The 49,983-nt window shown below is 63.4% G+C and carries 49 protein-coding genes (1 of these 49 running past the window's edge); 34 read left to right on the forward strand and 15 right to left on the reverse strand.

What is annotated here, in order from left to right; genetic code table 11:
- The 14 genes from LB555_RS27710 to LB555_RS27775 all read left to right on the forward strand — a co-directional run.
- Positions 1-238, forward strand: partial view of a carbohydrate ABC transporter permease gene (locus tag LB555_RS27710; RefSeq protein ID WP_224684234.1) — the 3' portion only. 623 nt of this gene lie to the left of the window's left edge; 238 of the gene's 861 nt are visible here — the last part of the coding sequence; its start codon lies beyond the left edge, outside the window; it ends in the stop codon at positions 236-238.
- The gene (locus tag LB555_RS27715) at positions 235-1,194 is read left to right on the forward strand and encodes a carbohydrate ABC transporter permease (protein ID WP_015317069.1); all 960 of its coding nucleotides are present in this window, start codon (positions 235-237) and stop codon (positions 1,192-1,194) included. The genes LB555_RS27710 and LB555_RS27715 overlap by 4 nt, the downstream gene beginning before the upstream one ends.
- The gene (locus tag LB555_RS27720) at positions 1,191-2,282 is read left to right on the forward strand and encodes an ABC transporter ATP-binding protein (RefSeq protein WP_015317070.1); all 1,092 of its coding nucleotides are present in this window, start codon (positions 1,191-1,193) and stop codon (positions 2,280-2,282) included. Before LB555_RS27715 ends, LB555_RS27720 begins: the two co-directional genes overlap by 4 nt.
- Before the next feature lie 3 nt (positions 2,283-2,285).
- Positions 2,286-3,356: an ABC transporter ATP-binding protein gene (locus LB555_RS27725; RefSeq protein ID WP_224684235.1), complete on the forward strand. Its 1,071-nt coding sequence runs from the start codon at positions 2,286-2,288 to the stop codon at positions 3,354-3,356.
- Between the two features lie 35 nt (positions 3,357-3,391).
- Positions 3,392-4,489: a Gfo/Idh/MocA family protein gene (locus tag LB555_RS27730; protein WP_015317072.1), complete on the forward strand. Its 1,098-nt coding sequence runs from the start codon at positions 3,392-3,394 to the stop codon at positions 4,487-4,489.
- Between the two features lie 43 nt (positions 4,490-4,532).
- Positions 4,533-5,447: a sugar phosphate isomerase/epimerase family protein gene (locus LB555_RS27735; RefSeq protein WP_224684236.1), complete on the forward strand. Its 915-nt coding sequence runs from the start codon at positions 4,533-4,535 to the stop codon at positions 5,445-5,447.
- Between the two features lie 55 nt (positions 5,448-5,502).
- Positions 5,503-6,447: a substrate-binding domain-containing protein gene (locus LB555_RS27740; protein WP_224684237.1), complete on the forward strand. Its 945-nt coding sequence runs from the start codon at positions 5,503-5,505 to the stop codon at positions 6,445-6,447.
- Between the two features lie 58 nt (positions 6,448-6,505).
- On the forward strand, positions 6,506-7,510 hold the full coding sequence (locus LB555_RS27745) for an ABC transporter permease (protein ID WP_224684238.1): 1,005 nt from the start codon (positions 6,506-6,508) through the stop codon (positions 7,508-7,510).
- A gap of 2 nt (positions 7,511-7,512) precedes the next feature.
- Positions 7,513-8,295, forward strand: coding sequence for an ATP-binding cassette domain-containing protein (locus tag LB555_RS27750; protein ID WP_224684239.1), 783 nt, complete (start codon positions 7,513-7,515; stop codon positions 8,293-8,295).
- 10 nt (positions 8,296-8,305) lie between these two features.
- Complete coding sequence (locus tag LB555_RS27755) at positions 8,306-9,487, forward strand: aldose 1-epimerase family protein (protein WP_224684240.1); 1,182 nt, start codon at positions 8,306-8,308, stop codon at positions 9,485-9,487.
- An 85-nt stretch (positions 9,488-9,572) separates the two neighbouring features.
- Entirely contained in the window at positions 9,573-10,655 is a 1,083-nt protein-coding gene (locus LB555_RS27760) for a fatty acid desaturase family protein (protein ID WP_224684258.1), read from the forward strand.
- Positions 10,656-10,683: 28 nt separating this feature from the next.
- Positions 10,684-10,995: a MocE family 2Fe-2S type ferredoxin gene (locus tag LB555_RS27765; protein WP_015317079.1), complete on the forward strand. Its 312-nt coding sequence runs from the start codon at positions 10,684-10,686 to the stop codon at positions 10,993-10,995.
- Between the two features lie 61 nt (positions 10,996-11,056).
- On the forward strand, positions 11,057-11,857 hold the full coding sequence (locus LB555_RS27770; RefSeq protein WP_140725489.1) for a 3-methyl-2-oxobutanoate hydroxymethyltransferase: 801 nt from the start codon (positions 11,057-11,059) through the stop codon (positions 11,855-11,857).
- Between the two features lie 57 nt (positions 11,858-11,914).
- A complete protein-coding gene (locus LB555_RS27775) occupies positions 11,915-12,214 on the forward strand; it encodes a hypothetical protein (protein ID WP_224684241.1) in 300 nt (99 codons plus the stop codon).
- Positions 12,215-12,221: 7 nt separating this feature from the next.
- On the opposite strand, the gene hutH is transcribed toward LB555_RS27775, so the two are convergent.
- On the reverse strand, positions 12,222-13,715 hold the full coding sequence (gene hutH / locus LB555_RS27780; RefSeq protein WP_140725495.1) for a histidine ammonia-lyase: 1,494 nt from the start codon (positions 13,713-13,715) through the stop codon (positions 12,222-12,224).
- Positions 13,712-14,713 carry an ornithine cyclodeaminase family protein gene (locus tag LB555_RS27785; RefSeq protein WP_140718354.1) on the reverse strand — a complete coding sequence of 334 codons (1,002 nt, stop codon included), beginning with the start codon at positions 14,711-14,713 and terminating at the stop codon, positions 13,712-13,714. Before LB555_RS27785 ends, hutH begins: the two co-directional genes overlap by 4 nt.
- A 126-nt stretch (positions 14,714-14,839) precedes the next feature.
- On the opposite strand from LB555_RS27785, the gene LB555_RS27790 reads away from it, so the two are divergent.
- From LB555_RS27790 to LB555_RS27845, 12 genes are all read left to right on the forward strand, one after another.
- On the forward strand, positions 14,840-16,273 hold the full coding sequence (locus LB555_RS27790; protein WP_224684242.1) for a DHA2 family efflux MFS transporter permease subunit: 1,434 nt from the start codon (positions 14,840-14,842) through the stop codon (positions 16,271-16,273).
- Between the two features lie 270 nt (positions 16,274-16,543).
- Positions 16,544-17,530, forward strand: coding sequence for an ABC transporter permease (locus tag LB555_RS27795; RefSeq protein ID WP_224684243.1), 987 nt, complete (start codon positions 16,544-16,546; stop codon positions 17,528-17,530).
- An 88-nt stretch (positions 17,531-17,618) separates the two neighbouring features.
- Positions 17,619-18,644, forward strand: a complete 1,026-nt coding sequence (locus LB555_RS27800; protein ID WP_015317085.1) for a sugar ABC transporter substrate-binding protein — start codon at positions 17,619-17,621, stop codon at positions 18,642-18,644.
- 90 nt (positions 18,645-18,734) lie between these two features.
- The gene (locus LB555_RS27805) at positions 18,735-20,858 is read left to right on the forward strand and encodes an ABC transporter permease (RefSeq protein WP_224684244.1); all 2,124 of its coding nucleotides are present in this window, start codon (positions 18,735-18,737) and stop codon (positions 20,856-20,858) included.
- Entirely contained in the window at positions 20,855-21,910 is a 1,056-nt protein-coding gene (locus LB555_RS27810; protein ID WP_224684245.1) for a hypothetical protein, read from the forward strand. The genes LB555_RS27805 and LB555_RS27810 overlap by 4 nt, the downstream gene beginning before the upstream one ends.
- Positions 21,910-23,406 carry a sugar ABC transporter ATP-binding protein gene (locus tag LB555_RS27815; protein ID WP_140822370.1) on the forward strand — a complete coding sequence of 499 codons (1,497 nt, stop codon included), beginning with the start codon at positions 21,910-21,912 and terminating at the stop codon, positions 23,404-23,406. Before LB555_RS27810 ends, LB555_RS27815 begins: the two co-directional genes overlap by 1 nt.
- Positions 23,407-23,787: 381 nt before the next feature.
- A complete protein-coding gene (locus LB555_RS27820) occupies positions 23,788-24,198 on the forward strand; it encodes a carboxymuconolactone decarboxylase family protein (RefSeq protein ID WP_224684246.1) in 411 nt (136 codons plus the stop codon).
- Between the two features lie 138 nt (positions 24,199-24,336).
- On the forward strand, positions 24,337-25,173 hold the full coding sequence (locus tag LB555_RS27825) for a metallophosphoesterase family protein (protein ID WP_224684247.1): 837 nt from the start codon (positions 24,337-24,339) through the stop codon (positions 25,171-25,173).
- Entirely contained in the window at positions 25,170-26,327 is a 1,158-nt protein-coding gene (locus LB555_RS27830) for an ABC transporter ATP-binding protein (RefSeq protein WP_224684248.1), read from the forward strand. The genes LB555_RS27825 and LB555_RS27830 overlap by 4 nt, the downstream gene beginning before the upstream one ends.
- Positions 26,320-27,243: a carbohydrate ABC transporter permease gene (locus LB555_RS27835; protein ID WP_015317092.1), complete on the forward strand. Its 924-nt coding sequence runs from the start codon at positions 26,320-26,322 to the stop codon at positions 27,241-27,243. The genes LB555_RS27830 and LB555_RS27835 overlap by 8 nt, the downstream gene beginning before the upstream one ends.
- On the forward strand, positions 27,240-28,070 hold the full coding sequence (locus LB555_RS27840; protein ID WP_140873231.1) for a carbohydrate ABC transporter permease: 831 nt from the start codon (positions 27,240-27,242) through the stop codon (positions 28,068-28,070). Before LB555_RS27835 ends, LB555_RS27840 begins: the two co-directional genes overlap by 4 nt.
- Before the next feature lie 26 nt (positions 28,071-28,096).
- Positions 28,097-29,362 carry an ABC transporter substrate-binding protein gene (locus LB555_RS27845; protein ID WP_224684249.1) on the forward strand — a complete coding sequence of 422 codons (1,266 nt, stop codon included), beginning with the start codon at positions 28,097-28,099 and terminating at the stop codon, positions 29,360-29,362.
- A gap of 50 nt (positions 29,363-29,412) precedes the next feature.
- Here the strand turns inward: LB555_RS27845 and LB555_RS27850 are convergent, their stop codons facing one another.
- From LB555_RS27850 to LB555_RS27900, 11 genes are all read right to left on the reverse strand, one after another.
- The gene (locus LB555_RS27850; RefSeq protein ID WP_181171117.1) at positions 29,413-30,300 is read right to left on the reverse strand and encodes an amidohydrolase family protein; all 888 of its coding nucleotides are present in this window, start codon (positions 30,298-30,300) and stop codon (positions 29,413-29,415) included.
- Positions 30,300-31,571: a vWA domain-containing protein gene (locus tag LB555_RS27855; protein WP_224684250.1), complete on the reverse strand. Its 1,272-nt coding sequence runs from the start codon at positions 31,569-31,571 to the stop codon at positions 30,300-30,302. Before LB555_RS27855 ends, LB555_RS27850 begins: the two co-directional genes overlap by 1 nt.
- Entirely contained in the window at positions 31,568-32,449 is an 882-nt protein-coding gene (locus tag LB555_RS27860) for an AAA family ATPase (protein WP_224684251.1), read from the reverse strand. The genes LB555_RS27855 and LB555_RS27860 overlap by 4 nt, the downstream gene beginning before the upstream one ends.
- A gap of 8 nt (positions 32,450-32,457) precedes the next feature.
- Complete coding sequence (locus LB555_RS29370) at positions 32,458-33,462, reverse strand: xanthine dehydrogenase family protein molybdopterin-binding subunit (RefSeq protein WP_015317098.1); 1,005 nt, start codon at positions 33,460-33,462, stop codon at positions 32,458-32,460.
- A 1-nt stretch (position 33,463) separates the two neighbouring features.
- The gene (locus LB555_RS29375) at positions 33,464-34,831 is read right to left on the reverse strand and encodes a xanthine dehydrogenase family protein molybdopterin-binding subunit (protein WP_263489340.1); all 1,368 of its coding nucleotides are present in this window, start codon (positions 34,829-34,831) and stop codon (positions 33,464-33,466) included.
- Positions 34,832-34,957: 126 nt separating this feature from the next.
- Complete coding sequence (locus LB555_RS27875) at positions 34,958-35,440, reverse strand: (2Fe-2S)-binding protein (RefSeq protein WP_224684252.1); 483 nt, start codon at positions 35,438-35,440, stop codon at positions 34,958-34,960.
- A gap of 57 nt (positions 35,441-35,497) precedes the next feature.
- Positions 35,498-36,295 carry an FAD binding domain-containing protein gene (locus LB555_RS27880; protein ID WP_224684253.1) on the reverse strand — a complete coding sequence of 266 codons (798 nt, stop codon included), beginning with the start codon at positions 36,293-36,295 and terminating at the stop codon, positions 35,498-35,500.
- Positions 36,296-36,316: 21 nt separating this feature from the next.
- Positions 36,317-36,760 carry an SRPBCC family protein gene (locus LB555_RS27885; RefSeq protein WP_224684254.1) on the reverse strand — a complete coding sequence of 148 codons (444 nt, stop codon included), beginning with the start codon at positions 36,758-36,760 and terminating at the stop codon, positions 36,317-36,319.
- 114 nt (positions 36,761-36,874) lie between these two features.
- Entirely contained in the window at positions 36,875-37,702 is an 828-nt protein-coding gene (locus LB555_RS27890; protein ID WP_224523439.1) for a helix-turn-helix domain-containing protein, read from the reverse strand.
- A gap of 177 nt (positions 37,703-37,879) precedes the next feature.
- Positions 37,880-38,878, reverse strand: a complete 999-nt coding sequence (locus tag LB555_RS27895; protein ID WP_015317104.1) for an ABC transporter permease — start codon at positions 38,876-38,878, stop codon at positions 37,880-37,882.
- A 61-nt stretch (positions 38,879-38,939) separates the two neighbouring features.
- The gene (locus LB555_RS27900; RefSeq protein WP_140615494.1) at positions 38,940-39,683 is read right to left on the reverse strand and encodes an ATP-binding cassette domain-containing protein; all 744 of its coding nucleotides are present in this window, start codon (positions 39,681-39,683) and stop codon (positions 38,940-38,942) included.
- A 449-nt stretch (positions 39,684-40,132) separates the two neighbouring features.
- Between LB555_RS27900 and LB555_RS27905 the strand changes: the two genes are divergently transcribed.
- Complete coding sequence (locus tag LB555_RS27905; protein WP_140615496.1) at positions 40,133-41,122, forward strand: sugar-binding protein; 990 nt, start codon at positions 40,133-40,135, stop codon at positions 41,120-41,122.
- A gap of 187 nt (positions 41,123-41,309) precedes the next feature.
- Positions 41,310-42,092, forward strand: a complete 783-nt coding sequence (locus LB555_RS27910; RefSeq protein WP_140615498.1) for a FadR/GntR family transcriptional regulator — start codon at positions 41,310-41,312, stop codon at positions 42,090-42,092.
- A gap of 21 nt (positions 42,093-42,113) precedes the next feature.
- Here the strand turns inward: LB555_RS27910 and LB555_RS27915 are convergent, their stop codons facing one another.
- Positions 42,114-43,052, reverse strand: coding sequence for an NAD(P)-dependent oxidoreductase (locus LB555_RS27915; RefSeq protein WP_140615500.1), 939 nt, complete (start codon positions 43,050-43,052; stop codon positions 42,114-42,116).
- A 120-nt stretch (positions 43,053-43,172) separates the two neighbouring features.
- Between LB555_RS27915 and LB555_RS27920 the strand changes: the two genes are divergently transcribed.
- The 3 genes from LB555_RS27920 to LB555_RS27930 all read left to right on the forward strand — a co-directional run bounded on the left by LB555_RS27920 (position 43,173) and on the right by LB555_RS27930 (position 45,563).
- Entirely contained in the window at positions 43,173-44,069 is an 897-nt protein-coding gene (locus LB555_RS27920) for an NAD-dependent epimerase/dehydratase family protein (RefSeq protein WP_015317109.1), read from the forward strand.
- A gap of 101 nt (positions 44,070-44,170) precedes the next feature.
- Entirely contained in the window at positions 44,171-44,947 is a 777-nt protein-coding gene (locus tag LB555_RS27925; RefSeq protein WP_140790328.1) for a FadR/GntR family transcriptional regulator, read from the forward strand.
- Between the two features lie 154 nt (positions 44,948-45,101).
- Positions 45,102-45,563 carry an SRPBCC family protein gene (locus LB555_RS27930; protein ID WP_224684255.1) on the forward strand — a complete coding sequence of 154 codons (462 nt, stop codon included), beginning with the start codon at positions 45,102-45,104 and terminating at the stop codon, positions 45,561-45,563.
- Positions 45,564-45,638: 75 nt separating this feature from the next.
- Here the strand turns inward: LB555_RS27930 and LB555_RS27935 are convergent, their stop codons facing one another.
- Positions 45,639-45,929 carry a DUF3175 domain-containing protein gene (locus LB555_RS27935; RefSeq protein WP_015317112.1) on the reverse strand — a complete coding sequence of 97 codons (291 nt, stop codon included), beginning with the start codon at positions 45,927-45,929 and terminating at the stop codon, positions 45,639-45,641.
- Positions 45,930-46,101: 172 nt separating this feature from the next.
- Here LB555_RS27935 and LB555_RS27940 point away from each other — a divergent pair, with 172 nt between their 5' ends.
- The 3 genes from LB555_RS27940 (at position 46,102) to LB555_RS27950 (ending at position 49,955) form a co-directional block, all read left to right on the forward strand.
- Positions 46,102-47,331 (forward strand): MFS transporter, encoded by a 1,230-nt coding sequence (locus LB555_RS27940; RefSeq protein ID WP_224684256.1) that lies wholly within the window; start codon positions 46,102-46,104, stop codon positions 47,329-47,331.
- 159 nt (positions 47,332-47,490) lie between these two features.
- Complete coding sequence (locus LB555_RS27945; RefSeq protein ID WP_015317114.1) at positions 47,491-48,519, forward strand: LacI family DNA-binding transcriptional regulator; 1,029 nt, start codon at positions 47,491-47,493, stop codon at positions 48,517-48,519.
- 308 nt (positions 48,520-48,827) lie between these two features.
- Positions 48,828-49,955, forward strand: coding sequence for a sugar ABC transporter substrate-binding protein (locus tag LB555_RS27950; protein WP_015317115.1), 1,128 nt, complete (start codon positions 48,828-48,830; stop codon positions 49,953-49,955).
- Positions 49,956-49,983 lie beyond the last annotated feature (28 nt).

Here is a 49,983-nt window from a genome sequence, read left to right on the forward strand (position 1 = left end):
TGCGCTCTTCGTCTTCATCCTCAACTGGTCGGACTATCTGATCGCGCTGCTTCTGACGACGCGCGAATGGGTGACGATCCCCGTCTACATGGCCTCGCTGTCCTCGTCGATGACCGGCCAGCTCTATGGCGCCAAGGCCGCACTCGGGCTGATCGCGGCGGTGCCGCCGGTCATCATGGGCATCGCCATCCAGCGCCATCTGGTGCGCGGGCTGACTTTCGGAGCGCTCAAGCAATGAGCGCGGTGGTTGCGACGATTTCGGAGGGTGAGATGGACGCGGCCCGCGCAAAGCCGGCGCTGCGCGACGAAGGCATGCGGTTGGGCTTTCGCCTGACCTTGCCGGCGCAGATCCTGGTGCTGTTCATCTCGGCCTTTCCACTCTTGATGCAGCTCTACATCAGCGTCACCGACTGGTCGCCACTCTCGGGCCTTGGCTGGTGGAACGCCTGGGAGATGTGGAACAGCTTCGCCAACTATACCGACCTTGCCGCCGACGCGCGCTTCTGGAGTGCGCTGAAGCGCACGGTCATCGTGATGGTCGTCTGCGTGCCGGCCGAGTTCCTGTTAGGCTTGGCGCTGGCGACGCTGTTCGCCGACGATTTTCCGGGCAAGCGTATCTTCTATTCGGTCCTCCTGATGCCGATGATGGTGGTGCCGGCGGTGGCCGGCTACATGTTCTTCATGCTGTTCCAGTCCGGCGGCCCGGTGAACGACATCCTGTCGGCAATCACGGGCACGCAAGTCACCATTGCCTGGCTGTCGGATCCGACACTGGCGCTGATCGCGGTGATGATCGCCGACATCTGGCAGTGGACGCCGCTGATGTTCCTGATCCTGCTGGCCGGCCTGGTCGGAGTGCCGGAGGACCAGATCAAGGCGGCAACGCTGCTCGGCGCCAATCCCTGGCAGCGCTTTACCACCATCGTGCTGCCGAAGATGAAGACGATCATCATCATCGCGCTGGCGATAAGGGTGATCGAGAACTTCAAGATCTTCGACACGCTGTACATCATGACCGGCGGCGGCCCCGGCGTCGCCACCGAAACGATCTCCGTCTACATCTACAAGGTCACCACGCAGGATCTGATCTGGGGCTATGTGGCGGCGATCGCGCTCGCCATTCTGGTCGTGCTCTCCATCGTCGCCGTGTTCGCCATGAAGCGCATGGCCCGGGCAAGGCAGGTGGCGGCATGAGCACGATCCAGCTCAAGCACCTCACCAAGACATTCGGCGACTTCACGGCGCTGAAGACCATGGACCTCGATATCGCCGATGGCGAGTTCATGGCTCTGCTGGGGCCTTCAGGCTGCGGCAAGTCGACGACGATGAACATGATTGCCGGAATGGAAGAGCCGACCAGCGGCAAGATCCTGTTTGGCGAGCGCGACATGGCCGGCGTGCCGATGGGCCGGCGCGGGGTTGGCTTCGTGTTCCAGAACTACGCGATCTTCACCCATATGACGGTGCGCCAGAACCTTGCCTACGGGCCAAGGATGCGTGGCGCCGCCACGGTCGAGATCGATCGTCGCGTCGGCACGATTGCCGAGCTGCTGCAACTGACGCCGCTGCTCGACCGCAAGGCCGACCGGCTGTCGGTCAACATACTGCAGCGCGTGGCGATCGGCCGCTCGGCAATCATGGAGCCGGCGATCTTCCTGCTCGACGAGCCGCTGTCCAATGTCGACGCCGCCTTCCGCGCGGTGATGCGCACCGAGCTGAAACAGCTGCAGCGCCAGTTCAAGCAGACCATGGTCTACGTCACGCACGACCAGCTGGAAGCCATGACCATGGCCGACCGTATCGCGGTCATGGACCACGGCGTGCTGCAGCAGGTCGGCACGCCGCTCGAGGTCTACAACAATCCGGCCAATGTCTTCGTCGCCCGCTTCATCGGCGCGCCGGGCATGAACCTGCTCAAGGGCCGACCTGCGGAGAGCGACCGGGGTCTGGTCGTCGATCTCGGGGCGCTGGGCATCACGCCGCCATTACCCGACGAGCTGGCGGCGGCCATGCGTGGCGCACGCGACGAGGTGCTCTACGGCTTTCGGCCGGAACAGGTGGCCCTGGCGGAGAATGGACGCGGGCTTGCCATGCCTGTCACTTTCGTCGAGCGCATCGGCGCGCGCACCATCGTTCACCTCGGCCAGGGCGACGGCGCCGTGAAAGCGGTCTTCGACAATGATGTCGGGCTGTCGATAGGGCAAACCGCGGTCGTCGCACCCGCGGCGTCGTCAGTGCGGGTCTTCGACGCCGTTAGCGGCCTTGCGATGAGAGCGGGTTGAGCCATGGCCGACATCGTCTTCCGCAATGTCACGAAACGCTACGGCACGATGCTCGCCGTCGACGACGCCTCGTTCACTGTCAACGACAACGAGTTCTTCTGCTTCTTCGGGCCGCCGCTGTCGGGCAAGTCGACAATCCTGCGCCTGGTGCTCGGGCTGGAGACGCCGGATGCCGGCGAAATCCTCATCGGCGGCAAGCCCGTCAACACGGTGTCGCCAGCAGAGCGCAATGTCGCCATGGTGTTCCAGAACTTGGCGCTGTTCCCGCATATGAGCGCGCTCGACAATGTCCGTTTCCCGCTGGTCGAGCGCCGGGTCGCCGAGGTCGATATCAAACGGCGCGTCGCCGATGTCGCGGCCAAGCTGCATATCGGCCATATCCTGCACAAGCCGCCGGCACTGCTTTCGGGCGGCGAGCGGCAGCGGGTGGCGATCGCCCGCGCCCTGGTGCGCGACCCCAACGCCTATCTGATGGACGATCCGATCTCGGCGCTCGACGCGCGGCTGCGCGAGGAAACGCGCGTCGAACTGAAGCGCATCCAGCGTGAGCTCGGCAAGACGCTGATCTATGTCACGCACGACCAGGAAGAGGCGATGTCGATCGCCGACCGCATGGCCATACTGGAAAGCGGAAGGATCCGGCAGATCGGCGCGCCGGCCGAGATCTATGATCGCCCGGCCAGCACCTACGTGGCGCGGCTGCTGGGGTCGCCTGTCATGAACATCCTCAAATCCGTTCAAGGCGAGGGCGGCATCGAGGCCGCCGAAGGCGCGATCAGCATCGCCGATCGCACGGCTCCGGCCGACGCCGTCGAGATCGGGCTGAGGCCGGAGGATATCAAGGTCAGGCCCTGGAGCGACACCGAGAAGGAGAGCCCCGGCCGCCCGGCGCGGGTGTTCGAGGTCGAGCCGCTTGGCGGCTATACCGTGGTGACACTCGCCGCCGGGCAAGCGCGGCTGAAGGCTTTGCTGCGCGGCCAGCCTGACATCAGGCCCGACGCGATGGTGGCGATATCCTGCGAGCCGGCGCGCGTGCATTATTTCGGACAGGGCGGAGGCGCGTTGGCAAGATGAACGCGGCCGCAAGGACAGGATTTCGGGAGGAAGGCATGACAGGCAAGGGCTTCGAGCCGGATGTGAAGGTCCGCACGAAGGAATATCGGATCGGCTGCGTCGGCGCCGGCATGATCATGGCCGAATGCCATCTGGCCGCCTATAAGGACGCTGGCTTTCCGGTCGTGGCGATCGCCTCGCGTACCAAGGCGAATGCGCAAAAGGTCGCCGACCGTTGGGGTATCCCGACCGTCCACGACACCCCGGAACAGCTGATCGAGGATGCAGATGTCGAGATCATCGACCTCGCGTTTCCGCCGGACCAGCAGCCGGCGCTGATCCGCCATGCGTTGAAGCAGAACCACATCAAGGCGATCCTGGCTCAGAAGCCGCTGGCGCTGTCGGTCGAGGAAGCCGTCAAGTTGCGCGACGAGGCGGCGAAGGCCGGCAAGATACTCTCGGTCAACCAGAACATGCGCTACGACCAGTCGATGCGCGTGTTGAAGCAGCTCATCGACAGTGGCGCGCTCGGAGACATCGTCTTCGCGCAGATCGACATGCACGCCATTCCGCACTGGCAGACCTTCCTTCAGGGTTACGACCGGCTGACGCTTGCCAATATGAGCGTGCACCACCTTGACGTGCTGCGCTTCCTGTTCGGCGATCCCGATGAGATCACGACGCTGACGCGCAAGGATCCGCGCACGACATTCGACCATTCCGACGGCATCACCGTATCGACGCTGAAATTTCCGTCCGGCGTGCTGGCCGTGTCGCTGGAGGATGTGTGGTCCGGTCCGCGCCAGCAGGGCTACAAGGACGACCAGCACATCAACTGGCGCGTCGACGGCACCAAGGGCGTTGCCAAGGGCACGATCGGCTGGCCGACCGGTGCTGCTTCGACGCTGACCTATGCTTCGGCCGAAACGACCGGCGGCGAGTGGGTAACTCCAAGCTGGGAGACGATGTGGTTCCCGCATGCCTTCATCGGCGTCATGGAGCAGCTGCAGCACGCCGTGAAGACCGGTACGCCGCCGGCGCTCACCGTTGCCGACAACGTCAAGACCATGGCGCTGGTCGAAGCGGGCTATCGCTCGATGGCATCGGGCCGCACGGTCAAGCTTTCCGAAATCTCCACAAACGCAACTAACTGAAATCGCAGACAACTGAATCGCTTACAGGGAGGAATTCAAGATCATGATGCAAGCAGGTATTTTCACGGGCTATTTCCCGTACGGCCTCGAAGAGACGGCAAAGAAGATCCGCGGGCTCGGTTTCAACACGGTGCAGCTCGACCTGCACTTCAGGGATGTCGACCTGTCGGCTGGGCAGATCACCAGGGACAAGGCCAGGAAGGTGCGCGACGTCTTCCGCGACCACAATTTGCCGGTCTGCTGCGTGTCGGGCTACACCAACATCATCCATCCCGACAAGGCGGAGCGCGACAAGCGCGTCGGTTATCTCAAGGAGATCATCCGCAATGCGCGCGAGTTCGGCAGCCCTTACGTGATCTCGGAGACCGGCACCTACAACACCGAATCCGACTGGGTGCATCACCCCAAGAACAAGACCGAGGAAGGTTTTGAGGAATGCCGCAAGGTCATCGCCGATCTTGCCCAGACGGCTTACGACCATGGCGCGGTCTTCCTGCTCGAAACCTATGTCAACAACGTCGTCGGCTCGGTCGAGGAGACGGTGAAGATGTTCGCGCAGGTCGACCATCCAGGCCTTGGCCTGCTGATGGACCCGACCAATTATTTCGAGACGCACAACATCGACCGGATGGACCAGATCCTGAACCAGGTGTTCGACACGCTGACCGACAAGATCAGAATAGCGCATGCCAAGGACGTCAAGCGCTCAGGCGATGACAAGTCGGAGAAGCACGCCGACATCGGCGATGCCGACGCGATGGAAAGCCATACGTTCCGCGGGGTTGGCGAAATCGAACTGCCGGCGCCCGGCCTTGGCTCGCTGAACTACGACCTCTACCTCCAGCGGCTGGCCGAAAAGCATCCGAACATACCGGTGATCATCGAGCATCTGTCGGAAGACGACGTGCCGCGCGCCAAGACATTCCTCGACGGGAAATTCCGCGCCAACGGCCTGTGACGGCTAGCCGCGCCACCAGTGCACGGCGGCGCGGCTTCAAACAAGGGAGGAAAGAATGTTGAAATTCGCATTGAAATTGGCGGCCGCCGCGACAGTGCTCGCCGGCGTCGCCCTTGGCACGGCGGCGCAGGCGCAGGACGGCCAGAAGACCTTCTATCTCTTGTCGCATGGCGGTCCGTCGGATGCGTTCTGGATCGACTGGAACGCCGGTGCGACCAAGGCCTGCGAGCAGCTCAAGGTAACCTGCAAGATTTCCTTCAGTGGCGGCGACATGGCGGCGCAGAAGGAGGCCTTCAACTCGGCGCTTGCCGCAAAGCCCGACGGCATCGCCACTACGTCGGCGCAGCCGGGCCTGTGGACGGAGGAGGTGAAAGCAGCCAAGGCGGCTGGCATCCCGATCGTGTTCTTCAATACCGACGATCCGGCGACAGGCCGGCAGGCCTATGTCGGCGCGGACCTGAAAGAAGCGGGTGTCATCTGGGCCAAATATCTGGTCGACCACAAGATGGTGAAGCAGGGCGACAAGGTTTTTCTGCCGGTCGAGGTTCCCGGCGCCAGTTACCAGCAGCTCGAGACCGAGGGCATCGCCAGCATTTTCGATCCCTTGGGGATCAAATATGACGTGGTCGATTGCGGCACCGATCCGGCTGGCATCATCGCCAAGATGACCGATTACATGGTCGCCAACAATCCGCCGGCGATCATCGCGCTCGGCGATTCCGTGGCCGCCAGCGTCAAGCGCGTGTTCGATGGCGCCGGCGTGCCGGCGGGCAAGATCCCGGTCGTCGGCTGGGGCAATTCCAAGGAGACGGCACAAGCCGTCAAGGATGGCTTCGTCAATGCCGCCGCCTGGCAATATCCCTCTGCGCAAGGCTTCATGCCGGTGGCGCTGCTCGGGCTTGCCGCGTCAGGCGAGCCGATCGGCTACGACATCCACACTTTCGGTCTCTACGACGCCTCCAGCGTCGACCCGATCCTGAAGCTCTACGACAAGAAATGAGAAAACAGCGCCCGCCGGAAACGCGGCGGGCGTCTTTTGAAGCGTGGTTCAAGCAGTCATGACAATTGCCGCAGAAGACGAAGTGCCGGGGGTGAAAGGCAGATCGCGCCTGCTGCGCTCGCCGCAATTCTCCTCCTTCGTCATCCTCCTCATCTTGCTGGCGGTATTCGCGGTCGCCGACGCCAATTTCCTGTCGCCGCTCAACATCTCCAACATGATGGCGTTCCTGCCCGAGCTCGGCATCATCGCACTCGGCATGACGCTGCTTTTGACGGCAGGCGAATTCGATCTTTCCGTCGGCGCGGTGTTTGGGCTGGCGCCGGTGGTGGTGATGCTGCTGGTGCAAAATGGCGGGGTGGATATAGGTGTCGCGCTTCTGGCCGGGCTGCTGCTTTGTATCGCGATCGGCGCGATCAACGGGCTGATCGTCACCAAGATCGGCATCTCCTCCTTCCTGGTGACGCTGTCGATGTTGCTCGTCGTGCGCGGGGCAGCGCTTTACATCACGCAAGGCTTTCCGCTGAAATCCTGGGACCAGCCGGGCTTCTTCGTGACGCTGCTCGCCGGCAGCTTCAACATCGGCTCGTTCCGCTTCTACACCTCGCTGTGGTGGTTCATCGGCCTCTCGCTGTTTGCCATCTACATCCTGCGCTACGCCAAGCTCGGCAACTGGATCAGTGCCATCGGCTCCAATCGCAACGCGGCGGTGGCGCGCGGCGTGCCGGCCGATACGGTCAAGATCTGGCTGTTCATCGCGACTTCGGTGCTGGCCGGCCTTGCTGGCATGATCAGTGCCTTCCGCATCTCGGCCGCGTCACCGGTGGCCGGCACCGGCTACGAGCTGGAAGTGATCGCCATGGTGGTGGTGGGCGGCACGGCGCTGACCGGCGGACGCGGCACCATCCTCGGCACCATCGTCGGCGCGCTGATGCTGCGCGCCATCCGCAACGGCATCGTGCTGATCGGCGTGCCGGGGCTCGCCTACAACATCTTTGTCGGCCTCATCATCCTCGCCATGCTCATCCTGCACGCTTTGCTGCAGAAGAACGCCGCAAGGGGCTGACGATGGTGCAAGAAGTACTTCGGCTGCAGAACCTGCAAAAATCCTTCGGCAGCGTGCGCGCGCTGAAGAACGCCTCGCTGATACTGCGGGAAGGCGAGGTGGTGGCGCTGCTGGGCGACAATGGCGCCGGAAAATCGACGCTGATCAAGACGATCTCGGGTGTCTTCCCGGTCGATCGTGGCGACATCTTTGTGCGCGGCGAAAAGGTTTCGATCCGCTCGACCCGGGATGCGATGGACCTCGGCATCGAGACCATCCACCAGGATACCTCACTGGCGCCCGATCTCAGCATCGCTCGTAATCTTTTCCTCGGCCGCGAGCCGGTCAATTTCGGCTGGCTCGGCGTGTTCGCGCCGCTCGATCTCGCGAAGCTGCGCAAAGCCGCTTCCGAACTCCTCAAGCGCGTCGGCATCTCGAAGAAACTCGACGCTGATGCGCTGGTCTCGACGCTGTCGGGCGGCGAGCGGCAGTCGATCGCCATCTCGCGCGCCATGCAGTTCGCCGCCAAGGTGATCATTCTCGACGAGCCGACCAACAATCTCGGCGTCGAGGAAACCCACGGTGTGCTGCGTTTCGTCAAGGAGGTACGCGACGCCGGCCATTCGGTGCTGCTCATCACCCACAACATCCACCATGTCTTCCAGGTCGCCGACCGCATCGTCGTGATGCGGCGCGGCGAGATCGTCGCCGAACAGACGGTCGCCGACACCGACCTCCTGACCGTGGAAAGCATCATCACCGGCGCCGACATGTCGGCCTTGCTCAAGGAGGCGAGGGCAAAGTGAAGGGCGTCGCATGGTAGAGCTTTACGGCAAGACGCTGTCGCGCCGGCAAGTGGCCGAGCGGTCAGGCCAGCTGTCGCAATTCGCGGGCGTGCGGCTGATGACGCTCGGCGACGGGTTGGAGCGCGGCATCCGCATGCTCGAATTCCGCACCGGCTCGGGCCTGCGCTTCACCGCGCTCGTCGACCGGGCGCTCGACATCGCCGATTGCGACTTCAAGGGCCAGGCGATCGGCTGGCATTCGCCGAGCGGCTTTCGCCATCCGGGCTTGCACGACTATGAAGGGGAAGCGGGGCTGGCCTGGGCGCGGTCCTTCTCGGGCCTGCTCGTCACCTGCGGCCTCGACCACATTCTGGGGCGGGAAGAAGTGCCGGCCGAGAGCTACAACTATCCGGGGAAGAAGACGGTGCTTCATTCGCTGCATGGTCGTGTCGGTACCATCCCGGCGCGGCTGACCGGCTATGGCGAGCGCTGGGAGGGCGACCGCTGCGTGCTGTGGGCAGAAGGCATCGTGCAGCAGTCGGCGGTGTTTGGCGAGGATCTGCATCTCACTCGCCGCATCGAAGCCGATGTCGGGGGTAACGAGATCCGGCTTTCGGACCATGTCGTCAACCACGGCTTCAACCGCACCCCGCATATGTATTTCTACCATGTCAATGTCAGCCATCCCTTGCTCGACGAAGGCTCCCGTTATCTGGCGCCGATCCGCGACGTCGTCTGGGCCAGCCATGCCGGCGAGCGCTACGAGGCGCAGAGTGTCGGCTATCGCACGGCGCCGGCACCGCAACGGCACTTCTGGGAGCAGGTCTGGCAGCACGAAATGGCCGCCGACGCCCATGGCGAGGTTCCGGTGGCCGTCGTCAACGACCGGCTCGGTCTCGGCTTCGAAGTGGCGACCCGCAAGGACCAGTTGCCGTGTGCCTACCAATGGCAGAATTTCCAGGCCGGGCAGTACGCGCTGGGGATAGAGCCATCGACCCACCATGTGCTCGGCGATCTCGCCGCCCGCGAGCGCGGCGAGATGATCTGGCTGGAGCATGGCGAAAGCCGGGCCTATGACGCGGTGTTCCGCGTCCTCGACGGCAAGGAGGAAATCGCTGGCGCCGAAGCCAGGATCGCGGATATCGCCCGGCAGCCCGAGCAGGATTATCCTCAGCCTTCAGAAAATTTTCCAAGACTGGCCGGCAGGACATGAGCGCGACATTTATTCAAAGCAAGCCCTCCGGCCGGCGGACCGGATTGCCAGCGCTGCGCGACGATTGGAGGCCAATTTGACGACGATGGCGAAAAAGCGCGACTACAGCCTGGTCGGCGAAAGTACCAGAACGGCGATCGAGACCGGGCTTGCCTCGGCCGAGTGGTACCACACCGACGTGCCGCGCAAGGCGATGAAGGAGTTGATGCAGCGTTCCGACGGCCCGGCGATCCGCGACACCATCATCTGGATTGTCGCGATCCTGGGCTCGGCCGTGGGTATCGTCCTGTTCTGGGGTTCGTGGTGGGTGGTGCCGTTCCTGTTCGTCTATGGCGTGCTCTACGGCTCGTCGAGCGACTCGCGCTGGCACGAATGCGGCCATGGCACGGCTTTTCGCACGCGCTGGATGAATGATGTCGTCTACCACATCGCCTCGTTCATGCTGATGCGCAATCCCGTGCAATGGCGCTGGAGCCATGCCCGCCACCACACCGACACCATCATCGTCGGCCGCGACGCCGAGATCGCGGTCATGCGTCCGCCGGACCTGTTGAAGGCGGCGCTCGCCTTCACCGGCATTCTCGACTTTCGCTATTCGCTGCCGACGCTGGTGCGGCAGGCATTCGGGACGCTGTCCGACGAAGAGAAGAGCTATATCCCCGAGATGGAACAGCATAAGGCCGTGGTCGCGGCCCGCTGGCATGTCGCGATCTATGTGGCGACGATCGCCCTCGCGATCGCGCTGAGGTCATGGATACCGCTGGTGCTGATCGGCCTGCCGCGCCTCTACGGCACCTGGCACATGGTGACGACTGGCCTGCTGCAGCATATCGGGCTCGCCGACAATGTCGTCGACCATCGGCTGAACACGCGCACCGTCTACATGAACCCGATCAGCCGGTTCATCTACTGGAACATGAATTACCATGTGGAGCACCACATGTTCCCGATGGTGCCGTATCACGCGCTGCCCAGGCTGCATGAACTGATCAAGCACGATCTGCCGAAGCCCAATCCGTCCATGTGGCACGCCTACCGCGAGGTCTGGCCGGTCCTGCTCAGGCAGCTGAAATACGAGGACTATTACCTTAAGCGCGAACTGCCGCCGACGGCCAGGCCCTATCGCGGTGAGTTCCACCAGGTCGATATGTCGGCGGCGGCCGAGTAGCGACCGCGAATGTCCGCAGGAGATAGAGATGGCCGATTGGGTTGAAGCGTGCGCGGTGGACGATGTCGAGGAAGAGGATGTCATCCGCTTCGACCATGGTGGGCGGACCTTCGCGATCTACCGGTCGCCGGATGACGAGTTCTTCGCCACCGACGGTTTTTGCACGCATGAGAAGGCGCATCTGGCCGACGGGCTTGTCATGGACGACATCATCGAATGCCCCAAGCACAATGGCCGCTTCAACTACAAGACCGGCCAGGCCAAGGGCGCGCCGGTCTGCGTCAATCTCGCGACCTATTCGGTGAAGATCGAAGCCGGCAAGGTGATGATCCAGATATGAAGCGGGGGTATGATCAATCGATCCGGCACCGCGACGGCAAACAACAGAGGGGAACGCTTTAATGAGCCGAAAGAGACCGACCGTCGCCGATTTGCGCGCCATGAAGGGCAAGCGTCAACTGACCATGCTGCGCGTGCTGACGCTGGACGAGGCCGAGGCCGCCGAACGGGCAGGGGTCGACATCGTCTCGGTGCCGCCCGAACTGGTGCTCAACCCGCGCTACCGCGATGCCGCGCCCAGCCTGTTCACCATGCCGGGCGACAATTTCTTCGAGATCGGCACCGCGGATGATTTCGTGCGCTGGGCCTTCCGGCTCTACAAGGCCGGCGCCGACGCGGTCTATTGCAGCGCGGGCTACGCCACCATCAAGAGGATGGCGGACGATGCCATTCCCGTCATAGGCCATGTCGGCCTCATTCCTTCCCGCGCGACCTGGACCGGCGGCTTCAAGGCGGTTGGCAAGTCCGCCGATACGGCGATGCAGGTGTTCGAAGCGGTCAAGCAACTGGAGGCTGCCGGTGCGATCGGCGCTGAGATCGAGGTGGTACCAGTCGAGGTGGCGAAGGCGATCTCGGAGCGCACCTCGCTGATCATGCTGTCGATGGGCGCGGGTACCGGCTGCGACGCGCAATATCTGTTCGCCGACGACATTCTTGGCCAGAACCGTGGCCACATGCCGCGCCACTCGAAAATCTACCGCAATTTCGCCGCCGAATACGATCGGCTTCAGGCGGAGCGGGTGGCGGCATTTTCCGAATATGTCGCCGACGTCAACAGCGGCGCCTATCCCGAGGACAGGCATATCGTGCATATGGACCCAGCCGAGCTAAAGCTGTTTCTGGACAAGGTAGGCCAGTCGTAAGGTCGCTTGCTGGTATCCTGTGGCCGAGCCACACGATTTTTCGGGAGCAATGCGTCAATGAAAAATGTTCAATTGATCGATGGAGCCATCAATTCGGCCTATAATATCTATGCAGTGTCGGATGAGGACTTTGAATTGATGTTTCCGAACAGTCAGGATATAGAATTCATTGAAGATTTCTTTAAGCGCGTTGGAAGTAAGAGAGGCAGACGATTTCAGGATTCCTTAAATAAGGGTCGACAAAAGAAAACTGAAGTCAACGGAATACATGGAGCACTGTTTTATGGGCTGAAGTGGCAGAAGAAGCATCTCTACCCAAATAAAAAATTTTCTGATGACCCTTCGTCGGCATATTGATGGCATGTCAGAAACGGCATAAGGCCTGCCATGTGCCGCCGGTCAGCGCGGCGTAGAGTGCTTCGGCGTAGATGCCGAGAGGCCTGTCTTCCTTCAGGGTTGGGACGAGCCCGCGCACGGCTGTTTGAACCGCTGCGGTGCGTGGCGCCGGCGTCAACCCTTGACGCATATCCACGGCCTGGGCGGCGGCCATCAGTTCGAAGGCGATCAGCCGCCGCCACAGCGCGATCATGTCGGCGCATTTCGAAACCACCAGCGGCGTCTGCGTGGCGTGATCCTCCACGCCTTCCGAAACCGGCAGGAAATCGAGCATCACCGGATTGGCCTTGTGGCGGATGGCAGCCAGGATCGACGTCACCGTTTTTTGCAGCGGCACCAAACCGGCCGAGGCGCCACCGACCGGCGACAGGTATTTGGGCAGGCCGTTGCGGCCCGGGCCGGTGAGCTGGATGAAGCGGGCGGCACTGGCGGCCGCACATTGAGCGATTGCCAGGCTTAGCGTCTCGAAGGCGAGCGCCAGCGAAGCGGTGTGAAAGTTGCCGGTCGACAGCACCAGCTCGTCGTCGCTCAGAACCAGCGGGTTGTCGGCGGCGGCATTGAGTTCGGTCTCGACGGCGCGTCTTGCCTGGCCGATCGCCTCGATCAGCGCGCCATGGATCGAGGGCATGCAGCGGATCGACAGCGGGTCCTGTATGGTGGTGGGCGCGGGCGCTTCGTCGCGGGCGAGAAGATCATGCAGCGCCTTGGCGGCTGCCTGCTGGCCGGCGGCGGGCCGCGCCATGTGCAGGCGGGGGTCCAGGATGGTGCGGTTGGCGCCGAAACCTTCCATGGTCAGCGCGCCGGCCTGGTGCTGCTGGGCAAGAGCCGACAGCGCGTCCGTGACCGCAAGCGCGCCGCCGCCGGCGGAGACGGCGGAAGCGTTGATCAGCGACAGTCCATCCTTGGGCGCCAGGCCGATGGGGCCGAGGCGGGCCATCATCAGTGCCTTGACCGCTGGCATGCGCCTTCCCTGATAATCGGCTTCACCTTCGCCGATCAGCAGGCGGGCGATCGCGGTCATCAACACCAGGTCGCCGGCGCCAATCGAGCCGAGCGACGGCATCACTGGATGGACGCCGGCGTTGAGGACTTCGATCAAGGCAACGAACACGGCGGGCGACAGGCCGGAGCCACCGGCCGACAACATTGTCAGACGGGCAAGCATGGTGGCGCGCACGGCCTCGACGGGCAGCGCTTCGCCGACCGCCCCGCTGCGGCCCTCGAGTAGCTGGCGCTGGAAGGCGCTGGCGTCACCCTCGACCGATGTGCGAAGATTGGCGCCGAGCCCGGTGTTCAAGCCGTAGATCTGCTGGCCGGAGGCCGCCGCCTGGTCGAGCACCTTTCGCGCCTTCTCCAGCCTGCCGATGACATTGGCTCCGATCTCCACCTTGCGTGCCTCGCGGGCGACGGCGGCGACATCGTCGACACTGACGCCGGCCCCGGTGAGGACGAGCGCGCTCATGCGAAGCGCAGCCTTTGGCCGATGCCTTGCGCCTGCGCCTTGGCCAGCATCGCCTTGCCGAGCGCAATGTCGGACAGCGACAGGCCGCGATGCCAGAAGAGGATGGTTTCGTCGTCGCTCTGCCGTCCCGGCCTGAGGCCAGCGGCGATCTGGCCGAGTTCGGCATGCAGCGTCGTCTCGCTCAGTCGCCCGGTCTCGACATGCGCACGCAGCGAGCCGAACTTGCCGCCCTTGCACTGGCCCCAGTCGTCGACGACCATCTTCTGCATGATGTCGGTCAGCGACAGCTCCACGGCGCTCATCGTGCCATAGGGAACGACAAGCGCGCCCGGCTTGATCCATTCTGTCTTCAGCAGCGGCTGCGGCTCGGGCAGGCGTGAGGCTTCGACGACGATGTCGGCGCCCTTGACGCAACTCTCCCAGTCGGCGACCGCGGTGATGGGCTTGCCGAGGTCGGCGGAGAGTTTTGCGGCAAAGCCATCGCGGCTTTCTGGGCGACGCGAATGGACGCGGATCTCATCGAAATCGAAGAGATGGTCGAGCAGGCGCACATTCCAGTACGCGGTGCCGCGCGCGCCGATATGGGCGAGCACCTTCGCGTTGTTGCGCGCCAGGTGCTTGGCGCCGATGGCGGTGACGGCGCCGGTGCGCATGTCGGTGATGACCGTGGCGTCGAGAATGGCGCGCGGCGTGCCGGTGCGTGGATCGAACAAATTGAGGATGCCGAATTCCGAGGGCAGGCCGTGAAGATAGTTGTCGACATAGTCGCCGACGATTTTCACGCCGGCCGTATCGAGCGGCGCGACGTAGCCGCGCAAGACATTGAAATGGCCGTGGAAGGATGGGTCGGGTTCGAGGTGGACACGCGGCTCGATCACCGTCTGGCCCTTGCCTTGCGCAACGAGCCCGGCCTCGACGGCGTCGATGATCTCGCCATCGGCCATGGCAAGCGCTTCGATGTCGAGGGCGTTGAGGTAGTCGATATAGATAGGCTTCATGCCCGCACGGTTCCTGTTGTTTAAGACCGAGGCCCATTCATTCCATAACAGGCGGCGATGCGACACGAAAGTTTGTTGGTCCATCTCTGGACGCAGTTGGCTAAATGTTGTTGAAACCGACCCGACATGACGGCCATTCCCGAAAATGAAGCCTTGCCCGAGACAGCCACGAATTCGCGGCGCGTGGCGCTGATCGTCGCCATCGCCTTCTTCATGCAGCTGCTGGATTCGACGATCATCTCGACGTCGCTGCCGCAGATGGGCGCTTCCTTCGGCGTGCCGGCGTTGGCGATGAGCATCGGCATCACCGTCTACATGCTGACCATGGCGGTGTTCGTGCCGCTGTCGGGGTGGCTCGCCGACCGGTTCGGCGCGCGTAACATCTTCCTCGCAGCCATCGCGCTGTTCACACTGGCGTCGCTCGCCTGCGGCTTCTCCGGGAGTCTGACCGAATTCGTCGTTGCCCGTGCCGTGCAGGGCCTGGGCAGCGCCTTGATGACGCCGGTCGGCCGCATCCTGGTCCTGCGCAACGCGTCGAAATCCGAATTGCTCAACGCCACGGCGCTTATCACCTGGCCGGCGCTCTTCGCGCCCGTGGTCGGCCCGGTGCTTGGCGGTTTCATCACCACCTATCTGTCCTGGCACTGGAATTTCTTCATCAACATCCCGCTCGGCGCGATCGGGCTGGTGTTGGTCGCCCGCTTCATACCGGGTGATCGTGAAGCCGATCCCAAGCCGCTCGACTGGCCGGGGTTTTTCCTGACGTCGCTGGGGCTCGCCTGCCTGCTCTATGGTCTCGAGCGCATCGCGCATCCGGAGGATGGGGCCTTGCCTACGGTGGGGCTGATCGCGGCGGGGATCGTCGACGGCTGGCTAGCGGTGCGGCATCTGCGCCGCGCGCCGCATCCGCTGCTCGACCTCTCCTCGTTCAAGGTGCAGACCTTCGCCATCTCGACGCTTGCGGCCGGCACCATCTTCCGGGTGGCGATCAACGCCACGCCGTTCCTTTTGCCGCTGCTGTTCCAGGTCGGCTTCGGCCTATCGCCCGTCGATGCCGGCATGATGATCCTGGCCTATTTCCTCGGCAATCTCGGCATGAAAACGGTGACGACGCCGACGCTGCGTCGCTTCGGCTTCCGCTCGGTGATGGTCGACAACGGCATCATCGCCTCGGTGTCGATCATGGCCTGCGCGGCGATCTCGCCGCAGACGCCGCAGCCGCTGGTGGTGGCGCTGATGCTGATCGCCGGCCTGTCGCGCTCGATGCAGTTCACCGCGCTCAACACGCTGGCCTTCGCCGATATCGCCGCCGCGCAGCGTAGCTCCGCGGCGACCTTGTCCTCGATGCTGCAGCAAGTGGCGATGCTGTTCGGCGTCGCGGTGGCGGCGGCGATCCTCAACCTGTCGCAGATCGCGAGAGACCGGCCGGCGCTCGACCTCGTCGATTTTCGAGCAGCCTTCCTGCTGATCGGCATTATCGGGCTGGTGGCGTCGTTTCGTTTCCTGGTGTTGCCGAGAGGTGCCGGCGCCGAGGTCTCCGGCCATGTTGCCGGGAACTGAAATCGAATTTTCCGCCAGATCGCAGGGTTAAATTCCGTCTTCGCCTTTCGCCTTGGTGTTGTGCTTCGCCAAGCGCCGAGGCGGCGCAAACAATGGCCAAAAGTGCAGGAGTTTCCGGGCATTGCGCCAGATTCGGCAATCAATGCGTCCACTTTGCGAATCTCATCGCCAGCCCACGTTTTGAACGCGGATTCATTTGACGAAGCGGCGTTGAGCCGATTAGCTTTCTCTCCAGGGGTGGCAGCACTGCCACCGGGGTGAAAGCAGATAATGAACATGGCCGGCTGGCTGAACTTCAGAAGCCTGAATCAGGAAGGCATTGTCTTTGCCATAGCGGTGGTGCTGTTCGTTGCCGCGGCTATAGGCCTGCCAGGCTTCATCGATGCCAACAATCTGGTCGCCATTATCCGCTCCGTCTCGGTGCTGGGTATACTGGCGCTGGGCATGGCTGTCGTCATCATCGGCCGCGGCATCGACCTGTCGGCGGTTGCGATCATGGCCATGTCGGTCGCCTGGTACCTGCAACTGCTCAACAGCGGAACGCCGGACGGGCTCGCCTTCGCCTATGTGCTGGCCGGCGTGCTCGCCATCGGCCTGCTCAACGGCTTTCTCGTCGCCTACGCCGATGTACCGGCGATCTTCGTCACGTTGGCGACCGGCTCTTTCGTCTTCGGCTATGTCCGTTCGCAATTGATCACGCAGGACGCCGTGCCGGTGCCGCAGGGCCATTGGGTGGAACTGCTCGGCGGTCTGCGCTTTCTCGACGTCCCGATCGAGGTGTTCGTCTTTGCGGGGCTGGCGTTCCTGTTCTTCCTGTTCCTGCGCTGCACCAAATGGGGCCGCTACATCTATTTCGCCGGCGACAATCCGGTCGCGGCGCGCAATATCGGCATTCCGGTACGGCCGATGCTGGTCCTGCGTTACGTGCTCTCGGCATTCGTCGCCCTGATCGCCGGCCTTTTGACCGCGGCCAGCCTGCATTCGATCAACACGCGTGTCGTCAATTCGACGCTGCTTTACGACATTGTGCTGGTGGCGGTGATCGGCGGCATCGGGCTGTCGGGCGGGCGGGGCGGGGTGCGCAATGTGCTGGTCGGCGCCGCGCTGATCGGCATCCTGCTCAACGCCATGACCATCATCGACATTCCGCTGCTCTACCAGAACCTGATCAAGGCGGCGATCCTGCTCGGCGCCATCATCGTCGACGGCATCATCAATCCGCGCGACGAACAGACCGCGCAACAAGGTGACATTTAGAGCAGATGGGCTAGCCCATCTTGCTCTGGGGTACCCGGTCCGATCGGGACGATCGGCCGGCAATGAAAACCGAACCAGAGGATGAGACATGAAACTGATCAGAACACTCATGGCGGCGGCCACGGCGCTGGCCGTCACCGCCTTCGTGGCGCCGACCTTTGCCGCCGACGATCCAGGCCCCGCTGCCTATGCACAAGCGCTGAAAGGCAAGCGCGTCATGCTGGTGCCGCTGGCGATGGGCTTCGACCTGGCGCAGGGCTGGGCGCATTATCTGAAGAAGGAGGTCGAAGCCTGGGGCGGCACGTTCGAAACGCGCGATCCCAACTGGGTCGTCGATGCCGGCGCGCAGGCGATCACCGACGCGATCTCGTCCGACACCAGACCTGATGTGCTGATCATCCATGCGCCGGACCTCAACTCCTATTCCAAGCTTATGAAGAAGGCGCAGGCCGCCGGCACCTATGTGATCCTGGTCGACAATCCGGCGAATTTTCCCGCCGATGCTTTCGTCGGCAGCGACTGGGACCGGCTCGGCCAGCTCGAGGCGGAAGCCGCGATCAAGGGCTGCGGCGAGAACTCGTCCAAGAAGATCGGGCTGGTGCAGGGCGACCAGGCCAACTCCTCCAGCCTTTACCAATATGCCGGCATCATGAAGGTGCTGGACAAGCATCCCGACTTCAAGGTCGTGGCCAAGCCCGATTCCAACTGGGATGCGACGACCTCGCGCAACGTGACCACGACCATGCTGCAGCAGAACCCGGACATCTGCTCGATCATCGACTTCTGGGATGGCGATGCCACCGGCGCATCGGCCGCGATCCGCGACGCCAAGCTCGACGGCAAGGTGTTTTTGGTCACCACCGGCGGCGGCGAAAAGGCGGCCGATTGCGACAAGCTGAACGACGGCACCTACGGCGCCGTGGTGATGACCGATCTTGCCCGCCAATCGGGCGACATGAACGCCATCATCAAATTCCTGCTGCAGAGCGGCCAGCCGGCCGGCACCTCCCACACCTACATCTACACGCTGGAGAAGGCGACGACCAAGGCCGACCTAAAGCCCGACAGCTGCTGGGACCTGAAGGCGCTGCAGGCCGAAGCGGCGGCAAAGTAAGCTGATCGTCTGCAACCGATATCGACGAGGTGGCCGGATTGTCCGACCACCTCTTTCTCTTGTGGCCCCAGACCTGGCAGCAGTGACCCGATGAGCTTTCGCGAACGCCTCCAGTCCTGGCGCTACAATCTCGTGCCCGACCATCTCGTCGGCGAGATCCTGACCAAGCGCTGGACCGACAACGCCATTCCCTTCCTGGCGCTGGTGGTGACATTGGCGACTTTCGGCTCGATCATTCCGGGCTTCTTCAAGCTTTCTTCCCTGCAGGAATCGACCCGCCAGCTCGGCGAGTTTTCGATGGTCGTCACCGGCATGACGGTGGTGATGCTGGGCGGCGGCATCGATCTCTCGGTCGGTTCGATCTTCGCGCTGTCCTGCTTTTCCGCCGTCTATGTCTTCTTTATCCTCGAACAGTCGATCTGGCTGGCGCTGGCCGCCTCGCTCGCCACCGGGTTGGTGTTCGGCGCGATCAACGGCTACCTCGTCGGCTACCTCAGGCTGCGGGCGTTCCTCACTACGCTGGTGACCTTCATCTTCGGGCGGGCGCTGTTCGACATCCTGGTCACCACCTATGCAGCCGATGTGCAGCTTTCGACCGCTACGTCCGACGTGCTCGATTTCATCGGCGACAGCACTTTCTGGGGCCTGTCCGTCTCGGTGTGGCTGGCGATCATCCTCGCCATCGTCACCCATATCGCGCTGACGCGCTCGCGGCCGGGCTGGCACGTGCTGGCGGTCGGCGGCTCCCGGCGTTCGGCGCACAATGCCGGCATCCGGGTGCGCCGTACCGTGTTCATGACCTACGTCTTTTCCGGCTTCTGCGCCTCGATCGGCGGCTTTCTCATTGCCTGCCGCTTGAGCGGGGCGGGGCCAGGCACCGGCCTCAATCTCGAGATCATGGCGCTGACGGCGGCGGTGGTCGGCGGCGTCAGCCTCGGCGGCGGGCGCGGCTCGGTGATCAAGGGGCTGATGGGCGCCATCATCGTGCTGACCATGACCAACGGGCTGATCCGGCTGGGCTATGGCACCGGTACCAACCAGATGGTGCTCGGCATCATGCTGGCGGTGGCGGTGACCATCGACATTCGCTGGCTCAAGAACCGCCACAAGGTGCTGAACGAGGTCTATGTCGCGCCGGTCTATCTCAGGATGGGCGAAACCCAGTCCGCGGTGCCGGGTTCGGGCACGCCTTACGCGCTCGACAACCGGCTGTCGGCGGCCGACCATATCGGGCTCGGCGAACTGGAAGGGCCGGAAGACGTCATCCTCGACCGCGACGACAATCTCTATTGCGGCACGCGCCATGGCGAGATCGTTCGCTTCTTCGCGCCGGATTATGTCAGGTCGGAGGTGTTCGCCCATATTGGCGGTTTTCCGCTGGGCTTGGCCTTTGACAAAGGGGGCAATCTGATCAGCTGCGTCGGCGCGATGGGGCTCTATTCCGTCTCTCCGGATCGCGCGGTCAAAAGGCTGTCGGACGAGACGTCGCGCTCCTGGACCTCGATCGTCGACGATGCGCGGCTGCGCGATCCCAATGATTGCGATATCGCGCCGGACGGCCGCATCTATTTTACGGACTCGACCAAGCGCTATGACGCGCATGACTGGGCGCTGGACTCGATCGAGAACCGCGCCACCGGCCGCCTCCTGGTCTACGATCCCAGGGATGGGTCGACCAGGACGCTGCTCGACGGCTACCGTTACACCAATGGTGTCTGCATGGCGCATGATGGCAAGTCGCTGTTCTTCGCCGAAAGCTGGGCCTGCCGGGTGCATCGCTATTGGCTGGAAGGGCCGAAGGCGGGCACCGCCGAATGCGTCATCCGCGACATGCCGGGCTATCCCGACAACATCAACCGCGCGTCGGACGGCAATTACTGGATGGCGTGGCTGGGCATGCGCACGCCGAGCTTCGACCTGTCGTTGCGCCACCCCGACATGCGCAAGCGCATGACGCGCCGGCTGCCGCAGGACGAATGGCTGTTCCCCAACATCAACACCGGCGGCGTGGTGAAATTCAACGAGAAGGGCGGCATCGTCGAGGCGATGGGCGACTTGACGGGCGGCGCGCACCCGATGGTCACCTCGATGCGCGAGCACAAGGGATATCTGTTCGTCGGCGGCATCCTCAACAACCGCATCGGCCGCTACAAGGTTTCCGGCGCCGACCCGAACTGGACCAGCTCCGCCTCGTATTGGGGAGCGCAGCCATGATCCTCGACCCGATCCTGGATATGTTTCGTGGCAAGGCGGTGACCATCCCGCCGCTCGACGGCGCCTTCCGTCCCAACACGCGGCTGGATGAGGCGCCTGCGTTTGTCGGATTGACCGAACCGGACAATCTGCTGGTTGCCGATGGCGGGCTGCTGGCCTCCAGCGGCAACGCCATCTATTCGCTTGCCGCCGACACTGAACCGAAGGTTGTCGAGACCTTTCCTTCCCCAATCACGGCGCTGGCTCTGTCGCCATCGGGCCAACTGACGGTGGGGCTCGAAAGCGGCAGGCTGCTGATATCGGGCAAGGAAGTGTCGCTGCCGGCCGGCGTCAGCTGCATCACCGCTCTTGCCTACGCCGAGGACGGCACTTTGTGGTTGGCCAACGGGTCGACCGAGCATGCGCCATCGCAATGGGCCGCCGATCTGATGACGAAGGGCGCATCCGGTTCGCTTTGGAAGCGAAACGCGGCAGGCGGCGAGTTCCGCAAGGTGGCCGGCGGGATCGCCTTTCCCTATGGGCTCCAGCCCCTTGGCAGGGATGTGCTGGTGAGCGAGAGCTGGCGTCACCAACTCGTGCGCTTCGATGGCGCGACCGGCAATCGCTCGACCGTGATGACGCATCTGCCCGGCTATCCCGCTCGGCTGTCGCCGGCCGGCGATGGCGGGGCGTGGCTGACCTTGTTCGCGCCACGCAACCGGCTGATCGAATTCGTGCTGCAGGAAACGCACTACCGCCAGGACATGATCGACCAGGTGCCGCCGGCTTACTGGATCGCGCCGGCGATGGCCTCCCGCCGCAGCTTCCTCGAACCGCTGCAATGTGGCGGCATCAGAACCATGGGCATCCACAAGCCGTGGTCGCCGAGCCGTTCCTACGGGCTGGTAGTCAAGCTCGATCAAAACATGCAGCCGCAATTCAGCCTGCACAGCCGCGCCAACGGCACACGCCACGGCATTTGCAGCGTGGTGGAAAAGGGCGGCCAGCTGTTCGTTGCTTCCAGGGGTGGCGATTGCGTGCTGGCCGTCGACCTCGCCTCGGGAGGTTTCTGATGGAACCAATTATTCGCCTCGAAAACGTCACCAAGAATTATCGGGGCGTTCCTGCAGTCAAGAACGTCAGCTTCGAACTGCGCAAAGGCGAAATCCACGCACTGCTCGGCGAGAACGGCGCGGGTAAATCGACACTGACCAAGATCATCGCCGGTGTTGTCGACGCCACGTCCGGCAGGATGTTCCACAAGGGCCGGGAGATCGCCTACGCCTCGCCGCATGCCGCACTCGAGGCCGGCATTGCCATGGTGTTCCAGGAGACCAGCCTGGTGCCGTCGATGACGGTGGCGCAGAACCTCTATCTCGGTACTGAAAAATTCCTCAACCGGCTGCGCGGCACGTATATTTCAGCACAGCAGTTCCTGCAGTCGCTGAATTTTCCGGTCGATCCGAACGCCATGGTGGCGACGCTGGGCGCGGCCAAGCGGCAGATGGTCGAGATCGCGCGCGCCGTGCACCACAAGGCCGAGATCATCATCTTCGACGAGCCGACGGCGACCCTGACGCCGGAGGAGAAACGCCATTTCTTCGCGCTGATCCGGCGGCTGAAGGCGAACGGTGTCTCGATCGTCTTCATCAGCCACGCGCTGGAAGAGGCATTGATGATTGCCGACCGCATCACCATCCTGCGCGACGGTGAGCTGGTGGTCACCGACGACACGCCGGCCTTCGACCGCGACAGAATTGTCGCCGCCATGGTCGGGCGCACTTTGTCGGGGCAGATCTACCGCCAGCGCGACGAAGCCAAGCTGCGCAAGGCGGGCCGGAAAGTGCTGTCGGTGCAGGACATTTCGATGAGCAATGTCGTGCGCAATAACTCCTTCTCGATCTTTGAGGGCCAGATCACCGGCGTGTTCGGGCTGATCGGCTCCGGCCGCACCGAGACCTTCAAGGTCGTGTCGGGCATCTACAAGCGCGATTTTTTGCGCGGCGGTACAATCGAACTCGACGACAGGCCGGTGCGCTATCTCGTGCCGAGCGAAGCGGTGGCGGACGGCATCGTCTATGTCACCGAGGACCGCAAGAGCGAAGGCATCTTCGAGACGATGAGCATCGCCGAGAACCTGTTTGGCGGCCTGCTGGCGGCCGGCCGTGAAAAGGCCTGGGTGATCAACCAGCAGGAGATGCACGCGCTATCGGCCGAGTGGACGAAGACGCTCAACATCAAGGCGATCAACGACAATGCTCGCGTGGTCGAACTCTCAGGTGGGAACCAACAGAAGGTGGTGATCGGCAAGGGGCTGGTGCAGCAGCCGCGCATCGTCATTTTCGACGAACCGACGCGCGGCGTCGATGTCGGCGCCATCGCGGAGATCCACCAGATCATCAACCGGCTGGCCGACGAGGGCTTGGCCGTGGTGGTGATCTCGTCCTATTTGCCGGAGATCATGAACCTGTCGGATCGGATACTCGTCTGCCGGCAAGGCCGCATCGTCGAGGAGTTTTCTCCGGCGGAGGCCACGGAGGAGAAGATCATGTACGCGGCGGTGCACTAGGGGGCGGGGAAGGCGGATGATCGCACCGTTGGATGGAACACCGGAGGTTAGCCGCCTCATCCGCCATTTCGTCATCCACGGGCGGAGCAAGGAGCGCAGCGACGCGGCGCAGATCCGAGGATCCATGCCGGGGCTCGGAAGCGCTGCTACGGTGCGGAATTTCGCTCTGCTGCACACTTCGATAGACGTCACGGAATGGATCCCAGGGTCTCCGCGACGGCGCTTCGCGCCTGCTTCGCCCAGGGATGACGAAGTTTAGTGCTTCGGCAAATCTGCAAACGCTTTTGCGCATCGAAAGCTGAATTAGAAGGGCCGGTTAGCCGCCTTTGCTCGAGACCTGATTCAACGACCTGATCCACCGAGCCAACGAAAGGAAACGCCATGGCCACGACAAAACTCCTGAGCGATGCCGAGGTGGAAAAAATCCCGGCCGTGAAGGCCGTGTTCGACGATATCCGCGCCACGCGCAAATCGGATTTCGTCAATAATTTCTGGCGCGGGCTGGCCAATGATCCGGCGGCACTGAAGCGGATCTGGGAGCAGTTGAAGGTCGTGATGGTCGCCGACAGCGCCATCGATCCGCTGACCAAGGAGATGATCTACATCGCGGTTTCGACCGCCAATGGCTGCTCCTACTGCGTGCATTCGCACACGGCGACGGCGCGCGCCAAGGGCATGACAGACGCGCAGCACGGCGAGTTGGTGTCGATCATCGGGCTCGCCGGGCAGACCAATCATCTGGTCACGGCCATGCAGATCCCGGTCGATCCGCAATTCGAGGTGAAAAGCTAGCCGTCAGCCAGCCTATCGGGATGGCGGGGAACATTTGTCCCCTGCCTGTTAAGGAAGTGACATGTAACGGCACTAAGGAGACCCACGCGAAGTCGCGCCGGTGGGTTTCCGGCAGCCGGCTCTCGCAGTGGAGCCGGCATGAAAATCGTCCAGATCACCGATACCCATTTCAGCCCGACCAAGCCGCATTTCAACGGCAATTGGGAGCCGCTGGCCGCCTGGATCGCGCAAAGCGGCGCTGACCTCGTCATCCACACCGGCGATCTCAGCGTCGACGGCGCCGACAAGGACGACGACATCGGCTTCTGCATGGAGCTGATGCGGGAAATCTCGGTCCCGATGCTGCTGGTGCCGGGCAATCACGATGTCGGCCATCTGCCGGGCTCCTTGCAGCCGGTCAATGCGGAACGCCTCGAGCGCTGGCGCCGGCTGGTTGGTCCCGATTATTGGACGGAGGACGCCGGAAACTGGCGATTTATCGGTCTCGACAGCCTGCTGATGGGCTTTGATGATGCCGAGGAAGAGGCCCAGTTCGAATGGCTGCGTGCGGCGCTGGAAAGCCGTGGCGGCCGGCGCGTCGCGCTCTTCGCCCACAAGCCGCTGTTCATCGACGAGCCCGGCGAAGGTGACACCGGTTACTGGAGCGTCCGCCCAGCACAGCGGCAACGTCTCTACGATCTGATCGGTGCCAATGACGTGGCGCTCTTCGCCAGCGGTCACCTGCACCGGGCATGGCAAGGCAAATACGAAAACACCGCGCTGGTCTGGGGTCCGTCGGCCGCCTTCGTCGTCGGCGACATGGAGCGCGACATGCCGGGCGAACGGCTGCTCGGCGCCGTCGTGCATGAATTCGACGATACAGTCACCAGCGAGATCGTCGCTGTTCCCGGCATGACCGTCCATGTCCTCGATGACGTGGTCGAGGAAGTCTACCCGCACGAGGCGCACAAGGTCCGCAAGAAGGTCGCGTCATGAGCGCGCTCTCGCTTCGCGGCCTGAATAAATCCTTTGGCGGCAATGCCGTCCTGAACGGCGTCAGCCTCAATGTCGAAGCGGGCGAGTTCATCGCCCTGGTCGGTCCCTCGGGCTGCGGCAAGAGCACCTTGCTGCGCATTCTTGCGGGGCTTGATCATGCCGACAGCGGCGAGATCTTCGTTGCTGGCAAGGACATGTCTGCGGTCGCCGCGGCCGATCGCAACATCGCCATGGTGTTCCAGTCCTACGCGCTCTACCCGCATCTGACGGCCGGCCAGAACATCGCCGTTCCGCTGGCCATGAAGCGGCTGAGCCGGACGCAGCGGCTGCCGCTGGTCGGCTCGGTCCTGCCGGGCCAGAAAGAAATCCGCGCCGGCATTTCGCGCGATGTCCGCGAGATGGCGACGGTACTCAAGATCGACCATCTGCTCGACCGCAAGCCTGGGCAGATGTCGGGCGGCCAGCGGCAGCGTGTCGCCCTGGCGCGCGCCATGGTGCGGCGCCCCTCGATCTTCCTGATGGACGAGCCGCTTTCCAACCTCGACGCCAATCTGCGGGTGCACGCCCGTGGCGAGATCGTCGAACTGCACCGCCGCGCCGGCGTGCCGACGCTCTATGTGACGCATGACCAGGCCGAGGCGCTTTCGATGGCCGACCGGGTGGCGGTGATGATCGGCGGCAATCTGCTGCAACTCGCCGCGCCCGAGGCGATCTACAACGATCCGGCCCATATCGAGGTCGCCCGTTTCGTCGGCCAGCCCAGGATCAACATCATACCGGCACTTGCCGAAAATGGCCGTGTCAGCTTCGAAGGCATCCGGTTGGCCCTGATGGAGAAGGTGGCAAACGGCCCGGTCAGCCTCGGCATCCGGCCCGAATTCGTCAAACTGTCTCCCAGTGGGCGGAGCGGCCTTGCCGGCCGGATCGAGCGCCTCGAATTCCTCGGTTCGGAAGTCATTGCCCATTGCCGGCTCGATGCGACCGGCGACATCGTCATCGCCAAGCTGGCGCCGCACGAGGCGAGGGACCTGATTGCGGGAATGCCGGTGGGTATCCTCCTTCCACCCGAGCATGCCATGGTCTTCGGGCCGGAGGGAAAGCGGCTGCGCACGGCGAGCGCCGCGCCCGCACGCCAGGAGCCGGCCTATGTCTAGCGTCGCGCTGGCTGGCAATATCCCGAGCGCCGCGGCTCTCCACAGGCGCAGCGAGGACCGCACCGCCTGGCTGCTGGCGGCCCCGGCGATCGTGCTCTTGCTGCTATTCGTGCTGCTGCCGGTGGTCGCCGTCATCTTCCTCGGCTTCACCGATTTCGAACTCGGTTATGGCAAATTCCGCCTGGTCGGCTTCGAGAATTACGCGCATCTCCTGACCGACCGCACCTTCCGCAAATCGCTGTGGAACACATCGGTCTATACGGCGATCGTCGCACCGGTCTCGATCGTGCTTGGCCTTGGCGTCGCCTTGCTGATCGAAGGCGAACCTCGGGCGCGCGGTTTCTTCCGCACCGTCTATTTCCTGCCGGTCGCATCGCTGATCGTCGCCATGGCGACAGTCTGGCAATATCTCTTCCACCCGACCATCGGGCCACTCAACGCGCTGCTTGCGCTGGTCGGCATTCCTGGCCCGAACTGGCTCGGCGCCTCCAGCACCGTGCTCTACAGCCTGTCGATCATCGGGGTCTGGCAGTCGGTCGGCTTCAACATGGTGCTGTTCCTGGCTGGCCTGACGGCGATCCCGCGCGAGCTCTATGCCGCTGCTCACGTCGATGGCGCGAAATCGGCGCTCGACCGGTTTTTCCTGGTCACCTGGCCGATGCTCGGGCCGACGACGCTGTTCGTCGTCACGATCAGCATCACCAATGCGGTGAAGGTCTTCGAAACCGTGAAGATGCTGACCGACGGCGGGCCCAACAAGGCCTCCGAAGTGCTGCTGTTCACCATCTACCAGGAAGGCTTCGTCTACCTGCGCGTCGGCTATGCCTCGGCAATGACCGTCGTCTTCCTTGCGATCCTGGTCGTGCTGATGCTTCTCCAATACCGCGTACTCGACCGGCGGGTGCATTACACATGACCAGCCTGCCTGCCGGCCGCATCGTCCGTTTCGCGCTGCTTTCGCTGGGCGCGCTGATGATCCTCGCGCCTTACATCTTCATGATCTCGACCGCGGGCAAGACGCAGAGCGACATCTTTACCTCGTCGCTGTCGCTCGTCCCCCAGCATTTCTACTTCGCCGAGAATTTCGCCAAGGCGCTGAGCAAGGTGCCGATGGCAACGCTGCTGTGGAACGGCGTCGTCGTGTGCGGCCTGATCTTCTTCTTCCAGGTGCTTGTCGCGATTCCCTGCGCCTACGCCATGGCAAAGCTGAAATTTCGTGCCGCGCGGCTGATGATGGTGCTGGTCATGCTCGGCCTGCTGGTACCGATCCATGCCACGGCGCTGCCGCTCTATGTCGCCTTCGACAGGATGTCGCTGCTCAACAGCTACACCTCGCTGGTGGCGCCGTTCACCATCTCGGTGTTCGCGATCTTCATGTTCCTGCAGTTCTTCCGCGCCATGCCCGACGACCTCATCCACGCAGCAAGGCTCGACGGCATGTCCGAGCTCGGGATCGTCGCGCGCGTCATCGTCCCCAACGCCTGGCCGGCCGTCACCGCGTTTGCGATCTTTTCGGTGGTCGCCCACTGGAACGATCTCTACTGGCCGCTGATCGTCGTCAGCAAGCAGGCCTACGCCACGCCGCCGCTCGGCCTGATGTATTTCCGCGCCGCCGAGGCGGGCGACGATTACGGCGCGCTGATGGCCGCCACGCTGATCATCACCCTTCCACTCGTCGTCGCCTTCCTGTTCGCACAGAAGCGCTTCGTCGAAGGCATCACCATGACCGGTCTCAAAGGCTGACCGGGTCGAACCAGGAGTACGAGCACATGAAGCAACTTCCCAGGATTCTTGCAGCGGCGGCGATCTCGCTGACGACAGTCCTTCCGGCCTATGCCGACACGACGCTGACGGTCCATTATCCGATGCCCGGCTTCTTCAAGAACGTGATGGACACGATCTCGAAGAAGTTCATGGAAGAAAATCCCGACATCAAGATCCAGTTCGCCAGCCCGTCCGCCACCTATGAGGAAGGCATCCAGACCATCCTTCGCCAGGCCGGCACCGACGAAATGCCCGACATCACCTTCATCGGGCTCAACCGTCTGCGCATGCTCAACGAACGCGACGTCGCCGTCGATCTTGGCCCGCTGGTCAAGAAGGAAGGCAACATGGCTGAGCTCGGCTTCTCCGACACGATCCTGAAGCTGGCGCAGGTCAACGGCAAGCAGGTCGGCCTCGCCTTCGCCACCTCGAACCCGATCATGTATTACAACGCCGACCTGGTGAAGGCCGCCGGCGGTGATCCGGACAGTCCGCCCAAGACCTGGGACGAGGTCATCGCGCTCGGCGGCAAGATCAAGGCGCTCGGCAATGGCGTCGACGGCATCGACTTCCGCTGGCAGGGCGACGACTGGATGTTTTCGGCGCTGCTGTTCGGCGCCGGCGGCAAGATGCTGAACGAGGACGAAAGCAAGGTCGCCTTCAACGGGCCGGAAGGCGAGAAGGCAGTCGAGATCCTGCAGCGGATGGTGAAGGAGGGTGGCATGCCGGTCTTCACCAAGCCGGCTGGCGAGCAGGCCTTCGCGGCCGGCAAGGTTGGCTTCGAGTTCCAGACCACCGGCGCGCTGGTCAACACCATCAAGAACGTCGGCGACAAGTTCACGCTGCGGACGGCCAAGATCCCGCTGATCGATCCGGCCAACGGCCATCTGCCGACCGGCGGCAATGCCGTGGTCATCCTGACCAAGGATGCCGCCAAGCAGGACGCCGCCTGGAAATTCGCGAAATTCGCCGCCGGCCCTTATGGCGCGTCGGTCGTCGTGCCCGGTACCGGTTATGTCCCCAACAATGAACTCGCGGCGAAATCGCCGGAATATCTCAGTGATTTCTACAAGAAGAACCCGCTGTTCCAGGCCGGGCTCAGCCAGATGCCGCTGATGGTTCCGTGGTATGCCTTTCCGGGGACCAACGGTGTGAAGGTGACACAGACCATCGTCGACAATCTGTCGCGGATCGTCGACCAGTCGGCGACGCCCAAGGAAGCGCTCACCGACGCGGCAAGCGACGTCGAAGGCATGCTGCCGACGCAGTAAGGACTTGCCAGGGCATCGCCGCGCCAATGGCGCGGCGAACTCCCTGGCGGTCAAGCCGGCCGGTAGATCCGCTCCGCCGTATTCCAGAAGATATCAGCCTCGGCCGCCGGACCGTGCTTCGCTACAGCCGCGCGGTGGGCCTTGATCAGTTCGGCGTGGCTCGTCCACAACTTCTCGATGGGGAAGTTGGAACCGAACATCAGGTGATCCGCGCCCAATATCTCGATCGCGTTGTCGACGATATAGGCGATCAGCGCCGGGTCGTTGCGGTGGACGAAGGTGCCGAGGCCAGACAGCTTGGCGTAGACGTTCGGCGCCGCCGACAGCGTGCGCAGCCCAGCCTTCCAGTCTTCGGTGGTTTCCTGATCCATGCCGGTCAGCATGCCGGCGTGGGTGAGGATGAAATTGGTCTCTGGATTTTCTCCGACCAGCGTCAACCCGTCTTTCATCTGGGCGGGAAAGAGCTGCAGGTCGAAGGACAGGTCATAATCCTTCAGCCGCGCTACATTGGCTCGTACCCTGGGATCGATCACCTGATCGGGGCCAGTGGCGAAGCGGAAGGCCGGGGTCTCGTGCCAATGCAACTGCATGCGCACGCCGCGCAGCAGCGGATATTTTTTCAAGCGGTCGATCTGGGGTCTGATATCGTCCACCGTCATGTCGGTGTAGCCGACGATGGCGTGCGGCCAGCCGGTTTCATCTGCCGTTTTCTGCAGGAAGGCGACTTCCTTTTCGAAGTCCTCCTTCGCCCAGTTGGTCTGGACGTAGACCGCTTTCTCGACGCCGGAACCTTGCTGGTCGGCGAGAAACTCCTCGATCGGGTAGTCGCGGCGGATCGGCTCGTAGGGGCCGAAGATGCGCGGCACCATCGGCCCGACCAGCCAGGGCTGGTCCTGCTGGCGCCAGATGTGGAAATGCGCGTCGATGGCTTTCTGCATCACGATACCCTTTTCCAGATTGTCGCCGCCCGTGGGGCAGGGCGGGCGAGCGACAGGATGAAATCGGTGAGGCCGGCGAGCGACGAGCCGTCGACCAGATCGTCCAGGTCAGGCAGGATGGCGCGAAGTGCCGCCGTTGCCGGCTGGAAGCGCGGGTCGCCGGCCAAAGGTGTCGCCAACGACAGCCGGAACGCGCGGGCGCTCAGCCGGCGCATCGCCGTCTCCAGTTCGGCATGGCCGCCGCGCTCCAGCGCGTCGGACAGGATGATCACTGCCGCACCACGTGCGAAGGCGGAAAAACGCGGCACGGAGAGGAAGGCAAGCAGCGTTGGCCCCATGAGGGTGCCGCCGTCCCAGTCGTCGACCTGGGCTGCCGCGCGCGCCAACGCCTGGTTCCTGTCGCGGATCCGCAGCGCTGACGTAATGCGGTTTAGGCGCGTGCCGAAGGTGAAGATTTCTGCCCGGTCAGCGCCTTGCACGGCGGCATGCGCGAGCTTCAAATAATCCGACGTGTGCAGCTTCATCGAGCCGGACACGTCGATCAGGATCAGCAGTTTGCGCGGCACGGTCTGGCGGCGGCGCAACAAGGGTGAGGGGACATCGCCATCGGCGCTGACGATTTCCCTGAGCGAGCGGCGCAGGTCGAGCTTGCCGCGCGAATGAGTGCGCACCGTGCGGAAGGAGCGGCGGGCAGGCAGGGCGCTCGACAGTTGACGGCGGAAGGCGGTCAGCCTGTCGTTGTCGCGCTGGAAGTCGCGGCTGCTCAACTGTTCGATCGCCGAGGATAGCTCGCCGCCTTCCTGTCGCTGCTCGGCTTCGATCCGCTCGTCGTCGGCGCCGCCATCATCCTTGACGCGGGTTTCCTCGTCGCTGTCGCCTTCCACCACGGCTGATGTGTTGCCGTAAAAATGGCTTTGGAAATGCGCCTCGAATTCGTCGCGGCGGTCAGGTGGCGGCGCCAGGGTGGCCAGCGCTGCCTGGCGGATGTCGGCCATCGAGCGGGGGCCAAGCAAGGTTACCGCCTGCATGAAGCCGGAGACTTGTTCGGGGGCTATGGCAAAGCCGTAGCGACGCAGCAGGCGGGCGAAGCCGAGCAAGGGCGCCGCAGCGGGAGGTACGCTCTCCTCGCCCCGTTTACGGGGAGAGGATGCCGGCAGGCAGGTGAGGGGCAGCGCCGACTTCTGGCCATCGTGGCGCCGCCCCTCATCCGCCCCTTCGGGGCACCTTCTCCCCGTGAACGGGGCGAAGGGATCGTTGACGTCCCGGCTCACGCCAGTGCCTCCTGGACGATGCGGCCAAGCTCGGGGGCGATGTAGGAGAGGTCTTCCTCGTCCTTGATCAACACGCCGATGGCGCGGCGGAAGGCTTCCGGCCACGGGCTGCCGCCCTTCTCCAGGATCGTCGCGGCATTTGCCCATTCGACGGCTTCGGCGATGCCGGGCGGCTTGGCGAGCGGACGGGCGCGGATGGTCTGCACGGCGGCCGCCACCGCGCGCGCGGTAGCCTCCGCGACATCGCCAGCACGCAGCATGATGATGGCGGCCTCGCGTTCGGCGTCGGGATAGCCGATCCAGTGATAGACGCATCGGCGGCGCAGCGCCTCGGCGAGTTCACGGGTGCGGTTCGAAGTCAGGATGACGATCGGCTGTGCGGCGGCACGGATGGTGCCGCGCTCGGGGATGCTGATCTGGAAATCAGACAGGAATTCCAGCAGCAGCGCTTCGAATTCATGGTCCGAGCGATCGATCTCATCGACCAGCAAAATACGCTGCCGCGGCGCCTTCAACACCTGCAGCAGCGGCCGGGCAATCAGGAAACGGTCATCATAGATGTCGATCTCGTGCTCGCCGGCATGGCGGATGGCGAGCAGTTGGCGCTGATAGTTCCACTCATAGAGCGCATGCGCGGCGTCGATGCCTTCATAGCATTGCAGGCGCACCAGATCGCGGCCGAGCAGCTCGGCGATCGCCTTGGCGGCTTCCGTCTTGCCGACGCCCGGCGCGCCTTCGAGCAGCAGTGGCTTGCCCAGCCGGATCGCCAGGAAGATCGCGGTGGCGAGGCTGTCGTCGGCCAGATAGCGCGAGGCGGCGAGGCGCTCGGCCACCGCCTCCGGCGAGCTCGCGAGCGTTTCGGCGTTTCCCTCGGGCATGTCGGTCCTCAGTTAGCCGCTTGCGCCTTGAGCGCGCGCAAAATGCGTTCCGGCGTGATCGGCAGCGTGTCGATGCGCACGCCGACCGCGTCGAAGACGGCGTTGGCGACCGCCGGGATTTGGGGGTTGGCGCACATTTCGCCCGGTCCCTTGGCGCCATAGGGGCCATCTGCCGAAGGCCGCTCCAGCACGATGATTTCGGTTTCGGCGAGGTCGCCGGGACCAGGCATCAGATACTGGTTGAAGTCGGTACCGCCATGGTCGCGGTTGGGGTAGTAGGGCTCGGTCGTCTCGTAGAGCGCATGGCTGATGCCCATCCAGGAGCCGCCGACCAGCTGCTGCTCGACCATTTTGGGGTTCAACGCGCGGCCAATCTCGAAGACGTTCTTCACCGTCAGCACCGTGACCTCGCCGGTTTCGTCGTCGACTTCCACCTCGGCCACCGTGCAGGCATGCGCGTAGCAGGTCGACGGCTTCATCGCGCCGGTCTCCTTCTCCGGATAGGAGCGCGGGATCAAAAACATGCCGCGGCCTGAGATCGAGCGGCCGCGCTTGAAATGCGCCGACAGGGCGACATCGAAGATCGAGATCGATCTCTGCGGCGCGCCCTTGACCAGTATGTTGCCCTGGCCGTCGGTTTCGAGGTCCGAGGCATTCACTTCCAGTTCCTCGGCCGCCACTTCAAGCATCACCTGGCGGGCTTCCCTGGCGGCCTGGATGACCGCGTTGCCGGCGCGGTGTGTGCCGCGCGAGGCGAAGGTGCCCATGCAGTGCGGGCCGGTGTCGGTGTCGGCGGTGTCGACGACGACGCGATCGGTCGGCACGCCGATCGTCTCGGCGCAGATCTGCGCCATGATCTGCTTCATGCCCTGGCCGAGATCGACCGAGGACAGCGTGACCATGAAATTGCCGGTCGGGGTCGAATGCACCAGCGCCTGGGTCGGGTCGCCGCCAAGGTTCATGCCGGTGGGATAGTTGATCGCGGCGACGCCGCGTCCACGCCTGATCGCCATCTCAAGCTCCGTTCTTGTAGGAGGACATCGCCATGTATTTCTCCGCCACCGGCCAGTGGGCGGCGCGCGAGGCTTCCTGCATGCATTCGATGAGTGCCGCGCCCTCGGTCGGCTGGCGATGCGCCTTCATGTCGCCGTCGCGATAGGCATTGATGAAGCGGAATTCGAGTGGATCCATGCCGATCAGCCGCGCCAGCTTGTCCATCTGCACCTCCAGCGCGAAATCGCCGATGGTGACGCCGAAGCCGCGCATGGCCGACGACGGCGTGCGATTGGTGTAGACGCAGTAGGTGTCGATCCAGACGTTGGGGATGGTGTAGGGACCGGGATAGTGCCCGGCGCCCTTCTGCGCGCCATAGGGCGAGTGGCGGGAGTAGGCACCGGCATCGGTGTAGCCGGTGACCTTCCGTGCGACGATGCGGCCATCGTTCATGACGCCGTCCTTGATGACGACTTTTTCGGCCGCGCGGGGCGAGGAGATCTGCATCTCCTCCTCGCGGCTGTAGATAAAACAGACTGGTCGCCCGGTTAGTTTTGCCCCGAGGATGGCGATCGGTTCGACGATGACATCGACCTTGCCGCCGAAACCGCCGCCGACTGTGCCGCCGACAAAATGCAGCTTGCTGCCCGGCATCTGCAGGATGATCGAGGTGTTGTCGAGGGTGAAGAACATCGCCTGGGTGTTGGTGTAGCAGGTGAAGCGGTCATTGCCTTCGGGCGCCACGACGCAGCCGGTCGTCTCGGTCGGCGCATGCTCGATCGGCGAGGACTGGTAGCTTTGCTCCAGCACGTGATCGGCCTCGGCAAAGCCCGCTTCGACATCGCCGAAGCGCACCTTGCGGCACGCGCCGCTGTCATAGAGGTAATGGTTCTGGCCGTGATACTCGTTGACGATGGGCGCGCCGGGCTTCAGCGCTTCCTCCATGTTGAACACGGCGGGCAGCACTTCATAATCGACCTTGACCTTGGCGGCGGCTTCCTGGGCGGCCCGCTCGGTTTCGGCCAGCACCGCCACCACGGCCTCGCCCTTCCAGCGCACCTTGCCGTCGGCCAGGACCGTCTCGTCTTCCGGTCCGACCTGGATCAGGATCAGGATCGTGTAGACATTGTGCGGCACGTCCCTGGCCGTCAGCACCTTGACCACGCCCGGATGTTTTTCGGCCTCCGACGTGTCGATCGAGCGGATGCGGGCATGGTGATGAGGGCTGCGCACCATCTTCAAATGCAGCATGCCGGGAAAGTTGCGGTCGGCGAAATAGGCGGTCTTTCCGGTGACGTGGCCTGGCGAATCCGAGCGTGGCCGCGCCTGGCCGATCTCATGCAGATCGTCCTTGCGGACATCGGCGAAGTAGCTCTTGCGCAATTCCATTTCTTTGGTCCCTCAGAGCATGATGCCGAAAAGTGTGAAGCGGTTTTCGGGCGACATCATGCTCTATCTCTTTGATTTAGAGCCGGATTCGGATTTCAGGTCTGTTCGACCTGAAATCATCCGGCTCTAGGCCGCGTTCTGCGAATTGGCGCGGGCGGCGGTCAGCACCGCCTGGATGATCGGCTCGTAGCCGGTGCAGCGGCAGATGTTCCCGGACAGCGCCTCGACGACGTCCTCGCGGCTGGGATTGGGCGTGTGGTCGAGCAGCACCTTGGCGGCCATGATCATGCCCGGCGTGCAAAAACCGCATTGCGTGGCGAAGGCGTCGAGGAAGGCGCGTTGCAGCGGGTGCAGCACGCCGCCTTCGGCGAGGCCCGATGTGGTCGTGATCGTTGCACCGTTGCAGGTCTCGGCCAGCGTCAGGCAAGAGAGCCTCAACTCGCCGTCGATGATGACGGAGCAGGCGCCGCACGTGCCTTGGTGGCAGCCGCCCTTCGGCGAGGTGTCGCCGATCTTGTCGCGCAAGGCATTGAGCAGCGTGGTGCCGCTTTCTATGAATTCGGCTTTTTCGGAGCCGTTGAGCGTGAATTGAACGGGGACCTTTGCCATTCTTCCTCCTTGCGCGCCTGCCCGAGGAGCGGACAGACGCGCGCCCTCCCACGGGTGTTATTCGGTCAGCAGCAGTCGGCCGAGATGCACCGGCAGCACTTCGGCGCGATACCAGGCGCTGGCGATCGGGTCGGTGATGGGCGAGATGCCTTCAGCCGCGGCGGCCAGCGCCGGTGCGATGCCATCCGGGTCGAGCGTCCTGCCGAGCAGCGCTTTTTCCGCTGCCATGGCACGCATCGGCCGATCGGCCATGCAGCCCAGCGCGACCCGCGCCGAGGACACGGTCCCGTCTTCAGCCTGTTCCAGAACGATGGCGATGCTCAGCACCGAGACCCCCTTGGGCTTGACCCGCGACACTTTGAGGAAGCGGAAGCTGCCGGGCTTCGGAAGCGTGAAACCCACCGACGTGACGATGGCGCGGGAGTCGTCCCGCGCGGCCAGGAAGGTATCGATGGGCCTTTCGCCGTCATCGGTAGTGACCGTTGCGTCGAGCGCCAGCAGGGCCACGGCGAAATCGCCGTAGGGCGCCGGCGCGAACAGATTGCCGCCGACGGTCGCCATGTTGCGGATCGCCGGGCCACCGACGACGCGGGCGGCCTTGGCGAGGGTACCGAGTTCCGGATGGCGGGCGATCGCCGCCATGGTCACCGAGGCGCCGATGCGCACCTTGCCGTCGGACAGGGCGATGGCCGACAGGGCCGGGTCGGAGGCGCGGACAAGAGTGGAGACGGAGATACCGCCTTCATTGGCGGCTCGAACCACAAGCGTGCCGCCGCCGAGATAGCGGCTGCCAGCGACCGTCAGCGCCGCATTGGCGTCCTTCACGGTCGAGAATGTCTGCAATGCCAGCGCCATGGCGCGCTCCCGTGGTTTGGCTCAGCCTTGCTCGGCGAAATGGCTCTTCAATGCATTGAAGCCACCCTGAAAGACGTTGGTTCCCATGCCTTCGGCCAACTTGTCCGCTTCCTCGGCGGCGGCGTCGAAGCTGGCGGTCCATTCGGCATAGGTGCGGTCACCGTCGGTGACGCGCCTGAGCTGCAGCGTCGCCTTGTGGTTGGTGAGGGGCTGCGGCGTTTCAAGGATGGAATAGCTGACGAGGAAATTGTCATCGGAGAAGTCGAGCAGTTTTTCGCGCAGGCGGGCACCGCTGGCCAGCTGGAAGTTGCGCACGCAGCCGATGGTGGTGGCGTCCTTGCCGTCCTCGATATGGCTTTCGACCATGCGTGGATGCCAATCCGGCAACCCATTGAAGTCGCGTATGCGCGCCCAAACCTTTTCGACCGGTGCGTCGATGACGCTGGAGATGGTGACTTTGGGCATATGATGTTCCCTTGCGAATTTCGTTGCGGCAAGGGTAGGGCGCTAGCGCGCACAGCGCTTATCAATGCGTCTTGAGCGTCTATCAACCAGTCTGAAAAACAGATGGCTGCCGGCTCAGGCCATTGCCCGCGCGGCCTCGCGGTAGAGCGTCGGCGGCACGCCGACATGGTCACGGAAGAAACGCGAGAAATTGCCTTGCGTGGTGAAGCCGAGATTGCAGGCGACCGAGATCAGCGGCTCCCGCGACCATTGCAACTGCCGCACCGCTTCCTCCATGCGCAGCGTGTTCCAGTAGACATTGGGCGTCAGGTTGGTCTGTTCCTTGAACAAGGCGAAGAAATGCGGTCGCGAAAGGCCAACGGCGCGGGCAACGTCGTCGAAGGAGATGCGTTCGCAGACATTGGCCTTCATCAGCTGGATCGCCTTGCGGACGCGGAAATCCTGCACGGTGTTTATGCGGCCGCGCGCTTCCTGCGGCGCCGACGCGTCGGCGGCATCGAGCACCGAGTCGATGAAGCGCTCGATCTCGTAATTGGCGACGTCGTCGACGCTCTCATTGTCGGTGAGATGGTCGAGCAGGCTGGCGGCCGCCTGGTGCAGCCAAGGCTCGAGCGCGATCGCCGCCCGCGAAAACAGCGGCGCGCTGGACGGCAGGTCGCGCCGGCGGCGGGCCCAGTCGGGATCGATGTAGAAGGCGAGAAACAGACCGGGCGTCCCGTTTTGCGACAGGACATGGCTGTGGGGCTGGAAGGAATTGATGCCGGCGGCGGTGCAAGGGCCGAGGCGGACCGTCTCGCGGCCGATGGTCATCTCGCCGGCGGTGCCTTCGAGCCAGATGATCAGATGTGCCTCGACATGGGCATGGGTGACGAAGTCGCTCGCGACATTCAGGACAGAAACATGTCCGAACCGGCCCCAGTAGAGCCTGATCGCTTCCGTCATGGCATATCCTCCCGCAAGCGACTGGCCTCCCTTCGCTTGCAGGGAGGATTGTGCGGCCGGTTTTCGGCATCCGTCAAGGCATCGGCTGTTGGCCGGTACCAATGGAGGTTGGCTTCAGCCGATTTTCAGACTGAGCGATAGGATCAGAATGAATAGCGCTTCGACGGCGAAGAGCCCTCAGTCGCTGCGCCTGAAATTGCGAATGCGGTCGAACAGAACCGCGAGCAGGATGGCGCCGCCGATGAAAGTGCCTTGCCAGAAGGCGTTGATGCCGAGCAAGCCAAGGCTGTTGCGGATCACCTCGATGAGGGCAGCACCGACGATGGCGCCAAAGGCGGTGCCGACGCCGCCGGCCAAATTGGCGCCACCGATGACGGTGGCGGCGATCACTTGCAGTTCCATGCCGTTGCCGAGATTGGTGGTGACAGCGCCGAGCCAGCCGGTTTCGATGATGCCGGCAATGCCGGCCGACAGCGCCGAGATCATGTAGACGGCGACCTTGATCTGGCGCACCGGCACGCCGGTCAGCGTCGCGGCGTGCTCGTTGCCGCCAATGGCGAAGATATGCCGGCCGAACTTCGTCCAGCGCAGGACGAAGCCGGTGATCAGGGCCAGCAGGATCGTGTAGAGCACCGGGTTGGCGATGCCGAACACCCAGGCGCCGCCGCCGAGTGCCAGCAGCTTGTCGTGGTCCGGGCCGAACTGGAAGACGACGGTGTTGTTGGAGGCGACCATGGCGAGGCTGCGGGCGATCGACAGCATGCCGAGCGTCACCACGAAGGGCGGAAAGCCCAGATAGGCGATAAAAATGCCGTTGAAGGCGCCGATGACGAGCGCGGTGGCGATCGAGGCCAGAATGCCGATCTCGATCGAATAGCCTGCATGCATGGTGACGGCCAGCACCATCGAGCACAGGCACAGCACCGAGCCGACCGACAAGTCGATGCCACCGGTGATGATGACGAAGGTCATGCCGAGCGCCACGATGGCGACGAAGGTGATGTTGCGGGTGATGTTGTAGAGGTTCTTCGAGGTGGCGAAGGCATCGGTGGCGAAGGACAGGAAGATGCAGGCCAGGATGACGGCGACCACCACCCAGAAAGTCTGGCTGGAGAACAGGCGCGACAGGAAAGTGTGCTGCTTCTGCGCGATCGTCTGGTCAAGGGTGACTGCCATTATCGACCTTTCCTGCCGGCAGCGAAACGCGCCAGCGCAATGAAACCCGGTTTTATCCCTCTCACGCCGCCTGCTCGATGGCGCCGGTGATCAGCCCGGTGACTTCCTCGGGCGAGCTCGACGCGATCGCCTTGTCGGCGACCTTCCTGCCGCGCCGCATCACGATGACGCGGTCCGCGACGTCGAAGACGTCGGGCATGCGATGGCTTATCAGCACCACGGCGATGCCCTGGTTACGCAGGTTGCGGATGAGGTTGAGCACTTCGGCGACCTGCCGCACCGAGATCGCCGCCGTCGGCTCGTCCATCAGCACGATCTTGGCCTGCGACAGCATGGTGCGGGCGATCGCCACGGCCTGGCGCTGTCCGCCCGACATCTGCTTGACGAGATCGCGCGGGCGCGTCTCGGATTTCAGCTCGGCGAAGATATGGCCGGCGCGCTTGTACATCGCCGCATAGTCGAGGATGCGGAACGGGCCGACGCCACGGCGCAGTTCGCGGCCGAGATAGACATTGGCCGCCGCCGTCAGATTGTTGCAGAGCGCCAGGTCCTGGTGGACGATCTCGATGCCGTGCTGGCGGGCCTCGACCGGCTTGTGCAGGATGAGTTCCTTGTCGTCCATGCGCATCGTGCCATGGCTCGGGCGGAAATTGCCGGCGATCATCTTGACCAGCGTCGACTTGCCGGCGCCGTTGTCGCCCATCAGGCCGACGACCTCTCCGGGCTCGATCGACAGCGACACGTCGTTGACCGCCTGGATGGCGCCGAAATGCTTCGAGATGTTGGTGAGTTCGAGAACCGCCACCCGTCTTTGCCTCCCATGCCTGGCCCATCCGCACGCGGACAGGCGACAGCTTCCATTGGCTTTCCCCAGCTCCTCCCGGGGGCAGCGATGCGGTCATTTACGCGAATGGCATCGCGGGCGTCAATTGTCGAACAGGCAATTGTCAGACGAATAGTGCCGTGCGGAATTTGAAAAATCAGTTTTGTAGGACAAATAGCATTGACGTTGGCGGCAAGCCGTTATTAGTTGAGCGTCGGAGGAAGACATGCCGGCTTTGACGACGCCATCGGCGGCGCCAACGGCAGGAAGGTTTTGGCGATCGTGCAGCGTCGTCGCTGGGAGGGTCGTATCTGAAAATGCTTATCGGCCTGGCCGGATTGAATGGGCGCATGCGTCTCAGTCATCTCGCATCCCGGCTGGTTTGTGTGGCGGGCACGCCGTGTCCGTCTGGTTGCAAAGGGAGGACTGACATGAGGAAAACAGTATTGCTCGCCGCCGTCGCCGCCATGGCGTTGGGCGCCGGGCCGGCTTTGGCCAAGAAGCAGCTCGTTATCGTGGTGAAAGGTCTCGACAATCCATTCTTCGAAGCCATCCACCAGGGCTGCGAGAAATGGAACAAGGAAAACGCCAGCTCGGAATATGAATGCTTCTACACCGGTCCGGCATCGACTTCCGACGAGGCCGGCGAGGCGCAGATCGTGCAGGATATGCTGAGCAAGGCCGACACGGTGGCGATGGCGATCTCGCCGTCCAACGCGCCACTGATCGCACAGACGATCAAGAGCGCCAATCCGTCGATCCCGATCATGACCGTCGACGCCGACCTCGCCAAGGAAGACGCGGCACTGCGCAAGACCTATCTCGGCACCGACAACTACCTGATGGGCAAGAAAATCGGCGAGTACATCAAGAAGGCCAAGCCGAATGGTGGCACGATCTGCACCATCGAGGGCAATCCGGCGGCCGACAACATCTTGCGTCGCGCGCAAGGCATGCGCGACGCGCTGACGGGCAAGGAAGGCCTCACGGCACTTGCCGGCGAAGGCGGCTGGACGGAAGTCGCCGGCTGCCCGGTATTCACCAATGACGACGGAGCCAAGGGCGTTCAGGCGATGACCGACATCCTCGCCGCCAATCCCAAGCTCGACGCGTTCGGCATCATGGGCGGCTGGCCGCTGTTCGGCGCGCCGCAGCCCTACCGCGACCTGGTCGGACCGCTCAAGGACCGGCTGGCCAAGAACGACTTCGTCATCGGCGCCGCCGACACGATCGGCGACGAGGTGGCCATCGCCAGGGACGGCCTTGTCACCGCGCTGGTCGGCCAGCGGCCCTTCGAAATGGGCTACAAGGCACCATCGGTGATGATCGACCTGGTCGAAGGCAAGAAGGTTGACGATCCGGTCTTCACCGGTCTCGACGAATGCACCAAGGACACGGTCGACACCTGCATCCAGAAATAGGCCGCGATTTCGGGGCGCTCGCCAACGAGCGCCCCGTTTCCTCCAATTCTTCAACAGGACGCCTTGGTTGGGGCTATCGGAGCCCGGCTTTGACGCGTCAGTGGTTTGGATTTTCGGCAACGGGATCGGTGCGCCGCGCGGGTTTGGATCAATCCGGGTGACTGGCGGCCGACCTATTGGAACGTGGATGCCGGACGAGAAGGCAAAGAAAAAAGCCGGCCGGGCCAAGGCGCAAGCCAGCCACGACCCGGCAGCCATGCGCAGGGTGGATGCGGCGCACTTTCCCGGGTCCAGCGTCCATGCCTCGCTCGCCAGCGAGATTGGCCTCAGGATCGTGCGCGGCGACTATCCGCCTGGCAGCATCCTGCCCAATGAGGCCAAATGGGCCGAAACCTTCAATGTCAGCCGTTCGGCGGTGCGCGAGGCGATCAAGATGCTGATGGCCAAGAGCCTTCTGGCGTCGCGGCCAAAGATCGGGAGTTGGGTCGAGCCGAAGGAGCGCTGGAACCTGCTCGACCGCGACGTGCTGGCCTGGTACGCGACCGCGCCGGATCGCGAAGCGTTCCTTCGCACCGTGCAGGAGTTCCGCCACATCATCGAACCGGAAGCATCCGCCTTTGCCGCAATACGGCGCAGCGACGAGCAGATGGCCGAGATCAGCCTGGCCTGCCGGGAGATGGGCGAGGCGGCCAACCTGCCCGAGCGCATCCGTGCCGACACGCGCTTCCACCTCGCCATCCTGCGGGCCTCGGGCAACGACCTTCTGGTGCCGCTCGGCGTGTTGATCGAATCGGCGCTCGACCATCTCTTCATCTTCACCACACGCCAGGTCGGCGATCAACGGCGGGCACAGAAACTGCACGAGGCGATCGAGAAAAGCATCCGCCTGCAGCGGCCAGCCGCGGCGCGCAACGCCGTGCACAAGCTGCTTGCCGACACCGATGAGGGGATCGGAAGGGGCCGGCGCTAAGGCCAGCCGACCGTCCGGGTCTCAGATCGTCTGCTTCCTTCCATCCTTCGTCGGCATCAGGTCGATGCCATTGACCTTGGCGATGTGCGTGGCCAGCATCGGCACGAACTGCTCGGCCGGGCCGGTTGCGTGAGCGCCGGCGAAGGCGTTCTTGGTGGCGTTGCCGAGCGGATTGGCGATGCCCGCCGCCCCCGCCATCGATTCCAGATAGGTCAGGTCCTTGAAGGCATTGGCGATGGTGAATTTGTGGGCGTCGCGGTCGCCTTCCAGTGTCCAGCGCATGAAGGTCTGATAGAAGCCGCAATCCATGCGGCCATTGCGGATGACGCTGTCGAAACGCGGCGGCGAGATGCCGACCTTCTCCGCCAGTGCCAAGGCCTCGGAATAAAGGGCGGCGTAGCCCAGCGAGATGAAATTGTTGAGCAGCTTCATGCGGTGGCCGTCTCCGGTATCGCCGATATGCACGATGCGGCCGGCCCAGGTGTCGATCACCGGCTTGACCCTGGCAAAGACGGCATCGGGCGCGCCGACCATGGCGTCGAGCGTGCCTTCCCAGGCTTCCTTCGGCGTGCGGCTGAGCGGCGCGTCGACATAGTCGACGCCGAGCGCCTTGAGTTCCGCGGCAAGTGCCACGGTCGAGACCGGATCCGATGTCGAGCAGTCGACGACGACCGCCCCCTTCTTCAAACCCTCCTTGAGGCCATCGGGACCGCGAATGATAGCCTCCACCTCGCGCGAGCCGGTGACGCAGATGAAGACGATATCGGATGCCGCCGCCACATCGCGGGAAGTCGATGCCTCACGAGCGCCTCGGCCGAGAAGATCCTCCGCCGGTTTGCGGTTCTTGCGGCCGAGGAAGGTCAGGGAATATCCCTTGTCGACGATGTTCTTGGCGATGCCGTGCCCCATCAATCCAAGGCCGACAAAGCCGATCTTCTCACCCGTAGCGGTCGTGTTCATGCTGTCTGTCCTGTTGCGTGATTATCGATAATGTCGCCGCTGTTTTAGCCATAGACGGTTGCAGAAAGCAATATTGTCTGACAATACACGTAAATCCCAGGACTTTCGTGGAGACCAGAAATGACGAAGCGGATCATGTTCACCGGCGGCAGCGGCAAGGCTGGGCGCCACGTCGTGCAATATCTGGTGGAGCAGGGTTGCCAGGTGCTCAACATCGACACCAGGCCGCTCGACAATCCCAAGGTGCGCACGCTGATCACCGACATCACCGACAGCGGCCAGGTGTTCAACGCGCTGTCTAGCTATATGGGGCTGCACGAATTCGACCCCTCGCTACGCCCGCAGCCAGTGGACGCCGTGGTGCATTTTGCTGCCATTCCACGCATCATGATCACGCCCGACAACGAGGTGTTCCGCATCAATGCAATGGGCACCTACAACATCATCGAGGCGGCGGTGAAGCTCGGCATCCGCAAGGTGATCATCGCTTCCAGCGAGACGACCTACGGCCTGGTGTTCGCCAACGAGCCGCGCGATCCCGCGTATTTCCCGCTCGACGAGGACTATGACGTCGACCCGATGGACAGCTATGCGCTGTCAAAGATCGTCAACGAGAAGACCGCGCGCGCTTTCGCGCAGCGCAATGGCACGGATATCTATGCCTTGCGCATAGGCAACGTCATCGAGCCGCATGAGTATTCGCTGTTTCCGAAATGGTTCGCCGATCCTGGTTTTCGCAAGCGTATCGCCTGGAGCTACATCGATGCCCGGGACCTTGGCCAGATCACGCTGCGTGCCGTCGAGAAGGATGGGCTGGGCTACCAGGTGTTCAATGCCGCCAATGACGACACCTCGTCCGATCTGCCGACCGCCGAACTCCTGAAGCGGTTCTATCCCGACGTGCCGGTCAAGGGCGAACTCGGTGAATACGAGACGCTGCTGTCGAACCGCAAGGCGCGCGACATGCTCGGCTTCCGCCCGGAGCACAGCTGGCGCAAATACGTCAAGACCGCCTGAGCGTGGTGGAATCGCGGCTGGGTTGTGCATAGAGGCCGGCTTTGCGGCCCCGCGCCCGCGCCGCGCTTGACAGCCTCCCTAAACCGGCCTTTCTGGACTGCATGCGGGACGCGAAGCCGAACAAGGAAAAATCGCCGAAAAAGGCTGTAGCCGCCGATCGTCCGGCCGGTGTTCGGCGAGCCGACGCGGCACGTATTCCGGGCTCCAGCGTGCACACATCACTGGCCAGCGAGATTGGGCTCAGGATCGTGCGCGGCGATTATCCGCCCGGCACCATCCTGCCCAATGAGGCCAAATGGTCGGAGACGTTCAGCGTCAGCCGCTCGGCGGTGCGCGAGGCGATCAAGATGCTGATGGCCAAGAGCCTGCTCGCATCGCGCCCCAAGATCGGCAGCTGGGTCGAACCCAGGGAACGCTGGAATCTGCTCGACCGCGATGTGCTCGCCTGGTACGCGACGTCGCCCGACCGCGAGGTTTTCCTGAAGACGGTGCAGGAATTCCGCCACATCATCGAGCCGGAAGCGACCGCATTCGCCGCCATGCGGCGCACCGACGAGCAGATGGCCGAGATCAGCCAGGCCTGCCGGGAGATGGGAGAGGCGAAAAGCTTGCAGGAACGGACCCGTGCCGACACCCGCTTCCACCTCGCCATATTGCGTGCCTCGGGCAATGATCTGCTGGTGCCGCTCGGCGTGCTGATCGAATCCGCCTTCGATCACCTGTTTGCCTACACGACCCGGGAGCTCGACGATTTGCAGCTCGCCCAGAAGATGCACGAGGCAATCGAAAAGAACATCCGCCTCCAGCGGCCGGATGCGGCGCGCAATGCCGTGCGCAAGCTGCTGGCCAATACCGACAACGTCATCCGTTCGCGATAGATTTCCGCGACACGGCCGTTGGGCGCGGGTGTTCGCGCCTTGGAATTCGAAGCAATTCGGGGCCGGACCGCACAAAATTCAAAAGCCTGTGTCGGATCGGCTGTGCGGTACCCGTCCTTGGGGCATCGAACAGAGACCACGAAGGAGTATCGACATGCCCAGCACCGTACGTCTGCACCGTGTTCTGACCACCAGCCCGGAGAAGGTCTACCGCGCGTTCCTCGAGGCCGATGCGCTTGCCAAATGGCTTCCGCCGAACGGCTTCACCTGCACGGTTCATCACTTCGAGGGCAAGGTCGGCGGTACCTTCAAGATGTCGTTCCGCAACTTCACCACTGGCGACAGCCATTCGTTTGGCGGTGAGTACGTCGAGCTCGTCGCGGGCGAACTCCTGCGCTACACCGACAGGTTCGACGATCCCAACCTGCCCGGCGAGATCCAGGTGACCGTGACGCTGAAGAAAGTGTCCGTGGGCACCGAAGTGAACATCACACAAGCCGGCATTCCAGACGCCATTCCCGCCGAAGCCTGCTATCTCGGCTGGCAGGAGTCGCTGCGAAACCTGGCCAAGCTTGTCGAACCCGAGATCAGACAAGGGCGCCTACCGGCTGGATAGCGGTAATAAACGGGTTCCTCACCTCGTTTTTGATGGGGTGAGGAACAAGCTTGAGGAGCCATTGGCGGCGAAAGCCTAATCCTCTTTTGGCCGCCCGAATGCGGCACGCAATTCGTCCTTGGCGTCCTCGAGGATCTTCTTGCGAGCCGCGGGCAGGTTTTTTCCGGCCCTGTTGATGTAGAAATTCAGCATCGACATGGCGGACTGGAAGGGCTCGGCCTTGCGGCGGTGGCTGTGTTCGGCCGAACGCTTGAGCGAGGCGGCGATCTTCTTGGCGTCGTCGGATTCGAACACGTGGTCCTCGAGATCCATAGCATCGCTGTGCTCGGTCACCTCGGCCGACCATTTCTGCTTGGTGGCGGTCATGGCTGGTCTCCTTTGCGGGGTTGTTGATCGGAAACTCCAGATGCTGGCGCCGGTTCCCGCGCTCGTACCTCCCTGGAGCCACCGATTTGCCCGCCGTGGCGCTGCTGTGCGCCGAGAATGCGTCGATAGTGGCCAAAACAGCAGCGGTTGAGGCCGCCGACAGGAAACGCCTTTGTCACGAACCGACTTGAGCCGGCCCAGCCCCGGTATCGACAGTTCCTACGCCTGGATGCGTCTAGCCATCTCGATGCTGCTAGCGACGATCGGTGCGGTCGGCATGTGGGCCGTCGTCGTGGTGCTGCCTGCGGTACAGGCCGAGTTCGGCGTCGACCGCGCCGCGGCATCCATGCCTTACACCGCAACCATGGTCGGCTTTGCCGCCGGCAATGTGCTGGTCGGCCGCGCCATCGATCGCATGGGTTACTGGATTCCGGCGCTGTTTTCCTCGATCGCGCTCTCCGCCGGCCTTCTGCTCGCGGCTTTGTCGACCTCGATCCTGCAATTCACCCTTGCGCAAGGCGTGCTGATCGGTCTCGGCACATCGGTGATCTTCGGGCCGCTGATCGCCGATATATCGCACTGGTTCAATCGCCGCCGCGGCGTCGCCGTCACCGCGGCCGCGGCCGGCAACTACCTCGCCGGAGCGATCTGGCCGACCATCATGCCGGCGCTGATCAAAGCGGAAGGCTGGCGCTTCACCTATGCCGCCATCGGCGTCTTCTGCCTGGTCACCATGGTGCCGCTGGTGCTTTTGCTGCGCCGCGGCGCTCCGGAAGCGGCAGCCGTCGGCCCGGCCGGAAGCCGGTCCGTGCAGCCGATACCGATGTCTCCGGCCGCGATGCAGATGCTGCTGGTCGTCGCGGGACTGGGCTGCTGCGTGGCGATGTCGATGCCGCAAGTGCACATCGTCGCCTATTGCATGGATCTTGGCTACGGCATGGCGCATGGCGCCGACATGCTGTCGATCATGATGGCCGCGGGCGTCGTCAGCCGGCTCGCCTCGGGCTTTGTCGCCGACCGCATCGGCGGTGTCAAAACCTTGCTTATCGGCTCCGTGCTGCAATGCCTGTCGCTGCTGTTCTACATCCCGTTCGACGGGCTCGCCTCGCTCTATGTCGTGTCGCTGGTCTTCGGCTTGTCGCAAGGCGGCATCGTGCCTTGCTATGCGATCATCGTGCGCGAATACCTGCCCGCCAAGGAGGCCGGCCAGCGCATCGGCGTCGTCATGATGGCGACGATTTTCGGCATGGCGATCGGCGGCTGGATGTCGGGCTGGATCTACGACCTGACCGGCTCCTATGCCGCCGCTTTCCTGAACGGCATCGCCTGGAACCTGCTTAACATATTGGCGATCGGGCTGTTCATGTGGAAGGCGAGGCACAGAGCTGCCGTAGCCGCCTGAGGAAGGCCAAGCACGGCCACTTGGTGGCTCGGCTTGACAACAGGCAGTCACTGCGCGACGCCAGGGCGGATGGGTGCGGCAACAGGCCGGTGAGATGGCGACAGCTGGAAAGATCGCATTGCGGGCGCGCTTCGATGGCCATGCGCATGGGCCAAGACCGTGATCAAGCCGCGTTCGCGCCGGGGCGGTGGCCGCCCAACCCTGTCGGATGTGGCACGCAAGGCCGGCGTCGGCGCCATCACCGTTTCACGCGCACTGCGCGACCCGGCACGTGTTTCCGAGGAACTGCGCCGTCAGATCCAGGCCGCCGTCGACGAACTCGGCTATGTGCCGGACCCCAATGCGCGTGCATTGGCCTCGGCGCGCGCCGAAGTGTTCGGCGTACTGGTGCCTTCGCTGACCAACAACGTCTTCGCCGAGGTGGTGCGCGGCATCTATGACTGCCTGTCGGACAGCCCGTTCCGCATCCAGCTCGGCAATACGCACTATTCCGGACTGGAGGAAGAGCGGTTGCTGCAGCTGTTCGGTTCGCAACGCCCGGCCGCGCTCATCATTGCCGGCATCGATCAGACGCCTGCTTCGCGAAAACTCCTGGAGAATGCCGGTTGCCCGGTGGTTCAGGTGATGGAGACCGGACCCGATCCGGTGGACATGATGGTCGGCTTCTCGCATCTCGATGGCGGCCGGACGGCGACCGAGCACCTGATAGAGGCCGGGTATCGCCGGATCGGCTTCATCGGTGCACGCATGGACCCGCGCTCGCAGCGGCGCCTGGCTGGTTACCGGGTGGCGATGGAGAAGGCCGGGCTCTCGGACCCGCGCCTGATCACCACCACGCCGGTGCTGTCCAGCGTGCCGCTTGGCCGCGAACTCTTCCGCGATGCGCTTGCCAAGATGCCGACGCTCGACGGCGTGTTCTGCAACAATGACGACATCGCGCTCGGCGTGCTGTTCGAATGCCATCGTGCCTCGATCGAGGTGCCGAAGACCATCGGCATTGTCGGCTTCAACGATCTCGACATGATGCAGGTGGCGTTTCCCTCGATCACCAGCATCCGCACCCATCGCTACGAAATCGGCAGGCGCGCGGTGGCCATGGCTCTTGCGGCGATATCGGGTGACAGGCCGCGGCAGCGGGTCGTCGACCTTGGCTTCGAGCTGAAGCGCCGCGAGAGCACAGCCCGCTGAACACGCTTTCGAGAACACCCGCGAATGACGCTTTACACAACGTCATGGTAGCGCTACCATTTTCCATTGGAGAGCGTCGCCACTCAAATGTTGGGCCTGTTTATTATACATAAGCAACAGCTCATGCTTGTTTATTATGTATAATATGATAGCCTTTTCCCAACCGAAGGAGACGGCAAGGGGAGGGATCGCCGAGGTCTTCGGCATCTGGCAGGCGTGACTGGGTAAGGCGGGAGGTGCCAGCCGGGAGCGCGAAATCGCATAAAAACTGAACCGACAAATCGGAACTGCAATCGGGAGGATTATCGATGATCAAGTCACTTGTCGGCGGCATCGTTGCTGCCAGCGCATTCGTCATGCTCAATTCGGCGGCCATGGCTGCCGGCCCGGAGATCGTCTCCGGTCCCGCCGCCCAGGCCGACTGTTTCGCGCCCTGGGACGCGAACACCAAGTTCTTCAAATTTCCGAAGAAGGAAGGTCCGTTCCGCATCGCCTTCGCCAATGGCTATATCGCCAACACCTGGCGCATCCAGATGGTGCAGACGGCCAAGGCCTATGCGTCGCAGCCCGACGTGAAGGCAAAGATCAAGGAATTCAAGGTCGTCTCGACGGGCGAGGACGTGCCGGCGCAGATTTCGGCGATCAACAACTTCATCGATTCCGGCTATGACGCCATCGTCACCGACGCGCAGAACCCGACCGCCTTCGGCCCGGTCATCAAACGCGCCAAGGAAGCCGGCATCGTGCTGGTCGCCTTCGACAATATTCTCGACACCAAGGACGCTATCAACGTCAATGTCGACCAGAAGGGACTTGGCGAATTGTGGGCCAAGTGGCTGGTCGCCAAGATCCCGAATGGCGGCAAGATCCTGGAAGTGCGCGGCGTCGCCGGCACCTCCGTCGACACCGATCGCCACAACGGCATCCATGAGGTGTTCGACGCCTCCGGCAAGAAGTGGGATGTGACCGAAGTCGCCGGCAAATGGGATGACGGCGTGGCGCAGAAAGTGACCGCCGATGCGATCGCCACCAACGGTCCGTTCGACGGCATCACCGGCCAGGGCGGCGACACCGGCATCGTGCAGGCGATGATGGACGCCAAGCATCCGTTCGTGCCGTTCGGCGGCGAGACCGAAAACGGCTTCCGCAAGTTCTGCGCGGCGCATTCGGCCGATGGCCTGAAGTGCACCTCCGCCGGCTCGGGCCCGGCCCAGGTCGCCGTCGCCATCAAGACGGCGATCGCGGCACTCGAAGGCGAAGTGGTGCCGCAGGAGGTGAAGCTGCCTCTGGCCGTCGCCACGGATCCGGACATGAAGGAAGGCACGGATTACTTCCCGAAGGAGTCCGACAATTTCTTCGTCGGCAATTCCTTCCCGACCTGCGGCATCAATTTCAGCGCCCAGGAAATCATGGGGCAGACCAAGGAAAACCAGTAGTCGCTTTCTATCGGCTGGGGGGGGGGGG

It is taken from the genome of Mesorhizobium sp. BR-1-1-10 (genome assembly GCF_020165595.1).
GTDB lineage: Bacteria > Pseudomonadota > Alphaproteobacteria > Rhizobiales > Rhizobiaceae > Mesorhizobium > Mesorhizobium australicum.

What these genes read in the sequence shown, in the direction of transcription:
- LB555_RS27715 (WP_015317069.1), top strand. Translation starts at nt 235, where the DNA reads ATGAGCGCGGTGGTTGCGACGATTTCGGAGGGTGAGATGGACGCGGCC.
- LB555_RS27720 (WP_015317070.1), top strand. Translation starts at nt 1,191, where the DNA reads ATGAGCACGATCCAGCTCAAGCACCTCACCAAGACATTCGGCGACTTC.
- LB555_RS27725 (WP_224684235.1), top strand. Translation starts at nt 2,286, where the DNA reads ATGGCCGACATCGTCTTCCGCAATGTCACGAAACGCTACGGCACGATG.
- LB555_RS27730 (WP_015317072.1), top strand. Translation starts at nt 3,392, where the DNA reads ATGACAGGCAAGGGCTTCGAGCCGGATGTGAAGGTCCGCACGAAGGAA.
- LB555_RS27735 (WP_224684236.1), top strand. Translation starts at nt 4,533, where the DNA reads ATGATGCAAGCAGGTATTTTCACGGGCTATTTCCCGTACGGCCTCGAA.
- LB555_RS27740 (WP_224684237.1), top strand. Translation starts at nt 5,503, where the DNA reads ATGTTGAAATTCGCATTGAAATTGGCGGCCGCCGCGACAGTGCTCGCC.
- LB555_RS27745 (WP_224684238.1), top strand. Translation starts at nt 6,506, where the DNA reads ATGACAATTGCCGCAGAAGACGAAGTGCCGGGGGTGAAAGGCAGATCG.
- LB555_RS27750 (WP_224684239.1), top strand. Translation starts at nt 7,513, where the DNA reads ATGGTGCAAGAAGTACTTCGGCTGCAGAACCTGCAAAAATCCTTCGGC.
- LB555_RS27755 (WP_224684240.1), top strand. Translation starts at nt 8,306, where the DNA reads ATGGTAGAGCTTTACGGCAAGACGCTGTCGCGCCGGCAAGTGGCCGAG.
- LB555_RS27760 (WP_224684258.1), top strand. Translation starts at nt 9,573, where the DNA reads ATGGCGAAAAAGCGCGACTACAGCCTGGTCGGCGAAAGTACCAGAACG.
- LB555_RS27765 (WP_015317079.1), top strand. Translation starts at nt 10,684, where the DNA reads ATGGCCGATTGGGTTGAAGCGTGCGCGGTGGACGATGTCGAGGAAGAG.
- LB555_RS27770 (WP_140725489.1), top strand. Translation starts at nt 11,057, where the DNA reads ATGAGCCGAAAGAGACCGACCGTCGCCGATTTGCGCGCCATGAAGGGC.
- LB555_RS27775 (WP_224684241.1), top strand. Translation starts at nt 11,915, where the DNA reads ATGAAAAATGTTCAATTGATCGATGGAGCCATCAATTCGGCCTATAAT.
- hutH (WP_140725495.1), bottom strand. Translation starts at nt 13,715, where the DNA reads ATGAGCGCGCTCGTCCTCACCGGGGCCGGCGTCAGTGTCGACGATGTC.
- LB555_RS27785 (WP_140718354.1), bottom strand. Translation starts at nt 14,713, where the DNA reads ATGAAGCCTATCTATATCGACTACCTCAACGCCCTCGACATCGAAGCG.
- LB555_RS27790 (WP_224684242.1), top strand. Translation starts at nt 14,840, where the DNA reads ATGACGGCCATTCCCGAAAATGAAGCCTTGCCCGAGACAGCCACGAAT.
- LB555_RS27795 (WP_224684243.1), top strand. Translation starts at nt 16,544, where the DNA reads ATGAACATGGCCGGCTGGCTGAACTTCAGAAGCCTGAATCAGGAAGGC.
- LB555_RS27800 (WP_015317085.1), top strand. Translation starts at nt 17,619, where the DNA reads ATGAAACTGATCAGAACACTCATGGCGGCGGCCACGGCGCTGGCCGTC.
- LB555_RS27805 (WP_224684244.1), top strand. Translation starts at nt 18,735, where the DNA reads ATGAGCTTTCGCGAACGCCTCCAGTCCTGGCGCTACAATCTCGTGCCC.
- LB555_RS27810 (WP_224684245.1), top strand. Translation starts at nt 20,855, where the DNA reads ATGATCCTCGACCCGATCCTGGATATGTTTCGTGGCAAGGCGGTGACC.
- LB555_RS27815 (WP_140822370.1), top strand. Translation starts at nt 21,910, where the DNA reads ATGGAACCAATTATTCGCCTCGAAAACGTCACCAAGAATTATCGGGGC.
- LB555_RS27820 (WP_224684246.1), top strand. Translation starts at nt 23,788, where the DNA reads ATGGCCACGACAAAACTCCTGAGCGATGCCGAGGTGGAAAAAATCCCG.
- LB555_RS27825 (WP_224684247.1), top strand. Translation starts at nt 24,337, where the DNA reads ATGAAAATCGTCCAGATCACCGATACCCATTTCAGCCCGACCAAGCCG.
- LB555_RS27830 (WP_224684248.1), top strand. Translation starts at nt 25,170, where the DNA reads ATGAGCGCGCTCTCGCTTCGCGGCCTGAATAAATCCTTTGGCGGCAAT.
- LB555_RS27835 (WP_015317092.1), top strand. Translation starts at nt 26,320, where the DNA reads ATGTCTAGCGTCGCGCTGGCTGGCAATATCCCGAGCGCCGCGGCTCTC.
- LB555_RS27840 (WP_140873231.1), top strand. Translation starts at nt 27,240, where the DNA reads ATGACCAGCCTGCCTGCCGGCCGCATCGTCCGTTTCGCGCTGCTTTCG.
- LB555_RS27845 (WP_224684249.1), top strand. Translation starts at nt 28,097, where the DNA reads ATGAAGCAACTTCCCAGGATTCTTGCAGCGGCGGCGATCTCGCTGACG.
- LB555_RS27850 (WP_181171117.1), bottom strand. Translation starts at nt 30,300, where the DNA reads ATGCAGAAAGCCATCGACGCGCATTTCCACATCTGGCGCCAGCAGGAC.
- LB555_RS27860 (WP_224684251.1), bottom strand. Translation starts at nt 32,449, where the DNA reads ATGCCCGAGGGAAACGCCGAAACGCTCGCGAGCTCGCCGGAGGCGGTG.
- LB555_RS29370 (WP_015317098.1), bottom strand. Translation starts at nt 33,462, where the DNA reads ATGGCGATCAGGCGTGGACGCGGCGTCGCCGCGATCAACTATCCCACC.
- LB555_RS29375 (WP_263489340.1), bottom strand. Translation starts at nt 34,831, where the DNA reads ATGGAATTGCGCAAGAGCTACTTCGCCGATGTCCGCAAGGACGATCTG.
- LB555_RS27875 (WP_224684252.1), bottom strand. Translation starts at nt 35,440, where the DNA reads ATGGCAAAGGTCCCCGTTCAATTCACGCTCAACGGCTCCGAAAAAGCC.
- LB555_RS27880 (WP_224684253.1), bottom strand. Translation starts at nt 36,295, where the DNA reads ATGGCGCTGGCATTGCAGACATTCTCGACCGTGAAGGACGCCAATGCG.
- LB555_RS27885 (WP_224684254.1), bottom strand. Translation starts at nt 36,760, where the DNA reads ATGCCCAAAGTCACCATCTCCAGCGTCATCGACGCACCGGTCGAAAAG.
- LB555_RS27890 (WP_224523439.1), bottom strand. Translation starts at nt 37,702, where the DNA reads ATGACGGAAGCGATCAGGCTCTACTGGGGCCGGTTCGGACATGTTTCT.
- LB555_RS27895 (WP_015317104.1), bottom strand. Translation starts at nt 38,878, where the DNA reads ATGGCAGTCACCCTTGACCAGACGATCGCGCAGAAGCAGCACACTTTC.
- LB555_RS27905 (WP_140615496.1), top strand. Translation starts at nt 40,133, where the DNA reads ATGAGGAAAACAGTATTGCTCGCCGCCGTCGCCGCCATGGCGTTGGGC.
- LB555_RS27910 (WP_140615498.1), top strand. Translation starts at nt 41,310, where the DNA reads ATGCCGGACGAGAAGGCAAAGAAAAAAGCCGGCCGGGCCAAGGCGCAA.
- LB555_RS27915 (WP_140615500.1), bottom strand. Translation starts at nt 43,052, where the DNA reads ATGAACACGACCGCTACGGGTGAGAAGATCGGCTTTGTCGGCCTTGGA.
- LB555_RS27920 (WP_015317109.1), top strand. Translation starts at nt 43,173, where the DNA reads ATGACGAAGCGGATCATGTTCACCGGCGGCAGCGGCAAGGCTGGGCGC.
- LB555_RS27925 (WP_140790328.1), top strand. Translation starts at nt 44,171, where the DNA reads ATGCGGGACGCGAAGCCGAACAAGGAAAAATCGCCGAAAAAGGCTGTA.
- LB555_RS27930 (WP_224684255.1), top strand. Translation starts at nt 45,102, where the DNA reads ATGCCCAGCACCGTACGTCTGCACCGTGTTCTGACCACCAGCCCGGAG.
- LB555_RS27935 (WP_015317112.1), bottom strand. Translation starts at nt 45,929, where the DNA reads ATGACCGCCACCAAGCAGAAATGGTCGGCCGAGGTGACCGAGCACAGC.
- LB555_RS27950 (WP_015317115.1), top strand. Translation starts at nt 48,828, where the DNA reads ATGATCAAGTCACTTGTCGGCGGCATCGTTGCTGCCAGCGCATTCGTC.